Source organism: Streptomyces sp. NPDC037273, from assembly GCF_055603625.1.
The window spans coordinates 155828-210934 of the sequence record NZ_JBVJVO010000014.1 but is presented as its reverse complement, the minus strand read 5'-3'; the positions used below and the strand labels follow the sequence as shown (position 1 = coordinate 210934).

Sequence of the window (55107 nt, the reverse complement as noted above, 5' to 3'; positions counted from 1 at the left end):
AGCCGGTCCCGCCGGGCAGCGCCTGCGGGGCGAGCCCGGCGCACTCCTCCCGTACCGAGGAGAAGAGCCGGGAGAGCCAGCTGTTCCAGTTCTCGTCCAGCTCCTGGCGGGCCGCCGCGAGCCGCTCCCGCTGGAACACCGTCCGCCGGCCCAGCGGGCGGGCCTGCAGGACGTGGCGGCGCAGCGAGTCGGAGCCGTACTCGGTGAGCAGGTCGAGCGCCCAGGCGTTGCCCTCCTGGACGCCCTCCTCGATGACGTACGACTCGTTGACGTTGAAGTCCTGCGGCAGCTTCACGTCCTGCGCGAGCAGCAGCACCGGCAGCAGCACCGCGTGGCAGAAGGAGTGCCCGAAGCCGCAGAAGTGGATCGCCCGCCGGGGCAGCGGGCCCTTCGTGTCGTAGCCGAAGAGGTGCATCGCGGCGGCCTCGAAGCAGCCGTCGATCCGGTGGTCGGGGAACCCCTCGACCGGCACGGGCAGCCCCCACTCCGCCGGGTGTCCGACGGCGATGTCCGGCAGCCCGTCCTCGACCAGCGACTCGCACAGCGCCGCGAGCCGCGGCGGCAGCCCCGCCGTCGCCCAGTAGTCGGCCAGCGTGTCCCGGAACGGCTCCAGGGGCACGTAGAGGCGGCGGCAGCGGCGCGCCACCGCCGGGGTGCCGCAGAGCGCGCAGCGCGCCGAGATCAGGTCGCCGCCGTCGTTCGGCCGCGCGCACTCGTGGCACATCCCGCCGTCGCTGACCGCCCCGCAGTGCGGGCAGCTGCCCGTCGCGTGCGCCCCGTACAGCCAGCGGTCGCAGGGCTCGCAGTACGGGAGCAGCCGGGTGCGCGGGGCGATGACCCCCTGCGCGAACAGTCTGCCGAACAGGTCCTGCACCCAGCGCCCGTACCCCTTGTCGCGCCGGGGGCGGACGATGTGGTCGAACTCCACGCCCGAGCGCAGCCAGTCGGCGGTGATCGCGGCCCGGTAGCCCTCCGCGACCTCCTCGGGCTTGCGGTTGTGCCGCAGCGCCCGGACCTCGACCGAGCTCGCGTGGTCGGCCGTGCCGGTGGTGAACCGGACCGCCTCGCCCTCGGCCCGCAGGAAGCGGGTGAGGACGTCGGCGGCGACGTACGGCCCGGCGAGGTGGCCGATGTGGAGTTCGCCGTGGGTGGCGGGGGGAGTCGCGGTGATCCAGACGGGGGTGCTCATGGGACCTCCTTGACGCTGTCGTGCGGTGGGCTTCAGCGCGGTTCGAAATGGAAGGAGCGGATGAAACAGTCGCGGGGCTGCTCCACGGCGTAGACGATGCATTCGAAAAGGGCCTGGGTGGTGAGCTTCTCGTCCGGCGCTATCCCGTCCGGATTCGAGCCGTCCCATTCCGCGAATCGCGGGTCCGAGGTCGAGAAGTCCGGCGGGAACAGCGAGAACACCCGGACCCCGGAAGGCCGCAGCCGCCGCGACAGGATGTCCGCGAATCCCGCCTGGGCGCTCTTCGCCGCCCAGAACGCCTCGTGGGCCGCGCCCGCCGTCGCCGCCGAGGCGCCCTCGGCGTCCCGCACGGCCACCATGTTCACGATGTCCGGCCGCAGCGAGCCGCGCAGCAGCGGCAGGAAGTGCTTCACCATCAGCACCGTGCCGCCCGCCGTCGACTCGATCGTCTCCACGATCTCCGCGTCGCTGGCGGCCTCCAGGTCCATGCCGTCGAGCCAGCGGGCCCCGTTGTTCACCAACAGGTCGACGCGGTCGGTCCGTTCGCCCACCCGCGCGGCGAACTCCCTGATCTCGGCGGGCCTGCTGAGGTCGCAGCCGAAGGCGTGGATGCGGTCGCGGGCCGAACCCATGACCTCGGTACGGGTGCGCTCGGCCGCTTCGACCGTACGCGCCGACACATAGACCTCGGCGCCGAGATGCGCGAATCCGACGGCGAGCGCGCGACCGAAATAGCGGGACGCTCCGGTCACGACGACACGCAGATTCTCGAATTTCATCTGTGTCTGCTCTCCCCACGGATACCGATTGCCGGTCCATTTCAGCGTGGCAGAGGAACGACCTTCGGAGCCTGGCGAGAGCCCTGCGCGTTCACGCCGTTGCGTGGACACGCCACGGCACGTCCACGCGTTCCAGCACTTCGGCGCGCTTTCCGTGGACGCGCACCCGGTCCGCCGTCGCGGAGACCGTGACGGTGCCGGTGGGGGTGCGGACGGGCCCGGTCACCTCCGGTACGACGGTGCCCCGCAGGGCTCCCGCGGCGGCCAGCGCGGCGGCGCCGGTGACCGCGAGCCGCGGGTGCCAGCCGCCGACGGTCAGCGCCCGCACGGACAGCCCCTCCGGTCCGTCCGTGAACGCGGCGATCTTCGGCAGCGCGGAGCCCGGGGCGTGGCCCAGGATGCCGGCGGCCTCGGCCCGCAGCTCCGTCAGCCGCTCCCCGAGCCCCTCCTCCGGCAGGTGCCGGGTGTCCACGAAGACGTACGGGTTCCCGTACCTCACGAGCGACACGGGCACCCCGAGGAGGACGTCCACCGGCCGGCCCGTGGGCAGCGTCCCCGGTGCCGTCGGCGCCCTCAGGAAGCTCAGGGTGTACGTGTCCCCGCTCGGCTCGCACAGCACCCGGTCCCCCGTCGTGACCGACCGCACGGTCACGGGCCCCGGGCGCCCCTCCGCCACGACGCACGCCAGCATCGAGTGCCCGCACCCCGCCCGGAAGTCGAACCCCCCGCCCGGCAGCCCCTGGACGAACCGGTACGCGATCCCGCCCCCCGCCCACCCGTACACCGCGATCTTCCCCAGCCCCCCGTACGCCCCCCGCACCCCCGCCAGCTCCCGCCCGAGGCCCAGCGCCCCCGCGGGCAGCCGGTCGGCCCGGACCACGAGCGTCGGCCCGGGCGCCCCCTCGGCCATGACGACGGTGCCGCGAACGGTGCCGTGAGCGGTGCCGTCAGCAGTGCCGCGAGCAGTGCCGCGAACCGTGCGCGGCGGGTCAGGCGGCACAGCCGACGGGGATGCGGAGGGACTGGGTGACGTCGCTCCAGAGCTCGTGCAGGGCGATCGCCCACAGGGCCAGGGCGGCGGAGTCCGTGGGGTGGTCGAGGTGGCGGCGGAGGAGGTTCTGGACGCGGTCGGCGCGGAGCTTGCCACCGAGGACGAGACGGGCGGGCGAGAGGAGTTCGCGGACCGTTTCGAGGAGCGGCGTGCCGGGGGCGAGCATGGCCGCCACCGGGAGCGTGAAGGGCTGCTTGGGCCGCTGGAGGACGCCCGGCGGCAGCAGTTCGGCGCCCGCCTCGTACAGCGCCCGCTTGCCCGTGCGCGCCGCCGTGGGGAGTGCGCGGGCGTGGGTGACGACCGAGGGCTGGCAGAAGGGCATGCGGGCCTCGACGGCCCACGCCATGGAGAGGTGGTCGACGCGCCGCAGGTGGTAGGCGGGGAGGCGCCACCGGGTCTCGAAGGCGGTCATGGCGGTGAGCCGGCTCTCGCCGACGGCCTCGGCGGACCTGAGCTCCTGCTCGATGCGGTCGGCGGCGGAGCCCTGATCGGCGATGAACGCCCGGTAGCCGGCGGTGTAGAGGTGCTCGCGGAGCATCCGCGGCGCGGCGGACAGCGCGTCGGCGTACGCCCCGGCCCAGTCGGCGCCGGCGGGGGCCGCGAGCGCGGCGCGCATCCGGTCGTACCCGCCGAAGAGTTCGTCGGCGCCGTCGCCGGTGAGCGCGACGGTGAAGCCGTTCTCGCGGACGGCGCGGAAGAGGGCGTAGGTGGAGAGGGCGATGGGGTCGGCGTTCGGCTGGCCGAGGTGGCGGACGGTCCGGGTGAGCAGCGAGCCGATCTCGTCGGGGTCGACGGCGACCTCGTGGTGGACGGTACGGGCCCGGCGGGCGACGGACCGGGCGTACGCGGCCTCGGACCCGGGCCAGCGGCCCCGGTAGGTGAGGTGGAAGGTGTGCAGCGGCGGCGCGTCGGTCTCCCGCGCGTACTCGGCGGCGAGCGCGGTCACGAGGCCGGAGTCGAGGCCGCCGCTGGTGATGGCGCAGACGGGCACCTCGGCGTGGGCGAGCCGGCGGACCTCGTGCCGCAGGACGTCCTGCGTGTCGCCGGCGGGCTTCGCCCGGTGCGGGCCGCGGCGGCGCACGACGGGCGCGGCGCCGGGCAGGACGACGGCGGTCGCGCCGGGCGGCAGGACGCTGATGCCGTCGAGCGCGGTGTGGGCGGAGAAGGACGTACGGGTGGCGAGGACGGTGTCGAGGGAGTCCTCGCGCGGGGAGAGCCGTACCCCTTCGAAGGCGAGGAGCGCGGGGATCTCGGAGGCGAACCGGGTGGAGCCGTCGTACGGGTCGTGGTGCAGGTGGACCGGCTTCATGCCCATGTCGTCGACGGCGAGGACGAGCCGCGTGCTGCCGGGCCGCAGGTCGAGGACGGCGATCGCGAACATGCCGTCGAGGTGCTCGGCGAACGCCGGCCCGAACTCCGCGTACAGCGCGGGGATCACCGTGCCGTCGCACAGGTCGGGGAACCGGTGCCCGCGGCCGGCGAGCATGCGGCGCAGCTCGGCGTGGTTGTAGATCTCGCCGTTGAGCACGGCGAGGACGCCGGGCAGGTGCGGCAGCCGGTACGGCTGCTGCCCGCCGCAGGGGTCGGTCACGGCGAGCCGGTCGCAGCCGAGCGACCAGCCCGGTCCGCTGCGCACCTGGTGCTCGTCGGGTCCACCGTGCCGCTGGCGGCCCGAGACCGCCGCGAGCTCGGCGGGGTCCGGTCGGTCCGCCCCCGCGGCGAAGGAGCCGAGGATCCTGCACATACGGTCACCCTCCAAGCACGTCACTTCATCCGGATAACCCAATGATTTGAATCTACCAAGTTTTTGAATGGCGCGTAAGTGCCATGTCCAGTTCACGCCACGAGCCGGCCTTGCGACGCCCCCCACCACCCCAACAGGCTGGCCCCATGGAGGACTTCAACCGGACCGCCCCCGAATCCCTGCTGGTCGTCGCCGCGCACCCCGACGACATCGAGTTCTGCGTCAGCGGCACCGTCATGCAGTGGGTCGAACGCGGCACCCGCGTCACGTACTGCATCGTCACGGACGGCGGCGCCGGCGGTTACGACGAACAACTCCCCCGGCAGGCCATGGCGGACCTGCGCCGCGCCGAACAGGTCCACTCCGCCAAACTCAGCGGCGTCGCCGACGTCCGCTTCCTCGGCTACCCCGACAGCTTCGTCGAACCCTCCGTCGAACTGCGCCGCGACCTCTGCCGCGTCATACGCCAAGTACGCCCCCAGCGCGCCGTCATCCCCTCCCCCGAGATCAACTGGGCCCGCGCCGCCGACCTCCACCCCGACCACCGCGCCGTCGGCGACGCCTGCCTCCGCGCCGTCTACCCCGAAGCCCGCAACCCCTTCGCCCACCCCGGACTCCTCAAGGACGAAGGCCTCGAACCCTGGACCGTCCACGAGCTCTGGCTCATGACCGGCCCCACCCCCAACCAGTACGTCGACGTCACCCCCGTCTTCGACCGCAAGGTCGAAGCCCTCCGCATCCACACCTCCCAGACCGCCCACTTCGACGACCTCGCCGGCCTCCTCCGCACCTGGCTCGGCGAACACGCCACCGCCGGCGGCCTCCCCCCTGGCCGCATGGCCGAGGCCTTCCAGATCGTCCACATCGACTGACACCCGGGCCCCGCCGCCCCGCCGGCCCCCTGGCCGCCCCGACCGGCCTTGTCGGCACACCCGCCCCGTGAGACCGTCGACCGACGTCAATCACCGTCAACTCAGGGGGAGTTCACACCATGGCAGTCGAACCGATGGACGGCGACCGGGCGCTGATGACCCAGTACTCCCTGCCCTGGATCGAAGCGGACGAGGACCGCGCCGTCGACGCCGACGAACACCTCCGCGCCTACTCCTCGTCCCTCGACCACGACCGCGCCGACGCCACCAAAGCCGTCGAACGCCTCGTCTCCAGCGGCCGCGGCCAAGCCCTCAAGGCCCTCGGCGAACACTGGAAGCGCGTCAGGACCTGCTTCGACCGGACCAAGGGCGCCGCCGACGACATCACCCGCGAGATCCAGGCCCTCGGCGACACCATCGTCATCGGCAAGGACGCCGCGCAGGACATCCTCAACTACCTGCGGAACATGGCCCCCGAGGTCGGCACCCCCACCCCCGACGCCAAGACCCAGCGCCACATCGACGTCGCCCGCGACGACCTCGAGAACAACCTCAGCACCACCCTCGGCGACATCCGCGAAGGCGCCGGCCGCGCCCGCGCCTCCGAGAACGTCACCGCCGTCAAGACCGTGCCCACCACGCTCACCGGCCTCCTCGGCCGCGGCGTCGGCCGCGACCTCGAAGGTGGCGCGAGCGGCGGCATCGACGCCGGCGCCGGCATCGCCGGAGCCGCCGCCCCCGGCATCCAGGGCGGTGCCGCGATCACCGGCGCCACCGGCTCCTTCTCCGGCACCAACGCCATGAGCAGCTGGAGCGTCTTCGTCGACCACGACGAGCACAAGCGGGCCGCCGACGGCCTCGCCAAGGCCGCCGAGAACATCCGCGAGAAGACCACCACCACCCTCGCCCGCGCCCTCTACGACCTCGACGCCCTCTCCGCCAGCGGCTCCGTCGGCGCCGCCATCGCCACCGAGTACACCCCGCTCCTCCACGACCTCGACCTCGCCACCCGCGCCCTCGCCGACCACCTCGACGGCCCCCTCCGCGACATCGTCCGCGACATCTCCACCGACCAGCAGGACACCGACGACGACAACCGCGACCGCTTCGGCTTCTGGCCCCGCTGACCCCTGTGACCCGGCTCACAGGGAACGTCCCGCCTCCCCGCCCCCTCCCCCATGTGTCGGCCACCGACCGAGGAGACGAGGAGACAGCCATGACGGCCACCGAGGACGTTCGCGCGAGCCGGACGACCAGCCGGACGATCAGGGTGAGTACGGTGCTGCTCGCCGTCCTCGCCCTCGTCCACGTGTACTGGGCCACCGGCGCCACCTGGCCCGCCGCCGACGAGCGGACCCTGTCGCTCGCCGTCCTCGGCAGCGTCGTGCCCTTCGGCCCGCCCGTCGTCCTCCCCCTCGCCGTCCTCGAAGGCATCGCGAGCGCCGGCGTGTACGCGTACGGGCGCGGCGCCCGGAGCCGGCTCCCCCGCCTCGTCACCGGCGCCTTCGCCGCCGGCCTCCTCCTGCGCGGGGCCGCCGGTCTCGCCTGGGCCGCCCTCGGCAAGGACGGATCAGGCCCGGTGTTCCCCTGGCTGAACGCCCTCGTCCACACGCCCCTGTGCCTGGGGCTCGGCTGGGCGGTGGTCCGTGAGCTCCGCCGCTGACCCGGCCCGCGCACGGGGCATCGCGCTCGCACGGGCCGCCCGCCGCGGCGACACCCTCGCCCTGCACGACCTGCTCGACCACCTCACCCCGTACATCGCCCGCATCTGCCGCCCCATCGCCCTCGACGACGGCCCCGACGCCACCCAGGAGGCACTCGTCGCCGTCTTCACCCGCCTCCGCACCCTCCGCGACCCCGAAGCCCTCTACGGCTGGGTCCGCACCATCGCCGTGCGCGAGGCCGTACGCGCCTCCCGGCACCGCCCCGCCGAACTCTCCGACGTACCCGAACGCGGCGACCCCCAGCTCGCCACCGACATCGACGACGTCCTCGCCCGGCTCTCCCCCCACCACCGCGCCGTCCTCGTCCTCCGCGACATCGAAGGCCTCGACGAGGAATCCACCGCCGCCGCCCTCGGCGTCCCCACCGGCACCGCCAAATCCCGGCTCCACCGCGCCCGGCAGAGCTTCCGAAAGGCCTGGTTCGCATGACGGACGACGACACCACGCTCGACCACGTCCGACGCCTCCGCGTCATGGTCGCCGGCGTCCGCGGCGCCCGCCTCGTCGAGCACGTACTCCCCGCCGAACTCCCCGCCGTCTGGGCCGTGATGGGCGACCTGGAGGGCGGCTTCGGCCGCTTCCAGCCCGACATGCGCTCGGTCCGCGTCCTCCGCACCGACGGCGACCGCGTCGAAGCCCTCGCCCGAAGCCGGTACGGCCCCCGGGCCCGCCTCCACGGCGTCCTCCGTCCCGGCTGGTGCTGGCTCCAGAGCCGGTTCCTCCTCATCGGCATGGCCGCCGCGCCCGAAGGCGAAGGCTCCACCCGTGTCGCCCTCACCGGCGGCGTACGCGTCCCCGGCCGCGCCGCCCTCGTCCCCTTCGGCGCCCGCCGCGAACTGGAGGAGGCGATGGAGCGGCTCGGGCACCTGGTCACCCCGCACGAGCGGCGGCCATGACCCGACCTCAGCCCTCCTCCCCCGCCCTCTCCCCCATGCCCATCACCGCCAGAACAGGTGGTGCGTCACCGCCCCACTCGGGCTGGGCACGACCTCATGCCGGAACCGGTCGTCCAGCTCCTCCGGGGACTCCCACAGCCGCGCCCCCGACCCCAGCTCCACCGGCGACACCGCCACATGCAGCGCATCGACCAAGCCGGCGTCGAGGAACTCCCTGATCGTCGTCGCCCCGCCCCCCAGCCGGACGTCCTTGCCCCCCGACGCCTCCCGCGCCCTCGCGAGGACCTCGGCCGGCTCGCCGTCCACGAAGTGGAACGTCGTCTCCCCCAGCGCGAACGACGGCCTCGGATGGTGCGTCATCACGAACACCGGCGTACGGAACGGCGGCTCCTCCCCCCACCACCCCTTCCACTCCTCGTCCACCCACGGCCCCCGCTGCGGCCCGAACTTGTTCCGCCCCATGATCTCCGCGCCGATGTTCCGCGCGAAGTCCCTCGTGAAGTAGTCGTCGAGCCCCCTGCTCCCGCCGGGCTCCGTCCGCATCGGCCAGCTCGCCGTCGCCCCCGCCCACGAGAACATCGCCCCCGGGTCCGCATGCCCGAACGGCCGCTCCAGGCTCTGCCCCACCCCCGCCCCGAACCCGTCGCTCGACACGTTGAAGTTCATGACCCTCAACAACTGCTCCACGCCACTCCTCCTCCTGCCCGGCCCTGACCGTCCGACCACGGTGATACCGCGCCGCCGGCGCCTCCCCAGCCAAGACTCTCCGAGCACCCCGAACTCATCGCTCACCCCGGGCAGCCGGACCCCTGCCTACGATCGCCGCATGACCACTTCGCGCACCTCGCCCCTGTCCCTGTGGTCCCGGGACTCGTTCCTGTCCATCGGCTCCGTCGGCTCGACCCTCTCCATCGGCTCCGTCGGCTCCTTCCTCTCCGTGGGCTCCGTCGGCTCCGCCCTCTCCCTCGGCTCCGTCGGCTCCTGGGCGAGCGCCGGCTCCCTCCTCTCCGCCCGCTCCACCCTCTCCGTCCTCTCCTACCGCTCCCACCGCCGCCTCCTCGCCACCGGCGCCGCCCTCACCCTCGCCGCCGCCGTCACCCTCACCTGCCGCCGCACCCCCTGAAAACACGTCCGGCCTCCCCCGTCCATGACGGGAGAGGCCGGACACGGCTTGGACCGTGGCGGTGGCGGTGGCGCCGGTCGGGGCCGGCGAGCGTCGCGGCGGTGATGCGGCCACGTGATCAGAGGGTTTCGGCTACGCCCGGCGTCAGCAGGCGCAGGCGGCCCGTGAGGTCGGGGGTCGTGAAGGCCTCGGTGATGCGGGCGGGGTCCTCGGAGAGGTGGTCCCAGGAGTCGAAGTGGAGGGGGATGACGGTGCGGGCGCCGAGGGTGCGGGCCAGGGCCGCGCCGTCGGCGGCGCTCATGGAGAAGGCGCGGTCGCCGGTGGTGGGGAAGTGGGCGTCGCCGAGGTGGAGGAAGGCGGTGTCGAGGGCGAACCGGGCGCCGATCTCGGCGAGTGCGTCGTGGCGGACGGTGTCGCCGGAGACGTACAGGGCCCTTCCGTCGTGCTCGATGACGAAGCCGGTCACGGGGCCGGTGACGTGCTCGGTGCCTTCGGGTCCGTGTCGGGCGGGCGTCGCCGTGACGGTGACGGTGGCCGTTCCGGCGGTGACGGTACGGCTCTGCCAGGGCGTGAGGCCCTCGACGAGGCCCTTCACCTGACCGTCGTCGAGGAGGCGTTCGGCCGCTTCGGGTGTGGTGAGCACCGTTCCGGCCCGGGCGAGGACCTCGCGGCCGGCGAGGTCGAGGTTGTCGAAGTGCTGGTCGTGGGAGAGGAGGACGAGGTCGACCGGCGGCAGTCGGTCGGGGGGCAGGGCGGGGCCGGCGGTGCGGTGGAGCGGCCGGGCTCCGGGGTAGTCGGCGGGGGCCTCGTCGAAGGCGGGGTCGGTGAGGACGGTGAGGTCACCGAGGCGGAGCAGCACCGTCGCGGTCCCTATGTAGGTGACGGTGGCGGGCGGGCTGCCGGTCACGCGGCCGCCGCCTTCGCGGCGATCTTGGAGCCGAGGGCGGTGAGGAGGTCCTGGAGGAGCGCGATGGTGGTCTCGTCGGTGAGGTTGCCGGCGGTGTCGAAGCGGTCGTAGGAGTGGAGGACGTGGAGTTCGGGCTTGGTGACGACGTCGTTGTCGGTGCAGATGAGGATCTGGCGGAGGGCGAGCTGGGCGCGGACGGTGCCGAAGTTGCCGGGGCCGGCGCCGAGGATGGCGGTGGGCTTGTGGCGGAGGGGGAGGCCTTCGGTGCGGGTCCAGTCGGTGCTGAGCCAGTCGAGGGCGTTCTTGAGGGCGCCGGGGACGGAGTAGTTGAACTCCGGGGTGGCGATGAGGAGGCCGGCGGAGTCGGCGACGCGGCGGCGGAGGTCGCTGACGGCGGCGGGGCGGAGCTCGGGGGTGTCGAGGTCCTGGTCGTAGGCGGGGAGTTCGCGCAGGCCCTCGTAGATCTCGATCTCGTGCGGGCCGGGGTTGAACTTCTGTGCGGCGCGCAGCAGTTGCGTGTTGTGCGAGTCGGCGCGGAGCGAGCCGGAGATGGCGAGGATCGTGGACGCGGTCATGGGAACCCCCCAGTTCGTCGGGTGAGCCGGCGGGTGCCGGGCTCGACAGCCATGAAGCTAAACCGGTCGGTTCAGTCTGTCAACCAAACAGTTCAGTCTTGACAGTGAACTGAATGGTGTAGTTCATTCGATGCATGGCCTCTCACCCGATCGCGCCCACGACCGTCGCCTCCGGGCGTTCCGTCTCCCGCGTCACCCGCCCCCTCCTCACGCACGAAGGCGCGGGCTTCCCCGTCCGCCGCCCGTTCCCCACCGAGGAACTCCCCTTCGTCGACCCGTTCCTGATGGTCGATCAGGTCGGGCCGCTCGACCTGGGTCCTGGCGAGGCGAAGGGCGCCTTCCCGCACCCGCACCGGGGTTTCGAGACGATCCAGTACGTGATCGAGGGGGCCGTCGCGAACGCCGACTCGCGCGGTCACCGGGCCGTCATCCGCTCCGGCGGCGTCCAGTGGCTGACGGCGGGTTCCGGGATCGTGCACGAGGCCCTGCCCACCGAGGAGTTCCTCGCCTCGGGCGGCCGGCAGCACATGCTGCAGATCTGGCTGAACCTCCCGGCCCGCCTCAAGGGCGTCCCGCCGCACAGCCAGAACGCCGAGGCCGCCGACCTCCCCGTCGCCACCACCCCCGACGGCTCCACCCTCACCGTCCTCGCCGGCACCACCCACGGCGTCACGGGCCCGTTCGCGACCCGCACCCCCGCCCTCGTCGTCCACGGACGCCTCACCCCCGGCGGCGGCGCCGACTTCACCGTCCCCACCGGCCACAACGCGATGGTGTACGTCCTCCAGGGCGCGGCCACCGTCGCCGGAACCGCCCTCCCCGACGGCCACCTCGCGATCCTGGCCCGCGACGGCGAACGGTTCGGGGTGGAGGCGGCCCAGGACACCGGCGCCGCCGAAGTGCTCGTCCTCGCCGGTGAGCCCATCGGCGAACCGGTCGCCCGCAGCGGCCCGTTCGTGATGAACACCTCCGCCGAACTCCGCGAGGCGGAAAGGGACTTCAGGAACGGTCTGATGGGGCGGATGCCGGCATGACCGCCCTTTCGACGCCCGCGCGCGGCGCCGCCGAGCGGCCCGGCCGCGAGCCCGGTGCCGGTACCGGGTTACTGCTCGCCGCGCTCGCCGCACCGGCGGCGATGGGCGTGTCGGGACCGAGCCTCGCGCTGCCGGAGGCCGCGCGGGAGCTGGCCGTGTCGCCGGCGTCGGCGGCCTGGCTGATGACGGCGTTCGGGATCGGCATGGCGGCCGGGACGCCGCTCCTGTCGGCGACGGCGGGCCGGCGGCACGGGCCCGCCGGTGTCATCCGGGCGGCTGCCGTCCTCGTCGTCCTCGGCGCCCTGCTCGTCGTCCTGGCCCCCACCCTTCCCCTCGCGGTCGCCGGCCGGGCCCTGGAGGCGGCGGGCGCCGCCGGCCTCAACGTCGCCGCCTTCCAGCTCGCCGGCCGCGACGCGACCGGCCGCACCCCCGGCATCGTCGCCATCGGCAGCGCGGCCGGCGGCACGATCGGCCTCTTCGCCGGCGCGGCCGTCGCCGGTGCCATCGACTGGCGCGCCGCCCTCGTCCTCCCCCTCCTCAGCCTCCTCGCTCTCCTCCCGGCCCTCCGCCTGGCGCACCAGGGTCACGCCGGCCCGGTGATCCCGAGCCGCCCCCCGCACCACACCCCCCGCGACAAGCCCCACGCCCACCGCGCGGGCCTCCTCCCCCTCGACATCCTCCGCAGCCGCCGCTTCCTCTCCGCCGCCGGCCTCATGCTCGCCGTCTCCACGGTCAACTTCGCCCTGATGTACGCGGCTCCGCGCCGCGTCGCCGCCCTCACCGGCTGGGGTTCCGTGGAGACGGGCGCGGCGGCCTCCCTCGCGGCCCTCGCGGGGGCCCTGATGTCGTGGCTGCTGATCCGCTCGGCGCTGGTCCTGGGTGCGCGGCGGGTCCGCGTACTCCTGGCACTCGGATCGGCCGGCGCCCTCGCGCTCGCGGTGACCGCGCCCTGGGCGGCGGCCGTGCTCATCGGTTCGGGAACGAGCGCGCTCGTCACCGCCGGCGGCCAGGGCCTCCTCACCGGCGCCGCGACCAGCGGCCTCCCGCCCGCGCGCCACGGCCTGGCGATCAGCCTCTTCAACCTGGCGTTCCTGACGGGGGTGGCGGCGGGACCGGCGCTCGCGGCCCTGGCCACCTCCTGAAAGCGGCACCCATGCAGGGCGACCTTTGCAGACCAAACCGTTCAGTTCATATACTGGCGGTTCCCCATCACCCCTCGTAAGGACACCCCATGGGAGCCGGAGCCGACACCCAGGACGCCACCGACGAGTACGGCATCCCGATCATCCCGGACCCCGCCGACGCGGCCTCGCGGAAGCGCCAGGCGATCATCGACGCGGCGCTGGCCGAGTTCCTCGCCGAGGGGTACTCGGCGGCGTCGATGGACTCGATCACCCGGAACTCGGGCGTCTCGAAGGCGACGATCTACAAGCACTTCGGCAGCAAGGAACGCCTGTTCCTCGCGGTCATCGGAGGCGTACTGCCGAAGACCTACGCGGACCTGGAGCCGTCGAACTCCACGATCGCGGACGCGCCCGACCTGCGGGCCGCGCTGATCAGGCTCACGACGGACTGGGCGCGGATCCTGCTGCGGCCGGACATCATGTCGCTGCGGCGGCTCGTGATCGGCGAGATAGACCGTTTCCCGCAGCTGGGACAGCTCTGGTACCGCGTGAGCTACGACATGAACAACGGCCCGCTGGTCGAGGCCTTCACCGAGCTGAACGCGCGGGGGACGCTGGACGCGCCCGACCCCGCGCTCGCGGTGCAGCAGCTCGTGGCGGCGACCCTGGGGGTGCCGCAGCTGGTGCGTACCTTCTCGCCGGACGCCGAGATCGACGACGCCGAGCTGACGCGCGTGATCAGCTCGGGAGTGGATCTGTTCCTGGCCCGGTACGCGCGTTCCTGACGCTCCGCACCCAGGCCCACAGCAGCAGCGCCGACGCCCAGCCCCCGGTCGTCAGGAGCTGGGTGCGGCTGGCGGCGTCGCCCAGCATGAACAGCAGGACGGCGCCGACGCCCCCGAGCGCGAGCACCGACCGTACGGACGGCCCGTGCAGCCGCAGGTGCGACGCGGCGATCAGCGCCCAGACGAGCAGGATCGCCGCGCCGATCGAGTTCAGCAGGAACGGGAAGACCGTCCGCGGCCACAACAGGCTCAGCACCACCGAGACGAAGCCGAACGCGGCGGACGCGAGCACGGCGGCGTACGGGACACCGGCACGCAGCCGACCGAGCGCGCGGGGCGCGTCCCCGCGCCCCACCAGGGCGTACAGCATGCGCGAGGAGCCGTAGATGTTGGCGTTCATCGCCGACAGGAGCGCGACGAGCACCACGGCCTTCATGAGGTCGCCCGCCCCCGGCACGCCGATGCCGTCCATGACGGCGGCGTACGGACCGTCGGCGACGCCCGGCGCGTTCCACGGGACCAGCGTGACGATCACGGCCATCGAGCCCAGGTAGCAGACGGCCACCCGCCACATGACCGTACGGACCCCGGCGCGCACCGCGCGGACCGGATCCTCGGACTCCGCCGCCGCGATCGTCACCGTCTCCAGACCCCCGAACGCGAACACGGCCGCCACCATGCCGACCGCCACGCCGTGCCACCCGTGCGGCAGGAACCCGCCCGCGCCCGTCAGGTGATCCACACCCGGCGACGGCTGTCCGGGGAACAGGCCCGCGACCACCACGACCCCGAGCACCAGGAACCCGCCGATCGCGGCGATCTTCAACCCCGCGAACCAGAACTCCAGCTCACCGAAGTTCCGCACCCCGGCCAGGTTGCTGACGGTGAACACGCTCATGAACAGCGCGACCCACGCCCACCCCGGCACCCCCGGCACCCAGCCGCCCACGATGTGCGCGGCCCCCACCGCCTCCGCCGCCACGCTCACCACGAGCAGCGCCCAGTACATCCACCCCGCCAGCAGCCCCGCCCACGGCCCGAAAGCCCGCCGCGCATGCTCCGCGAACGACCCCGTCACCGGCCGCGCCGCCGACATCTCCCCCAACATCCGCATCACCAGCATCGTCAGCACCCCGGCCGCCGCATACGCGACCAGAATCCCCGGCCCCGCCGCCGCGATCCCGAACCCCGACCCCACGAACAGCCCCGCCCCGATCGCCCCGCCCATCGCGATCATCGCCAGATGCCGCTGCCGCAGCCCCGCCCCCAACACGCTCCCCGCCACCGCTTCCCCCGAACATCCCACTCCGCCCAGACCATTTCCGGACGACCAGCGCAGGAGCCTGACGCCTCCCCCCTGCCGTGAGCAAGCCGCTTCCGGACCTTGAGACATCCCGAGAAGGGCGGAACCCCCCGGCCGTCCGGCGGCATTGAGCGTCTGTTGGTGCGCCGTTGGTGGCTGGCGGAAAACTGACGTCGGTTGCCCCGGTACGGGGGTCCCGGGCAGCCACCACGCCGACGCCCCTCAGAAAACGAGGAACCACCCGTGAAGTCCAAGACGCTCAAGAAGCCGCTGGCCCGACTCGGATTCATCGCCGCGAGCACCGCACTCGCCGTGGGCGCGTGGGCCGCTCCCGCCCAGGCCCACCCCTGGGCCCAGTGGATCGGCTACGGCCAGCCGAACGACCGGATCGGCGTGAAGTGCTTCCAGGACCTCTTCAACGACGTCTGGTGGTCGACCGGTTACCACCCCATCGCCGAGGACGGCGTCTTCGGCCCGGACACCAACGGCGCCATCAAGGCCTTCCAGCACTGGGTGCGCCTTCCCGAGGACGGAATCGTCGGGCCGAACACGGGCTCCGCCCTCCTCGCCGTGACCGACTGGAGCGACGGCAGCAGCGCCAAGGGCTGCGACTACTACATCCCCAGCAACTAGCGCTCCACCGAGGTCCCCGGCTGCCCCGGTACGGGGGTCCAGGGCAGCCACCACGCCGACGCCCTTCAGGAAACGAGGAATCACCAGTGAAGTCCAAGACACTCAAGAAGCCGCTGGCCCGGCTCGGGTTCGTCGCCGCGAGTGCCGCGCTCGCCGTGGGCGCGATGGTCGCCCCGGCCCAGGCCAACCCGTCCGCGCCGTGGATCGGTTCCGGCCAGGCGAACACGTACAACGGCGTGCGCTGCTTCCAGCACCTCTTCAACGAGCTGCAGGGCTCGATCGGTTACCACCGGATCGCCGAGGACGGCGCCTACGGCCCGGACACCGCCGGCGCCATCAGGGCCTTCCAGAACTGGGACCGCATTCCCGTCGACGGCATCGTCGGCCCGCAGACCGGCAGCGACCTGCTCATCGCCACCTACGGCGGCGGCGACTGCGCGCCCTACATCCCCAGCCGCTACTGAGCCCTCCGCTCCACACGACAGATCCACACGAAAGAGAGTCAACCGTGCGTTCGACGACGCGGAAGTTCGCCACGCTCGGCGGGGCCGTCGCCCTCGCCGCCTCCGGCCTCGTGGGAGTCGCCTCCCCCGCCTCGGCGGCCACCAGCTGCTACGCCAGCAGCTGCAACGGCCTCGACCCCAGCACCACCACCTGCCAGAACGACGCCCGCACCGTCTCCACCGGCTTCACCGGCATCGAGCTGCGCTACAGCCCCAGCTGCCGCTCCGCCTGGGCCCGGAAGCAGAACAACGGGTCCGTCACCTCGTGGATCACGGTCGTCAACACCAACTACGACCAGTACCAGGCGACGATCGACCCCTGGGGCGGCGGCTGGACCCGCATGGTGAACGACGCCGGCATCACCGCCCGTGCGGCCGAGACCCTCAACGGCGGCGGCTCCTCCATGACCGGCTGGTACTGACAGCCGGATCCGACGGCGGTCGCCCAGCCACGGGGATCCGGGGCAGGCGACCGCCACCCACACGAAAGGAGACGACCGTGCGCTCGACGACACGGAAGCTCGCCACGCTCGGCGGAGCCGTCGCCCTCGCCGCCTCCGGCCTCGTGGGAGTCGCCTCCCCCGCCTCGGCGGCCACCAGCTGCTACGCGAGCAGCTGCAACGGCCTCGACCCCAGCACCACCACCTGCCAGAACGACGCCCGCACCGTCTCCACCGGCTGGACGGGCGTGGAACTGCGCTACAGCCCCAGCTGCCGTGCCGCCTGGGCCCGGAAGCAGAACAACGGGTCCGTCACGTCGTACATCGGTGTCATCAACACCAACTTCGACTTCTACCAGACGACGGTCAGACCCTGGGGCAACGGCTGGACCCGCATGGTGAACGACGCGGGCATCACCTCCCAGGCCACCGAGGCCCTGGACGGCGGCGACTCTTCCAACACCGCCTGGTACTGACAGCCAGACCGTGACGTCGGAGTCCAGGGCGTCGGCGCACGGGAACCACGGCACGGGACGGCGTCCGGGAGCCACAGCTCCCGGGCGCCGTCGGCGTCACACCACACCAGGCTCCGTCACACCACCAGACCCACCGCGAGCACCGCGATCAGCCCGCTCGACGCCACCGCCGTCGCGAGCCGCCCCCGCGGGCCCGTCAGGACCCGGCCGAGGAGGGTGCCGCCCGTGGAGAGCAGCAGCTGCCAGCTGACCGAGGCCGCGAGCGCGGCGAGGACGAAGACGGCGCCTTCGGCGAAGGTGGAGGAGGCCGCCGGGCCCCGGGCGAGGATCAGGGCGGCGAAGTAGATCACCGTCATCGGGTTGAGCACCGTGATGCCCAGGAAGGCCAGAAAGGCCCGCACCGGCGTCAGCGGGCCGTCCGCCCCCTCCCGCGTCGGGACCGAGCGCGCCCGGTAGGCCCGTACCGCCGTCCACACGGCCCGCACCGCGAGCCCCACGAGCACCACCGCCGAGACCCACCGCAGCGGGGTCGTCACCGGGGCGATGACCGGCACCAGGGCCGCACCGCCGAGCACCGCGACCAGCGCGTACAGCCCGTCCGCCGTGGCGATGCCCAGCGCCGCGCCCACACCCGTACGCCACGGGGAGCGCGCCGCGACCGCCACCAGATGGGCGCCGACGGCCCCGACCGGTACGGCGATCCCGTACCCGGCCAACAGCCCGGCCACCACCGTGCCGCCCATCACGCGACGGCGGGAATCGCGCCTCCGGGAGAGCCGGCCTGCTGCTGTCGGCGGTAGTCCGCCCCGTCCTTCGTACGGGCCAGGAACCCGCCCACCACCAGATACCGCCGCAACGCCGAGAAGTCCTCGTGCACCGCGCTCAGCGCCTCGTTGACCTCGGGCTCCCGGTACGTCCGGTCCACCTCGAACAACGTCTCCGCCAGATGCGCGAGCAGCGCCTCCCTGCGCGCGGGCTTACGCGGGATCGCCTTCAGTCGCCCGTCTGCGGCGAACAGATCCGCGACGGGCCGGGGGAAAAGATGACTGGTCATGCCGAGAGCGTGGCGCCCCGCCACCCCACCCCGCAAAGCATTTTCAGCCGCCGCTCGCCACCGCCTCCGTGACCACATTCACGGCCTCCATCACCTTCGGGATCACCGGCGGCATCCCCGTCCGCTCGAAGAACGGCCTCGCCAGATCCACGAACGCCCTGAAGTCCTGCTCCGTCTCGAAGAAGTCCACGATCCGCCACCCCCCTGTCCCGTCCGGACCCGCCGCATGCGCGATGAACCCCTTCGGCGGAAACCACGACGCCCCCTGGATCAGCTCCGTCGTCCTCTCGTACAGCTCCTGATCCACCCCAGGAACCTCCAACGTGACGACGACACCCTTCCGCATCTCCATCCACCCTCACCTGCTCCTGTACTCGAAACGGGACACCCCGGTCCCCCTCAGCACAGCAGCCACCCCCCACCCCCGCACAACGACCGCCCCCGAACGAGCGACCACCCCGGAGAGGGGCCCTACCTCAGGACTGCCCGACGCTCATCGCCCACGTCACCGAAGACGGCCCCTCCACCTGCACATACGCATCCGCCTTGTCCTCCGTCACATCGATCCGGTTGTAAACGGAGCTCACCCCGGCCCCTCCGCACTTCACCGGGAACTCGAACCCCCGCACATCCAGCGAGACCTTCACGCTCCCCTCCCCCTCACAAGCCACCACGATCCCCACGCCCCCCTTACGCACGCCCCCCTTGAGCGGCACCGCCCGACTCCCCTTCACCCCCGCCACCTCAGCGATCACCACCCCCTCCCCCAACTTCGGCGCCACCTCAACCGACCCCTCGGCCGGGGCACTCGCCCTCACAGCCTTCGCCGACGCCGACGCCGACGCCGTCCCGGACGGCTTTTCGGCCTTCCCGGAGCCACTCCCCTCCCCGGCCGAACACCCCCCAGCCACCAACACCACGGCCGCCGCGCACCCAGCCGCCACCAACACCCGTCCCCTGAAACCCCTACGCATCACAATTCCCCCTACCAACAAACGCCTGGTCAGCGCGAGTGAGGGGAATCTATCCCGCCACCCCCACAGCACAAGAGGAAGCCCAATTCCCTGAGCATCATCTGAGCTTGACCAGAAGGCGAGCCTGACGCCAAGCGGGCCGTACGCATCATCAGCACGTCCTCGCCGCGCAGGCGGCGATCTTCCTGAGGCCCTGGCCGGCGGCTTCAGGCGCCGGGGGTGCGATCGGCCCGGTCTCCCCGGACACACCTCACCAACAGCGTCCCCGTACGCCGACCCCCGGGGGGCGCGGCCACCACGGACACGGTCACGTCCGTGAAGCCCTGCTCCGTGAGCATGCGCGTCCACGTGTCGGAGGCGTAGTCCCAGCGCTTGACGATGGCCGGGTCTTCGTCCGGCCCGCGCGGGATGTACGAGGCCTGGCAGCCGTAACAGCCTTCGACTGGGGGCCGTTGGGAGAAGGCGAACACTCCGCCTGGCTTAAGCGCCGCTTGGACGGCAGGTAGGAGCAGGTCCGGGTCGGTGAACCAGGCCGCGCCGAAGACGCTGTAGATCGCGTCGAAGGGTGGGGGCGAGTCGGTGAGGTAGGTGAGGGCGTCGGCTTGGTGGAGGGTGAGTCCATCCGCGTCCGGCCAGTAGTCGTGGGCCTTGGCGAGCTGCTTCGCGGAGAGGTCGATGCCGACCGACTGCACGCCGAGCGTCGCGAGGTGGGCGGCGTTGCCGCCGGAGCCGCAGCCGAGGTCGAGGGTGCGGCTGCCCGGGGTGAGGGCGAGGAGGTCGGCGCCTGGGCCGTGGTCGGGGTATTGGGTCCAGTTGAACCAGGTCGTTTCGCCCTTGGCGTTGGTGGTTCGGCGACGCTGGGGCTGGCGGTGCGCGTATGCGTCCCAGGCGGTGCTGCGGGGGTCGGTCACGGCCTGTCCGTTCTTCCGTTCGGCGAACTTCCGGTTCATCCACAGAAGTTGTCGCACCGACGGGGGCTGTGCGCACAGCCCGTCACTCGTACGGGGGGACTTGGGGTGGTGTGTCCGTGTGGGTGGGGTTCGGGCGGTACGTTCGCGCAAAACGGCCCTCGTCGGTGGTTCGCACCCACCGGCGAGGGCCTGAACCACTAGTGGAACAAGGACTCCACCGTGATCTACCGGCACTTTAGCTCGCCTACTCGTGGCTTCAGCCAGTTCTCGCACGACATCATTCGGCATCCTCGGTTGAGTTCCGACGCGATGCGGCTGCTGACCTGGCAGCTTTCGCTGCCGCAGGGGGCGAAGGAGTCGTTGTCGCGTACCGCGGAACGTGCCCGGATCGGGGCATGTGCGTTTCAGCGGGCGAAGCGGCAGTTGAAGGATGAGGGGTACGTGCATGAGAGGCGTGTGCAGGGCGGTGGGGGGCTGTGGGTCACCGAACAGCTGGTGTCGAGTGTGCCGTTGACTGGCGAGCAGGCCGCGAAGATCTTTGCGCGTACGCCCGCGTCCGCCACCTGCGGGGAAGTCGTGTCGCCGCAGGTCGGACCGAGTGGTGGGAATCCGGCGGTCGGTGAGCCGACGGGTCGGTCGACCGGCGGTCATCCAAAGAAAGACACCGGGGGAAACAACTCCAACCTTCCGGGCGGTGAGCCCGTTCCCGCTCCCGCACCCGACAGTCCGCATCTCGAGACCGCGCGCGCGGCCGTCGGCGTGCTGCATCTGCTGTCCGATGCGCTGCGGAACATCCCGCCCGGGATGCGGGAGGAGCTGGCCCGGCTCGCGGCGCGGTGGTTGGACGCCGGGTATACGGCGGCTGAGGTGCATGAGTACGTCCTGCGGGGGCTGCCGGGGGCGGGGACGCCGGTGCAGCGGCCGGGTGGGTTGGTGAGGTTCCTGTTGCGGGAGGTGCCGCCGCGGAGTCTGGAGGTTGGGCGCGGGGGCGTACCGGAGAAGGCGGCGGGGCTTTCGGTGCGGTTGAGGGGGGCGAGGGAGTGTGCGGGGGTGGGGCATACGCAGCCGATGTTGTTCAGGGGGGAGGAGGGGGAGACGTTGTGTGGTGAGTGCAGGCGGGAGGGGGTGGGTGCCGGGGGGTAACGGCTGCGGTGGGGTGAGGGGTTGGGTCACACTTGGACCATGGACAACGGGATATCGCTCGCGGAGGCCCTTCGAGAGCTGCGGCAGGAGTTGTACGCGGCGCAGGCCGAGGGGGCTCGGGAGCAGTTCCGGTTCGAGGTGGAGCAGGCGGAGCTGACGGTTGAGGTGGAGTTCCGGCGGGACGGCGACGGCAAGGTGAAGGTCGATGTCGGGGCGTTCGGGGCCAAGGTGGGGGGCGAGGGCGGGGGTTCGCGGGGCAGTACGCAGCGGCAGACGCTGACGTTGACGCTTCAGGTGCGGGACGAGGCTTTGGGTGGGGAGAGGGCGCGGATTCGGCGTGGTGCGGGAGGGCTGGGGTCCTCCGGTGACGTCGACGCGCGGGGCGCCGGCGAGGCCGGGGCCGAGGGCTCGGGTGAGGGCGCGCGGCTGCGGCCGTGGGAAGAGGCCTGAGGTGGACCCTCGGCGGTTGGTGTGGGTCAGGACCGGGGGGCCTGAGGGGTCGGGGTCCGGGTATCTCGTGGGGCCTCGGCTGGTGCTGACCGCGCTGCATGTGGTGCTGGACCGGGCGCGGGGGCGGTGGGCCGGGCGGGTCGGCGTACGGGTGGGGCATCCGCGTTTCGGGGAGTTGGCGGAGCGCGGGGCGCGGGTGTGCTGGCCGGACCCGTTGGACGGGGTGCCGGCCGAGGACGCCCTCGACATCGCGCTGGTGTGGCTCGACGCGCCCGTGGAGGCGGGTGACGGGCCGGTGCGGTGGGGGCGGCCGGGTGGGACGGCGCGGATTCCGTTCACGGGGGCGGGGTTTCCGGCGTTCGCGGCGGACGCGGGGAGTGAGGCGCAGTTCGAGGACCTGCACGGCGAGCTGTCGGTGGTGTCGACGTCGTCGAGTGGGTGGGTGCTCGATTGTCCGGTGTGGCCCGCGCCGCGTCGTGACCGTGAGCGGCCGTGGTCCGGCGCCTCCGGTTCGGCGATCTTCTGTCACGGGCGGCTCGTCGGGGTCGCGGTCGAGGACGACCGCGCCATGGACTGGCGGCGCCTGCATGCCGCGCCCCTGCATGAGGCTCTGGCGCATCCGGGTTTCGCCGCGCTGGTCGCCCGGCACGGGCATCCGGGGACGACGGCTGATCTGGAGGACGTGAGCGGCGCGCGTGGGGCGGGCATGCCGAGCGCGGCGGACGCCGCGAGGGTGCCGGAGGCCGGGGCGGTGTCGTGGCCCGTGGAGGTGGGGCCCGTACCCGCGCTGGCGTCGGCGTTCCAGGCGCGGGGGGCGTTGCGGGAGCGCATCGAGGCCGCGCGGCGGGGCGGGGATGGGGTGGTGCTCACGCAGGTGTTGTCGGGTGGGGGTGGGTTCGGGAAGACACAGTTGGCGGCGGCGTGCGCGACGGACGCGCTGGCGCAGGGGGTCGACCTGGTGGTGTGGGCGTCGGCGACCGAGGCGCAGCAGGTGATCACCCAGTACGCGCAGGCCGCCGCCGACCTGCGGCTTCCGGGCGTGACGGGGCAGGACCCGGAGGCCGACGCGCGGGCGTTGCTGCGGTGGCTGGCCACGACGTCACGGCGTTGGCTGGTCGTGCTCGACGACATCACCCATCCGACGGAGCTGGGCGCCTGGTGGCCGGCGAGCCGTACGGGTACGGGGTGGGTCCTGGCCACGACCCGGCTGAACGACGCGCGGCTCACCGGCGGGCGCCGGACCCGTATCGACATCGACGTGTACTCGCCGGCCGAAGCCGAGGCGTACCTGCGGGAGCGGCTCGGCGGTGACGGCATGGGCCACCTCCTGGACGTGCGCGCCCCCCGCCTGGCCGAGGCGCTCGGGCACCTTCCGCTGGCGCTGGGTCTCGCGGCCGCGCACATGATCAACGAGGAGCTGACCTGCGCGGCGTACCTGGGGCGGTTCGCCGACCGGCGGACGCGGCTGGCGGAGGCGCTGCCGGAGACGGCGGACACGGAGGGGTACGGGCGGCAGATCACGGTCGCGCTGCTGCTGTCGCTGGAGGCTGCGCGGGCGGCGGACACGACGGGGCTGGCGGTGGCGGCCCTGCGGTTGGTGGCGTTGCTGGATCCGGCGGGGCATCCCCACAGCCTGTGGACGACCGATCCGCTGCTGGACTTCCTCGCCATGCACCGGCCGGAACCGTGGGTCACCGAGGACGAGGCGCACACGGTGCTGCGGCTGCTGCACCGGTACGCCCTGATCACGTGCGACACCCGCAGCGAGCCGCGCGCGATCCGCATCCACGCGCTCACCGCGCGCGCGGTGCGCGAGAACACGCCGGAGGCGGAGGTGGGGCTGCTCGCGCTCACCGCGGCTGAGGCCCTGCTCCGCATATGGCCCGAGGCCGACGAACCCCATCGGGAGCTCGCCGCGGCCTTGCGTGCCAGCGCCGACACGCTGGCCGAGCATGCTCAGGACCGGCTCTGGGAACTCAAGGGGCACTCGGTGCTGTACCGAGCCGTCCGAAGCCTGCAGGCGGCGGGGCTGGTGACCGCCGCCATCGCTCAGGCTCAGCGCCTGATCACCACGTCCGAGAGGCTGCTGGACGACGGCCACGCGGACGCCTTCACCGCCCGGTCCCAACTCACCGCCTGCTATTGGCAGGCGGGCCGCTTCATCGAAGCAATCGAGGGCGAGGAGAGGGTGCTGGCCGATGCCGAGCGGCTCTTGGGCGACGACCATCCCAACACGCTTCTCGCCCGCAGCAACCTCGCCACCTTCTATCAGCAGGCCGGCCGCACCGACGAGGCCATCGCGCTCAGGGAGCGGGCAAGGGACGACGCCGAACGGCTCCTGGGCGAGGACCACCAGGCCACCCTCACCGCCCACGGAAACCTCGCCACCTCCTACATGCACGCGGGCCTCATCGACGAGGCCATCCGGATCGAGGAGTGGGTGCTCGTCGAAACCGAGCGGCAGCTGGGCGACGACCATCCCCAGACGCTCGCCGCCCGCGCCAACCTCGCCAGCTCCTACTGGCTGGCGGACCGCACGGATGAGGCCATCGCGCTGCGAGAACGGGTGAGGGCCGATTCCGAGCGGCTCCTCGGCGACGATCACCCCAACACGCTCCTCGCCCGCAGCAACCTCGCCAGCTCCTACCAGCAGGCGGGACGCGTCGACGAGGCCATCGCGCTCCGAGAGGAGGTACTGGGCGACTTCAACCGGGTACTGGGCGACGACCACCCCGAAACCCTCACCGCCCGAGTCAACCTCTCCACCTCCTACTGGAAGGCCGGGCGCGTCGGTGAGGCGATCCGCATGCTGCGGGCGGCGCTGCCCGACTGCGAGCGGGTCCTGGGCGCCGAGCACCCCAACACCGTCCACGTCCGCGAGGGCCTCGACTTCATACTGAGCCACCTGGCCCGCACTACACCCCCAGCCGATACCGGATCTTCTTGACCAGCTCCCTCAGATCCGGCTGGCGCAGCAGGCTGTAGTGGTCGGCGTCGAGGTCGACGACGGTCGGGGGGCGGGTCGACCAGGCCGCCGTGTCGGTGGTGTTCTCCAGGAAGGAGTAGTCGTCGCCCTGGGCCTTGAAGATCGTCACGGGGCAGGAGACCTGGCGTTCGGTCAGTTCGCGGAAGGTGTAGGTGAACTCGAAGGTCTCTTCGACGATGGCGACGATGCGGGAGATGAGGTCGGGGTCGAGGGCGGGGAAGTGCTCGGCGACGACGGAGACGAAGGTGGCGCGGTCGGGGGCCTTGACCGAGTCGTCGATGAGGCCGGCGAAGACGGAGTAGAGGATCGTCACGAAGGCGGGGTTGTCGTAGGAGGCCCCGCCCGTCTCGGAGGAGCGGACTTTCGGGGAGCCGGGGGCGATGAGGAAGAGGTGGTCGACCTGTTCGCCGGCGGCTTCGAGGAGGTGGGCGGATTCGAAGGCGACGCGGGCGCCGAAGGAGTAGCCCCAGAGGGTGTAGGGGCCGGTGGGCTGGCGGCGGCGGATGGCGGCGACGTCGGCGGCGGCCATGTCGCGGATGGTGGAGTAGGGGGCTTCGCCGCGGTTGATGCCGTGGGCCTGGACGCCGTAGAAGGGGCGGTCGATGCCGATCTCCTCGGCGAGGTGGCGCAGGTTCATCGTGTAGCCGCCGAGGCCGGGCCAGCAGTAGACGGGTGACTGCGCGCCGGCGGCGTGGAGGCGGACCAGGCGGGAGGCGGGGGTCGCGGCGGCGCCGTCGAGCTGGTGGGCGAGCTTCTCGATCGTCGGGCGTTCGAAGAGGATCTGAAGGGGCAGCGAGGCCGCGAACTCCCGGTTGATACGGGTGACGAGGGCGACGGCGATCAGGGAGTTGCCGCCGGACTCGAAGAAGTCGTCGAGGACGGAGACCGCGTCGACCTGCTCGTACTTGAGGGCCGCCGCCCAGATCTCCGCGAGCCTGCCCTCCGTACGGGTGCGGGGCAGGACGTGGGGGCGGCCGTGCAGGCCGGCGTTGACGACGGCCAGGTCGGCGAGGGCCTTCGTGTCCACCTTGCCGTTCGCGGACAGAGGCAGCCGGTCGAGGACCACGACCCGGTTGGGGATCATGTAGTCCGGCAGGTGGTGGACGAGGTCGTCGCGGATCATCTCCGCCGGGCCCTTCATGTGGACCGTGTCCTCGTACATCCCCTCGCTCAGCCGCTGCTCCTCGCTGACCCGGCCGCCGACGAAGAAGTACGAGGGACCGGTCGGCCGCCCCGCCGCCGCCAGGATCTCGTCCACGCGCCGCGCGGCGGGGAGGGGACTGCCGGACTTCGAGCTGTAGCCGGAGGACATGAATCCGAGTCCGTGGCCGCCAAGTTGGAGGCGCTGGAGGGCGCGGCCGAGGTCGACGTACGCGCGGCCGGCGTCCGCCGTGCGGCTCACGACGGTGATGCCGAGCGAGGCCCGCTCGTACACCGCCTGGTTGATCGCGATGACGTGCTTCTTCTCGACGAGGGAGGGGGAGAAGGCGGCCAGGGTGCCGTCCGCGTAGGCGTACTGGGCTTCCGGGAGTCCGGGGACGCGGTCGCCGTGGGTCTGGACGTAGACGTCGACCTCGGGGTCGGTCCGCGCCCTCGTCTCCTCGTCGTACGGGACCACTTCCCAGCGCGCTTCCGCACACGGCCTGATGTCGAGGCCGTAACCGGGCAGGATCTCCTCGAAGAGGCCGACCATGTGGCCGGTCTCGATCTCCAGGACCTCCTGGATGTTGTTCTTGTAGACCGGTTCGATGGCGGACCGCTTGCCGCGGAAGCGGAACCGGAGGGACGGTTCGCCGGCGTCCGGCAGCGGATCGGTCAGGTACAGGCGGTGGCGGACCGGGTGGTAGTAGTACGTGCCCGGGTCGAGGCCCGCGATCCCGCGCGCCTCGACGTACAGCTGTGTCGCGTACAGCGCGCCCGGGGAGGCGTAGCCGTACTTCGGGAGGAGCCGTTCCTCGCTGGTGAACTGGCCGAACCAGCGGAGGAGTTCACCGAGGTCACCGGAGGTGAGGCTCGCGACCGTGCGCGATCCGATGCCCTCGGGGCGGCGGGCGAGCGCCGCGAGGACGTCGGCGCGGGTGACCTCGCCGCCCTCGTAGAAGCGGTAGGTCTTGCGGGCGAAGACCGTACGGCGCATGCGGGCGGTGGGGGTCGCGCCGGGGAGCTGGACCACCGGGCAGCCCGCGAGCTCGGCGTCCTCGCGGGTGCCGGCGTTGGAGAGCTGGGCCTTGACCTGGAGTTTCGACTCCTTGGACTGGTGATGGGCGCCGTGGTTGCCCTGGTCCATCAGGGCGGCTTCCTTCGGTGACAGCTCCACGCAGGCGACGAGGTTCTGGAAACCGGTGCGGGGTTCGTTCTTGACGATCACCGCGGCGTTCTTCACCCAGTCGTGGTTCTCGATGGCCAGCGCGATCTCGTCGAGCTCGACGCGGAAGCCGCGCAGTTTGATCTGGTTGTCCGCCCGGCCGGCGAACTGGACGGTTCCGTCGTCGTTCCGGTGCGCCAAGTCGCCGGTGCGGTAGAGGCGTTCGCCGGACTCGGTGGTGATGAAACGGTCCGCCGTGAGGTCGGGGCGGCCGAGGTAACCGCGGGCGACCTGGATGCCGCCGACGCAGAGTTCGCCGTCGCGGATGTGGAAGGTGGTGCCGTGGGCGGGGCGGCCTATGGGGACGGCCGTCGAGGTGGCCGGATCGGTGGCCAGGGTGGCGCGTTCGACCGTGTGGGAGGAGGCGTTGATCGTGCACTCGGTCGGGCCGTAGAGGTTGACCAGATCCGCGGCGGGGAGCTCGGCGAGGAGCTGCGCGGCGAGGTTCCGGGAGAGGATCTCGCCGCCGGAGTAGACCCGCCGGAGGGTGGTGCAGCTGTTCAGGCGCTCCGTGTCCACGAGGGCCTGAAGGAGGGTGGGGACGCCCTGGAGCATCGTCGCGCCGTGCGCGCGGACCGTGTCTATGAGGCGCTCGGGGTCCCGGTAGACCCCCGGCGGCCCCACCGCCACATGCGCCCCGACGGCCGGCGCGAGGATCTCCCACTGCGCGGCGTCGAAGCTCATGGGCGTCTTCTGCAGGACGGTCGCGCCCGGCCCGAGCCGGTGCTCCTCCGCCATCCAGCGCATCTGGGAGGCGATGGAGCGGTGCTCGACCATGACGCCCTTGGGCTTGCCGGTGGAGCCGGAGGTGTAGATGACGTAGGCGAGGTGGTGGGGGGCGGGGTGGTCTGCCGGAGGGTCTGCCGGGGGGTCCGTGTCGTCGCCGTCGAGGGTGATGACGGTGGTGCCCGGTGGTGCCAGGGCCGTTGTGCGGTCGCGGAGGTCTTCCTGGGTGAGGACGATGCGGGTGCCGCTGTCCTCGATCATGTAGCGGACCCGTTCCTCCGGGTACTCGGGCGAGAGGGGTACGTAGGCCGCGCCGGCCGTGAGGACGCCCCAGGTCGCGACCACCAGTTCCAGGGACGGGTCCGTGTGGATGCCGATGCGGGTGTCGGCGGTGGCGCCCAGGGCGCGGAGGCGGGCGGCGAGGGTCGCGGCCCGTCTCTCCAGCTGCTCGAAGGTGAGGGTGCGGTCCTCGTAGGTGACGGCGGGGGCGGTGGGGCGGCGCCGGGCCTCGGTGTGGAGGAGCCGGGTGAGGGTGGTGGGCATGGGCGTTCCCTTCTTCGCGGCCCGGACGCGGCTCAGCGGCAGCGGCTCAGCGGTAGATGAGGAGTTCGGATTCGGTGGCGCCCGTCAGGTGGTAGAGGGTGCGGACGAGGGGGCGGCCGGAGTAGAGGCGGATGAGGGTGGGGGCGTCGCCGTGGAAGTGGGCGGGGGGACGGCCGGGGAGGGGGTTGCCGAGGGAGAGGGGGGTGGGGCGGCCGGGGAGGGTGCCGAGGAGGTGGGGGGTGTCGCGGCGGCGGCTGGTGGTGGTGAGGAGGGGGAGGGCGAGGTCGAGGGCGGGGCCGCAGTAGGCGCCGGGTTCGCCGAGGGCTTCGCGGACGTCGCCGGCGTGGACCCATTCGCCGAGGGCGACGGCGTCGAGGCGGCCGTCGTCGTGGGAGGCGATGACGGGGCCGGCTTCGGTGAGGCCGCGTTCGAGTTCGTCGAGGACGCGGTGGAGGGGCCAGTCCTCGCGTTCGGCGACGTCGGAGGCGTTGGCCTCGGGGAGGAAGACGCCTTCTTCGAGGCGGTTCTCGACGATGCGGACGAGGGCGGCGGCGCAGTGGGCGAGGACCTGGCGGGTGGTCCAGCCGGGGCAGGCGGTGCGGAGCGCGTACGCCTCTTCGGGGGTGCGGCGCAGGAGCGGCATGAGGAGGTCCCGTTCCGTGGTGAGGAGACGGTCGGGGAGCCAGGGGTCACGCGCGTCCTCCTGCGGGCACGGGCAGTCGGTACACATGCGGGCTTCAGGTCCTCAGTAGCGGTAGTGGTCCGGCTTGTACGGGCCTTCGACGGGGACGCCGATGTAGGCGGCCTGTTCGGGGCGGAGGGTGGTGAGGCGGACGCCGAGGGCGTCGAGGTGGAGGCGGGCGACCTTCTCGTCGAGGTGCTTGGGGAGGGTGTACACGTCGACGGGGTACTCCTCCGGCTTGGTGAAGAGCTCGATCTGGGCGAGGGTCTGGTCGGCGAAGGAGTTCGACATGACGAAGGAGGGGTGGCCGGTCGCGTTGCCGAGGTTGAGGAGGCGGCCTTCGGAGAGGACGATGACGACCTTGCCGTCCTCGAAGGTCCAGGTGTGGACCTGCGGCTTGACCTCGTCCTTGACGATGCCGGGGGTCTTGGCGAGGCCGGCCATGTCGATCTCGTTGTCGAAGTGGCCGATGTTGCCGACGATCGCCTGGTGCTTCATGCGGGCGATGTCGGACGCCAGGATGATGTCCTTGTTGCCGGTGGTGGTGATGAAGATGTCGGCGGTCTCGACGACGTCTTCCAGGGTGGTGACCTGGTAGCCGTCCATCGCGGCCTGGAGGGCGCAGATGGGGTCGATCTCGGTGACGATGACGCGGGCGCCCTGGCCGCGGAGGGACTCGGCCGAGCCCTTGCCGACGTCGCCGTAGCCGCAGACGACGGCGGTCTTGCCGCCGATGAGGACGTCGGTGGCGCGGTTGATGCCGTCGATGAGGGAGTGGCGGCAGCCGTACTTGTTGTCGAACTTCGACTTCGTGACGGCGTCGTTCACGTTGATGGCGGGGAAGAGGAGGGCGCCTTCGCGGTGCATCTCGTACAGGCGGTGGACGCCGGTGGTGGTCTCCTCGGTGACGCCGCGGATGCCGGCGGCGAGGGTGGACCAGTCGAGGGTGCTGTTCTCCAGGAGGGCGCGCATGACGGCGAGTTCCTCGTTGGAGGGCTCGGGCAGCTTGCCGGTCTTCTGGTGTTCGACGCCGAGGTGGACGAGGACGGTGGCGTCGCCGCCGTCGTCGAGGATCATGTTGGGGCCGTCGGCGCCGGGCCAGGTGAGGGCCTGCTCGGTGCACCACCAGTACTCCTCCAGGGTCTCGCCCTTCCAGGCGAAGACGGGGATGCCGGCGGCGGCGATGGCGGCGGCGGCGTGGTCCTGGGTGGAGTAGATGTTGCAGGAGACCCAGCGGACCTGGGCGCCGAGTGCGACGAGGGTCTCGATGAGGACGGCGGTCTGCACGGTCATGTGGAGCGAGCCGGTGATGCGGGCGCCGGCGAGGGGCTGGGCGGCGGCGTACTCGCGGCGGATCGACATCAGGCCGGGCATCTCGTACTCGGCCAGGGTGATCTCCTTGCGGCCGAAGGCGGCCAGCGAGAGGTCGGCGACCTTGAAGTCGGTGAAGTCAGACATGTGCTGCAACTCTCCTTGCGCTGAGGATGGTTCGGTGGATTTCCAGGGCCGCCGTCGACTTGTTGAGCGTGATGTAGTGCAGACCCGGCGCGCCTTCGTCGAGCAGTCGCAGGCTCATCCGCGTCGCGTACTCGACGCCGATGCGGTACGAGGCCGCCGGGTCGTCCTTGGCCGCTTCGAGGCGGTGGGCCAGGTCTTCGGGGAAGGCGGCGTCGCTGAGTTCGGCGAAGCGGCGGATCTGGCGGACGTCGGTGGCGGGCATGATCTCGGGGATGATCGGGGTGTCGCAGCCGGCGGCGGCGACGCGGTCCCGGAGCCGTAGGTAGTCCTCGGGGTCGAAGAACATCTGGGTGATGGCGTAGTCGGCGCCCGCGCGGCATTTGGCGACGAAGTGCGCGAGGTCGGCGGCCGGGTCCGCCGAGCGGGGGTGGCCTTCGGGGAAGGCGGCGACGCCGATGCGGAACTCGCCGAGGGAGCGGACGAGTTCGACGAGTTCGTGGGCGTGGGTGAAGCCGTCGGGGTGCGGTGTCCAGGGGCCGCGGGGGTCGCCGGGCGGGTCGCCGCGCAGGACGAGGACGTCACGGACGCCGGCGTCGGCGTAGGCGCCGATGATGGCGCGGAGTTCGGCGACGGAGTGGCCCACGGCCGTCAGGTGGGCGACGGGGCGGAGGGTGGTCTCCGTGACGATCCGCTTCGTGACATCGATGGTGCGGTCGCGGGAGGAGCCGCCGGCGCCGTACGTGACCGACACGAAGTCCGGTTTGAGGGCTTCGACGCGGCGGATGGCGTCCCACAGGGTCTGTTCGCCCTTGTCGGTCTTCGGCGGGAAGAACTCGAAGGAGAAGGTGGGGGTCACAGGCGTCGGCCTCCCGCGTTGAAGTAGCTCGCCTCCGGGTGGTGGACGATGATCGCGTCGGTCGACTGTTCGGGGTGGAGCTGGTACTCCTCCGAGAGCTCGACGCCGATCCGCTCGGGGCGGAGGAGGGCGGCGATCTTCGCCCGGTCCTCCAGGTCGGGGCAGGCGGGGTAGCCGAGGGAGTAGCGGCAGCCCTGGTACTCGGTGCGGAGCATGCCGTCGAGTGCGGCCGGGTCGGCGCCGGCGATGCCCCAGTCGGCGCGCACCCTGGCGTGCCAGTACTCGGCGAGCGCTTCGGCCAACTGGACGGAGAGGCCGTGGAGTTCGAGGTAGTCGCGGTAGGAGTCGGCGGCGAAGAGGCGGGCGGTCTCCTCGCCGATGCGGGAGCCGACGGTGACGACCTGGAGGGCGACGGCGTCGACCTCGCCGGAGTCCTCGGCGCGGTGGAAGTCGGCGAGGCAGAGGCGGCGGCCCCGCTGCTGGCGGGGGAAGGAGAAGCGGGTCCGCTCGCCTCCGTCCTCGTCCAGGACGATCAGGTCGTCGCCCTTGGACACACAGGGGAACCAGCCGTGGACGACGGCCGCCTCGACGAGGCCTTCGCGTTCGATGCGGTCGAGGAGCGCGCGGAGGCGCGGCCGGCCCTCGGTCTCGATCGTGGCGGCGCCCTTGAGGCCCCACTGGCCCTTGAAGAGGGCGGTCTCGTCGAGCCAGGGGGCGTACTCGGCGAGCGGGATGCCCTGGACGACCCGGGTCCCGAGGAAGGGGGGTTCGGGTACGGGGTTGTCGGCGGCGACGTCGGAGCGGCCGGCCGGTTCCGGCTCCCGTGTCTCCGCCCGCGGCGTCTCGCGCTTGGGCACGCGGCGCTGCTTGAGCGGCGGGAGTACGGCTCCGGGGACGCCTCGTTTGATGCCCATGAGGGCGTCCATGAGGCGGAGGCCTTCGAAGGCGTCGCGGGCGTAGCGGACCTCGCCCTGGTAGAGCTCGTGGAGGTCCTGTTCGACGTAGGCCCTGGTGAGGGCGGCGCCGCCGAGGATCACGGGGAAGCGTGCGGCGAGGCCGCGGCCGTTGAGCTCTTCCAGGTTCTCCTTCATGATCACGGTGGATTTCACGAGGAGGCCGGACATGCCGATGACGTCGGCGGAGTGCTGTTCGGCGGCTTCCAGGATGGCGGAGACCGGCTGCTTGATGCCGATGTTGACGACGTTGTAGCCGTTGTTGGAGAGGATGATGTCGACGAGGTTCTTGCCGATGTCGTGGACGTCGCCGCGGACGGTGGCGAGGACGATCGTGCCCTTTCCGTCGGCGTCCGACTTCTCCATGTGCGGCTCCAGGTGGGCCACCGCGGTCTTCATGACCTCGGCGGACTGGAGCACGAACGGCAGCTGCATCTGGCCGGAGCCGAAGAGCTCGCCGACGGTCTTCATGCCGTCGAGGAGGATCTCGTTGACGATCTCCAGGGCGGGCCTGGAGGTCAGGGCCTCGTCGAGGTCGGCTTCGAGACCGTTCTTCTCCCCGTCGATGATCCGGCGCTTGAGGCGCTCGCCGAGGGGCAGGGCGAGGAGTTCCTCGGCCTTGCCGGCCTTGAGGGACTTCGCCGTGGCGCCCTCGAACATCTCCAGGAAGCGCTGGAGCGGGTCGTAGCCCTCGGCGCGGCGGTCGTGGATCAGGTCGAGGGCGACCGCGACCTGCTCGGGTTCCAGGCGGGCGATCGGCAGGATCTTCGACGCGTGGACGATCGCCGAGTCGAGGCCGGCCTTGACGCACTCGTCGAGGAAGACGGAGTTGAGGACGATGCGGGCGGCCGGGTTGAGGCCGAAGGAGATGTTGGAGAGGCCCAGGGTCGTCTGGACGTCCGGGTGGCGGCGCTTGAGTTCGCGGATGGCCTCGATGGTGGCGATGCCGTCCTTGCGGGACTCCTCCTGACCGGTGCAGATGGTGAAGGTCAGGGTGTCGATGAGGATGTCCGACTCCCTGATCCCCCAGTTGCCGGTGAGGTCGGCGATGAGCCGCTCGGCGATGGCGACCTTGTGCTCGACGGTGCGGGCCTGGCCCTGCTCGTCGATCGTGAGGGCCATGAGGGCGGCGCCGTGCTCCCTGGCGAGGGTCGTGACCTGCGCGAACCTCGAATCCGGGCCGTCGCCGTCCTCGTAGTTGACCGAGTTGATGACGGCCCGGCCGCCGAGCTTCTCCAGACCGGCGCGCAGCACGTCGACCTCGGTGGAGTCGAGCACGATCGGCAGGGTGGAGGCGGTGGCGAAGCGGCCGGCCAGCTCCTTCATGTCGGCGGTGCCGTCCCGGCCGACGTAGTCGACGCACAGGTCGAGCATGTGCGCGCCTTCGCGGATCTGGTCGCGGGCCATCTCGACGCAGTCGTCCCAGCGGGCTTCGAGCATCGCCTCGCGGAACTTCTTCGAGCCGTTCGCGTTCGTCCGCTCGCCGATCGCCAGGTACGCGGTGTCCTGGCGGAACGGCACGTGGCTGTAGAGGGAGGAGGCGCCGGGCTCGGGCGCCGGGTGCCGGTCGAGGACGGCCGCGCCCCGCACCCGCTCGACGATCTCGCGCAGGTGCTCCGGGGTCGTACCGCAGCAGCCGCCGACCAGGGCGGGGCCGTACTCCCGGACGAACGCCTCCTGAGCGTCGGCGAGTTCGGCCGGCGACAGGGGGTAGTGGGCGCCGTCCGAGGTGAGGACGGGCAGGCCCGCGTTGGGCATGACGGAGATCGGGACGCGGGCGTGCCGGGACAGGTGGCGCAGGTGCTCGGCCATCTCGGCGGGGCCGGTGGCGCAGTTGAGGCCGATCATGTCGATGCCCAGCGGTTCGAGGGCGGTGAGGGCCGCGCCGATCTCGGAGCCGAGCAGCATGGTGCCGGTGGTCTCCACCGTGACCTGCACGATGACCGGGAGGTCGAGGCCGGTCCAGTCCAGGGCGCGGCGGGCGCCGATGACGGCCGCCTTCGTCTGGAGCAGGTCCTGCGAGGTCTCGATGAGGAGGGCGTCGGCACCGCCCCGGATGAGGCCCTCGGCGTTCTGCTGGAAGGCGTCGCGGAGGGGCTCGTACCTGACGTGGCCGAGGGTCGGGAGCTTGGTGCCGGGGCCCATGGAGCCGAGGACCCAGCGGGGGCGGCCGTCGGCGGCCGTGTGGGCGTCCGCCGTGGTGCGGGCGATCCGGGCGCCGGCCTCGGACAGCTCGTACACCTGGTTCTCGATGCCGTACTCGGCGAGCGCGGCGAGGTTGGCGCCGAAGGTGTTGGTCTCCACGCAGTCGACGCCGACGGAGAAGTAGGCGTCGTGGACGGAGGCGACGATGTCGGGGCGCGTGAGGTTGAGGATCTCGTTGCAGCCCTCCAGGTTCCTGAAGTCGTCCATCGTCGGGTCGGCGGCCTGGAGCATGGTGCCCATCGCCCCGTCGGCCACCACGACCCGCGTGGCGAACTCCTCCCGCAGGGAACGCCTCATGTCAGCCCCCTCAGATGGGTGACCAGGGTGGCCGTGCAGCCCACCCCGTACGTCGTCCTGATCCGGTCCAGGAGGGAGTCCCGGTGCAGCCGGTACTCCTGCGTCCCGACGTAGTCGAGGACGGTCGCCGCGACCGCGCAGCCCAGCTGTGCCGCGCACCGCTCGGGCACGCCCCACAGGGTCGCGGCGAGGAACCCGGACCGGAAGGCGTCGCCGACGCCGGTCGGGTCGACGACGGCGGGGACCTCCACCGCCGGTACGGCCAGCGGGTCGCGGCCCTCGCCCCGGACGCGTACGCCCGCCTCGCCGTGGGTGGTGACCCAGGTGGCGACCCGGCGCAGCACGTCGGCCTCCGTCCAGCCGGTCTTCTCCAGGAGGAGCGCCGTCTCGTACTCGTTGGTGAACAGGAACCTGGCCCCGTCCACCAGCTCCCGCACCTCTCCCCCGTCGAGCCGCGCCAGCTGCTGCGACGGATCGGCGGCGAAGGGGATGCCCAGGTCACGGCAGGTGCGGGTGTGCCGGAGCATGGCCTGGGGGTCGTCCGGGGAGACCAGGACCAGTTCCAGCCGGCCGGTGCGCGCGACGACCTCGCGGAGGTCGATCTCGCGCGCCTCGGCCATCGCCCCCGCGTAGAAGGTGGCGATCTGGTTCTGGGCCCGGTCGGTGGTACAGACGAAGCGGGCGGTGTGGAGCGACTCGCTGACGCGCACCGAGTCGGTGTCCACCCCGTGGTCCTTCAGCCACACCCGGTACGGCTCGAAGTCGGCGCCGACCGCGCCCACCAGTACGGGCCGCAGGCCGAGGACCCCGAGTCCGAAGGCGATGTTCGCTGCCACTCCGCCGCGCCTGACCTCCAGGTTGTCGGCGAGGAACGACAGGGAGACCCGGTCGAGCCGGTCGGCGAGCAGCTGCTCGCTGAACCAGCCGGGGAAGGTCATCAGATGGTCGGTCGCGATGGAACCCGTGACAGCGATGCGCATGGTCTACGCCCCCGCCGCCTTCTTGAGGGCCTCGACGCGGTCCGTGCGCTCCCAGGTGAACTCGGGGAGTTCGCGGCCGAAGTGGCCGTAGGCCGAGGTCGCCGCGTAGATGGGCCGCTTGAGGTCCAGGTCGCGGATGATCGCGGCCGGGCGGAGGTCGAAGACCGCGCCGACGGCTTCCTGGATCTTCTCGTCCGGGAGGGTGCCGGTGCCGAAGGTCTCGACGAAGAGGCCGACGGGCTCGGCCTTGCCGATGGCGTACGCGACCTGCACCTCGCAGCGCTTCGCGAGGCCGGCGGCGACGACGTTCTTGGCGACCCAGCGCATGGCGTACGCGGCGGAGCGGTCGACCTTCGACGGGTCCTTGCCGGAGAAGGCGCCGCCGCCGTGGCGGGCCATGCCGCCGTACGTGTCGATGATGATCTTGCGGCCGGTGAGTCCGGCGTCGCCCATCGGACCGCCGACCTCGAAGCGCCCGGTCGGGTTGACCAGGAGCCGGTAGCCGTCGGACTCCAGGCTGACGCCCTCCTCGACGAGCTGCTTGAGGACGTGCTCGACGACGTACTCGCGGATGTCCGGGGTGAGCAGGCCCTCCACGGAGATGTCGGCGGCGTGCTGCGAGGACACGACGACCGTGTCGAGGCGGACGGCGCGGTCCCCGTCGTACTCGATGGTGACCTGCGTCTTGCCGTCGGGCCGCAGGTACGGCACGGTGCCGTCCTTGCGGACCTCGGTGAGCCGCCGGGAGAGGCGGTGGGCGAGCGCGATCGGCAGCGGCATCAGCTCGGCCGTGTCGTCGCAGGCGTAGCCGAACATGAGGCCCTGGTCGCCGGCGCCCTGCGCGTCGAGCTCGTCGCCCGCGCCCTCGACCCGGGACTCGTACGCCGTGTCGACGCCCTGCGCGATGTCCGGCGACTGGGCGCCGATGGACACCGACACACCGCAGGAGGAGCCGTCGAAGCCCTTCGCGGAGGAGTCGTAGCCGATGTCGAGGATCGCCTCGCGCACCAGCTTCGCTATCGGCGCGTACGCCGTGGTGGTGACCTCGCCCGCGATGTGCACGAGACCCGTGGTGATCAGGGTCTCGACCGCGACGCGCGAGGAGGGATCCTCGGCGAGCAGCGCGTCGAGGATGGTGTCGCTGATCCGGTCGGCGATCTTGTCGGGGTGGCCCTCGGTCACCGACTCCGAGGTGAAGAGGCGGCGGCTCATGCCTGGACCTCCGCCGGGGTCTTGAAGAAGTGCTGCTCGATGGCGCCGAGGGTCCGGATGGAGTCGACCTCCAGGGTCTCCATCTGGATGGCGGTGCCGCTCTCCTGCTCCAGGAGGAAGACGAACTCGACGAAGGACAGCGAGTCGATGAGCCGGTTCTCGATCAGGTCGAGGTCGGCCGCGATGTCGTCGCGCTCGGGGTGACGCTCGAGGATCCAGTTCTTCACCGTCTGCAGGCCGTCGGCCATGGTTGCTCTCCTTTTAGCTGCTGCTGGATACGGAAGGGGTGAGGGGCGCGGGCACGGGGGTCGCGATGATCGGGGCGGCCACCGCGACCGCGTAGTCCACGTCGTGGCTGATGGACACGGTGATCTCGGTGATGCCGGACTCGGCCGCCATCTCGGCGGCGGCCCGGTGCAGCTCCACGAGCGGCCAGCCGCCCTCGGAGCGCCGTACGACGATGTCCGGCCACGGCAGGAACCTGCCCCGGACCCGTAAGGTCTTGAAGGCCGCTTCCTTGGCCGCGATCCGACCGCACAGGCTCAGCACGTCGAGCCCGGAGGACGTACGGCAGTCGGCGAGCTCGCCGGGGGTGAGCATCCGCTCGAAGAACCGCTCCCCGTACTGGGCGAGGAGCCTGCGGACACGGTTGACGGACACGATGTCCATGCCGAGGTTCGCCCACCCCAGGCCGCCCGCCGGCGGGGCGGCGGGACGGGCCGGCACGTCAGATCACCGGCCCGGCCGTGCCACTCGCATCGGCCCGCAGGCGGGCGTTCGCGTCGAGCACCGCCCGGGTGGCGGACTCCCAGCTGCCGTGGCGCCGGGTCAGTGCGGACAGCCACCGTTCCAGGCCGAAGGCGACGCAGCTGGTGAAGGCCGGTCCGCCGGTGGACTCCAGGGTGATGTCGCAGCGGTCGCCGAAGAAGTTCCGGTGCGTGTTGACCGAGGCGATCGCCAGGTCCTCGTACAGGAACTCGTACTTCACCGGTGTCAGGCGCTGGAGGACCGCCTTGGAGCCGCCCTTGTCGAAGAACGGGTCGCAGGCGGCCTCCCTGCGCAGCGGGAGGTCGAGTGCCGTCGCGAAGGCCTGGATGCGGGCGGTGAAGTCGGCGAGGTGCACCTCGGCGTGCTCGCGCGCGCCGATGGCGACGATCTCCCGCATGCGGAAGCCGAGCTGGCGCCGCATGCCCTCGTAGTGGGTCTCCTTGCGGAAGCACCAGGAGCAGATCGTGACGAGGGTGTCGTCGGCGACCCGGCGGCCCCGGTGGTCGAGGTAGACGGCGTAGCAGGACGCCGAGGGCAGGCCGAGCGCGGCGGGTTCGAGTGCCTCGCCGGGGAAGCTGCCGGTGGCGGCGGAGAAGGGGGCGGTCGTGCGGCGCTCCAGGTCGAGCGGGGCGGCGACGACGGCCTGGTGCGGGAAGTTGTCGTAGTAGTCGAGATGGGCCAGGTCGGCGGCGGGGAGCAGCGGGGGCATGGTCATCGGGCGGGCGCCCGCGGTCACTCCCCAGCCCTCGAAGGTGTCGTCGAGGAGCCGCAGCAGGCGGGTCCCCTCCGGGCCGAGCGAGGGCAGGCCCCTGGTCTCCCCGACGCTCTCGGGGCTCGTCAAGGTCATGGTCGGTGCACCTCTCAGGTGAGGGCTCCCGGTAGGGAGGCTCGGGGCTCAGACGACGGGCAGGGTGTCGTCGGAGAAGATCCCGGTCTTCAGGAAGAAGGCGAGCGGCTTGCGGATGGCCTTGCGCTCGTGCGGGCGGCGGGCCGGGTCGGCGACCAGCGCGTTGCGCAGGGCGAGCGGGTCGGGGATGCCGGCGTCGCGGTAGACGTGCGGGTTGTAGAGGGAGTTGACGCTGTAGACGACGTACCGCTTGAGGTACGCCTCCACCTCGCGGACCCGCTCGGCGCTGACGGCCTGGCACATCCGGGTGTAGAGGAGGGAGACCAGCTCACGGCCGAAGGCGATGTGGCGGGACTCGTCCTGGTGGTGGATGCGGTTGACCTCGCGGATGGTGTGGCAGAGGGAGTCGTCCTTCGCCATCCGGGAGTTGTAGTGGTCGACGAGCTCCTCGAAGAAGAGGATGCGGGTGAAGACGAGGAAGTTCTCGACCTCGGGCTCCCAGGCGGCGTCGGCGCGCATCGCGGTGGAGCCGTAGATCTTGTGGCCGTAGCGGCGGCAGAACTCCGAGAAGAACCACATGTGTTCGTTCTCCTCGCCGATGAAGTGGTGGAAGAAGTCGGAGGGGACCTCGAAGCCGGGCATGTGGATGCGGCCGACGACCTCGATGAGGAGTTCGCGGATGCCGTGCACGTTGAGGCTGTAGAAGTTGATGGACTCCCACTTCGAAAGCCGCTGAAGCGTTTCCTCACCGAGGGCGTCGTAGTGCTCGGTGCCGTACACCGTGAGCAGCTCCGGCGTCATCCAGAAACGGTTCTCCTCCAGCGTCTCGGGCCACTGGAAGGTCTGGTACGGGTTGTAGTAGTCCTCGACCGAGCGCTCGCTGAGGCGGCTCAGAACCTCCATGAAGCGGTCGGTGACGGGCAGCGGAGCGCTGGTGGGCATGCGGATGCTCCTTCTGGGAAACGGGGTTACGGCCGGACTTCGTAGACCGCGTTCACCGGGGTCTCGGTCGCGCGCCGCCAGCGGGTGAAGCCGGCCTCCTCGGCGATGGCGCGGAAGGCCTTCTCGCCGGAGTGGTTGCCGAGCGCGTGCGGGCCGCGCTGGGCGACCGCGACGGGCAGGCACATGACGGCGGAGAGCGCCATGAACATCCGGGCGGCGGGGGTCTGCGTGTCGATGTCCTGCGGGGACACGTTCGACTCGACGAGCATCCACGTGCCGTCCGCGTCCAGGGACTTGTGGACGTGCTGCGCGGCGGCGACCGGGTCGCCCATGTCGTGCAGGGCGTTGAAGAAGCACACCAGGTCGTAGCCGGAGCCCGGGTAGTCGTCGGCCGAGGCGACCTCGAAGACGACCCGGTCGGAGAGGCCGGCCTCCTCGGCGAGCTCCCGCGCGATGGCGATGGCCTCCTCCGAGTAGTCGAAGCCGTGGACGGTGGCCCGCGGGAACGCCTTCGCGATCAGCAGCGTGGTGTGGCCGACACCGCAGCCGACGTCGGCGACCGTGCCGCCGGCGGCGAGCTTGTCGGTGACCTGGTGCAGGGCGGGCAGCCAGTCGGGGACGAGCTTGTGCTCGTACGTCGGCTGGAAGAAGGAGCCCATGCCGGTGTCGAGGGCCGCGTCGTGCTCGGCCCAGCCGACGCCCTCGCCGGTGCGGTACGCGTCGACGAGCAGGTCCTCGGTGGCGTACAGCGCCTTCAGCGCGGTGAAGAACCCGGCCGCGTAGGTGACGGCCTTCGGATCGGCGAGCACCTCGACGTGGTCGGCGGGGAGCGTGTACGTGAGGGAGCTCGGGTGCCGTTCGACGTACCCGGCGGAGAGCTGCGCGTGCAGCCACTCCTCGATGTACCGCGGGTCGGTCGACGTCTTCACCGCGAGCTGCTCGGCGGTCAGCGGGCCCTCCGCGGCCAGCGCCTTGTACAGGCCGAGGCGCTCGCCGAGGGCGACGGTCAGACCGCGGACGGCCGCGCCCGCGTCGGTGATGACCCGCTGGTGGAAGTCGTGGGCGCTCATGCCGCCTCCTCCTGGCCGTGGCTCGGGGTGTCGCAGGTGAAGAGGAAGGAGCGGGGGACGCGGGGCAGGGCGCGCGGGGCGACCTGGTAGGGCCACCGGTCGAAGTCGGCGCCCTCCTCACCGGGCTGCCTGACCTCCCGTACGGACCAGCCGCAGTCGGCGAGCAGCGCCTCGGGCTCCTCGGTGCCGAACAGCCACGGGTTGCCGTCCTCCTCCAGCGCCTTCATGAAGCCGCGGGCCAGCGGGTTGTCCAGGGCCGCCTTGGAGATGACGTCGCCGAGCAGCACGGAGCCGGGCGCGGAGTGCGCCGCGAGCGTCGAGATCAGGGTCCGTACCGCCTGCTCGGGCAGGAAGAACAGCAGGCCTTCGACCACCCACAGGACGGGCTCCTCGCTCTTCCAGCCCGCCTCCTTCAGGGGGCCGGTCCAGTCCTCGGTCAGGTCGACCGGGATCGGTATCCGGGTACGGCCGGCGGGCCGCGGCTCGTCCCTGAGCATCTCCGCCTTCGCTTCGAGCAGCGCGGGGCGGTCGAGCTCGTAGACAGTGACGCCCTCGGGCCAGGGCAGCCGGTAGAACCGGGTGTCCATGCCGGCGGCGAGGAAGACGACCTGCCGGATGCCGCGCTCCTCCACCGCCTTCACGATGGCCCGGTCGAGGTAGGTGGTGCGGATCGCGAGGAACGGCACGATGCCGCCGCCGTCATAGCGCGCGAGCAGCTCGAAGCCGATCTCGTCGGCGACGGTGCGCGCGTAGGGATCGGCGAACAGCCGGTCCTCGCGCTCGGTCTCCAGGGCGCGCGCTGCGGCGGTCCACTGGGCGGTGCGGGATACGGCCTCCACAGGAGGTCCCCCTTCACTGGATTGATGAACGATGTACGGACGGCCGTGTTCAGGGGCCCGACGAAGGACGGTTCGTCAGGCGCTCATGGCCGGGACACAGGTCTTGGCCGGCCCCGCGCAGGCGACGGGGTCCTCGGCCGCGGGCATCGACGACAGATGGTCGGCCTCGGTGTCGGCGGGGCGCCGGCGGAAGATGCTGTGCAGGATCATGCTGAACACGGCCGTCCCGTCGGGGGCCACGAGCGTGCACCGCGGCTTGACGGTGCCGGTGGCGCGGTTGAACGGCGACGGGGTGGAGCCGAGGATCTCGACGCGGGCGGTGAGGACGTCGCCCGGACGGACGGGCCGCAGGTAGCGGACCTCGTCGATGCCGGGCGAGCCCATACAGGCGCTGTAGGCGAGCAGTCCGTCGACGTACCGCCGCATGAACATCGCCTGGGTGTGGAAGCCGCTCGCGATCAGACCGCCGAACTGCGAGTCCTTCGCACGCTCGGCGTCCGTGTGGAAGGGCTGCGGGTCGAAGCGCCTGCCGAACTCCAGCACCTCCTCCGCCGTGACGGTGACGGTGCCCAGCTCGTGGACGTCGCCGGGCCGGAAGTCCTCGAAGTAGCGCATCGCGCTTCCCCCTTGACCTAGGAGTGGTCTTTCCCTGGCGACTCCAAATCTACGAATCACCCCTTTATTTTGTCAAGCCAAAAGAAGGGCTATGCGAGGGCCTGTTCGACGTCCGCCCACAGGTCCTCGACGTCCTCGATCCCCACCGACATCCGCACCAGCCCGGGAGCGATGCCCGCCGCCGCCAACTCCCCTTCGTCCAGCTCGCGATGGGAGGTGGAAGCCGGGTGCGCGACGAGCGTCTCCACCCCTCCGAGCGACAGCGCGAGCTTCGCCAGCCGGACCCGCTCGATGAACGCCCGGCCCGCCTCCCGGCCCCCCGCCAGCTCGAACGACAGCATCCCGCCGCCGCCCGCGAGGACCTTCCGCGCGATGCCGTACGAGGGATGGCCGGGGCGCCACGGGTAGTGGACGGCCGTCACCGAGCCGTGCGCGGCGAGGAGTTCGCCGAGGGCCGCCGCGTTGCCGCAGTGCTCGCGCATCCGCAGCGGGAGCGTCGGTATCCCGCGCAGGGTCAGCCAGGCGGCGAACGGGTCGGCGCAGGCGCCGAGTTCGACCGTGCGCGGCCAGATCCGGCGCCTCAGGCCGTCGTCGGCGAACACGGCCGCCCCGCCCAGGACGTCCGAATGCCCCGAGAGGTACTTGGTCGTGGAGTGCACGACGATGTCGGCGCCGAGCTCAAGGGGCCGGCACAGCACCGGCGAGGCCAGCGAGTTGTCCACGACGCTCGTCACCCCGGCGGCCCGCGCCGCCGCGAGCAGTCCCGGCAGGTCGGGGACCTGCCCGGTGGGGTTCGCGATCGTCTCCAGGACAAGCAGCCGGGTCGCCGGGTGCACCGCCGCCGCCTCGAACTCCGCCGGATCGTCCCCTGATATCCGTACGACCTCGATCCCGTACCGCTCGGCCAGGTCCGACAGGACGGCGTGCGTCCCGCCGTACAGGCAGCGCTGGGCGACCACCCGGTCGCCGGGCCGCAGCAGGGCGAGGAGCACGCCGCTGATCGCCCCCATGCCGGAGGCGAAGGCGAGGGCCCCCTCGCCTCCCTCCAGGCCCGCGAGGGTCTGCTCCAGGGCGCGCACGGTCGGGTTGCCGCGCCGGCTGTAGACGTACCGGCCGTCGGGCCCCGCCATCGCGTCGGCGAGCTCGGCGGCGGAGTCGAAGGCGAAGGCGGAGGACTGCACGAGCGGCACGGAGAGCGGCCAACTGCCCTCATGGAAGGGCTGGTTGGAGACGTGCACGGCACGGGTGTTCAGTTCCACGGCGGTCTTTCCTTTCCGGGTACGGAAAAGGGGCCGCCCGACGTCCGGGGAAGGACATCGGGCGGCCCCTTCGGGGCGGGTCAGGCGGAGACCTTCTCGCCTTCGGGAGCGGGGGCGGCGGCAGCGGCCTCGGCCGCGACCGTCTTGTCGCTCTTCATCACGAGGAGGGTGATCACACCGCCGAGCGCGGCGACGACCGCGGCCCCGATGAACGCGGCCGAGAACCCGTCGGTCAGCTTCGGCAGGTTGCCCAGCTGGTCGGCGCCCTGGGACATCGCCACGGCGGTCAGGGCGGCGAGGCCGAGCGCGGAGCCCACGTTGTAGGTGGTGTTCACGATGCCGGAGGCCAGGCCCGCCTGCTCCTGCGGAGCGCCGGACATCGCCGCGATCATCGCCGGGATGTACGCGAGGGACATGCCGAGCGCGGCCACCAGCGAGGCCGGCAGGACGTCGACCAGGAAGGAGCCGGTGGGCGGCACGGCCGCGAGCCAGAGCAGACCGGCCGCGAGGACGAGCAGACCGCCCGCGATGAGCGGCTTCGCGCCGACCTTCATCATCAGCCGCGCGGTGATCGCCGTCATGAAGATCATGAGGAGCACCGTCATCGGCAGCAGCGCCGCGCCCGACTCGAAGGCGCCGAAGCCGAGGACCTGCTGGAGGTACAGGTTCAGGAAGTACCACATGGGGATCCAGGCCGCGCCGAGCAGCGTCATCGCCAGGTTGGCCGAACCGAGGCGCGGGACCCGCCACACGCTGAGCGGCATCAGGGGCTCGCGGACGCTCTTCTGGATCACGAAGAACAGGACCAGGAGGGCGGCGGCGCCGACCAGCTCCAGGATCGTGGCGGTGGCTCCCCAGCCGACCTCGGGAGCGCGGACCACGGCGAACACGGCGAGCGCGAGACCCGCGGTGACGGCGACGGCGCCGAGGACGTCGACGGAACCGCGGCGCGACTCGACGTTCGGCAGCAGCTTCGTGGCGGCCAGGGTCGCGAGGCCGATCGGGATGTAGATGATGAACACCCACTGCCAGCTCATCCACTCGGTGAACACGCCGCCGAGGAACACGCCCGCGGTGCCGCCGGCCGGCGCCGCGGCGCCGTACAGCGCCATCGCCTTGCCGAGCTCCTTCGGGTCGTGCATGAAGAGCATCATCAGGAGCGTCATCGCGGACGGCGCGATCAGCGCGCCGCCGACGCCCTGCACGGCGCGGCCGACGATCTCCACCCAGGCCGTCTGCGCGGCCGCCGCCACGACGGAACCGGCGATCATCACCGCCCAGCCGCTGACGAAGATCTTCCGGGCCCCGACCAGGTCGGAGAGGCGTCCGCCGAGGAGCAGCAGTCCACCGAAGACGATCACGTAGGCGTTGAAGATCCACTGGAGCTCGCTCTGCGAGAAGCCCAGGTCCTTCTGCATTTCGGGGAGCGCGACCCCGATGATCGAGGTGTCCATGATGACCATGAACTGAGCGGCCGCGAGCACGACAAGTGCCCACCAGCGCCGGGGATTGACGGTTGACATTGCCCTGACCCTTCACTCGCTGCTGCATACCCCTAGGGGGTACCTGTGCGGAGCACCGTAGCATACCCATGGGGGGTATGTAAGAGTGAGATGAGGTCGCGTGGGAAGCGGCCCTTCCGCGCCCCGCGCCGGGCACAATGCCCCCATGACCGCAGACCAGGACCCCGCGCTCCTCCAGCGCTGGACCGCCACGCTGCTCGCCGCCCGCGCCGGCCGCGAAGGCCCCGACCCCGCCCCGTACGGCCGCAACCTCCTGGCCCGCTGGGCCGAGCCGCAGCGCCGCTACCACACGGTCGACCACCTCCGCGCGGTCCTCGACCGGATCGACGAACTGGCCGACCAAGGCGGCGAGGGCGGGGAGTTGGAGCTCGTACGGCTCGCCGCCTGGTTCCACGACGCCGTCTACCGCCCCGACCGCTCGGAGAACGAGGAACGCTCCGCCACCCTCGCCGAGAAGGCCCTCACCGAAGCCGGCCTCACCCCCCACGAGGTCGCCGAGGTCGCCCGCCTCGTCCGCCTGACCACCACCCACGACCCCGACGCCGGCGACCTCAACGGCGAGACCCTCTGCGACGCCGACCTCGCCATCCTCGCCACCGACCCCGATACCTACCAGGGGTATACCGCCGCCGTCCGCGAGGAGTACTCCTTCGTCCCCGCCGACGCCTTCCGCGAAGGCCGCTCCACCGTCCTCCGCCACCTCCTCTCCCTCCCCCGCCTCTTCCGCACCCCCTACGGCGCCGCGGCCTGGGAGGAAAAGGCCCGGGAAAACATGGAACGCGAACTCACGGAACTGACGGACCCGCCAGGAATCACGGCCTGAACGGCCGGAACCACGGCCTGAGCGGCCGGCACCAGAGACCGAGCAGCCGGAGCACCGACTCCCCGTCTCGCATCCCAAGACATTCCCGTCACCCCGGAATGACAGGAACAAATCGAGGGTTGACCCATGTCATGCCCTCTCCCTCCGCCGCCGAGCCCACCCCACCGGCCCCGACCCCCACCGACACCCCGCCCACCGGCCGCATGCCCCTGGCCGTCTACATCCTCGGGCTCTCCGTCTTCGCGCTCGGCACGAGCGAGTTCATGCTCTCGGGGCTCCTCCCGCCCATCGCAGAGGACATGGGCGTTTCCATCCCCAGCGCCGGGCTCCTCATATCGGCCTTCGCGATCGGCATGGTCGTCGGCGCGCCCCTGCTCGCCATCGCGACCCTCCGGCTCCCCCGCAAGACCACCCTGATCGCCCTGATCACCGTCTTCGGCCTCGGTCAGGTCGCCGGCGCCCTCGCTCCCACCTATGGCGTGCTCTTCGCCTCACGTGTCGTGAGCGCGCTGGCCTGCGCCGGCTTCTGGGCGGTCGGCGCGGCCGTCGCCATCGCGATGGTCCCCGTCGGCGCACGGGCCCGGGCCATGGCCGTCATGATCGGCGGCCTCTCCATCGCCAACGTCCTCGGCGTCCCCGCCGGCGCCTTCCTCGGCGAGCACCTCGGCTGGCGTTCCGCCTTCTGGGCGGTCGGCGCGGCCTCCGCCATCGCCCTCGTCGGCGTCGTGACCCGCATCCCGCGCATCCCGCTGCCCGAGACCAAGCCCCGCGTCCGGCGCGAACTGGCCATCTACCGCGACCGCCAGGTGCTCCTCTCGGTCGCCGTCATCGCCCTCGCCGCCGGCGGCGTCTTCTGCGCCTTCTCCTACCTCGCGCCGCTGCTCACCGACGTCGCCGGGCTCGACGAGAGCTGGGTCTCCGGCGTCCTCGGGCTCTTCGGCATCGGCGCCGTCGTCGGCACCACCATCGGCGGCCGCGTCGCCGACGCCCACCTCTTCGGCGTGATGCTCACCGGCATCGCCGCCTCCACCGTCTTCCTCGTCGCCCTGGCCCTCCTCGCCTCGAACCCGGCCGCCGCGATGACGCTGACCTTCCTCCTCGGCGTCTCCGCCTTCTACACGGCCCCGGCCCTCAACGCCCGCATGTTCAACGTCGCGGGCGCCGCCCCCACCCTCGCCGGCGCCACCACCACCGCCGCCTTCAACCTCGGCAACACCGGCGGCCCCTGGCTCGGCGGCGCCGTCATCGACGCCGGCCTCGGCTTCGCCTCCCCCGCCTGGGCCGGCGCCTCCATGACCGCCCTCGGCCTCGCCACCGCCGCCCTCGCCCTCAGACTCCACCGCTCCCCGTCCCGCCTGGTCACCTCCGGCACCCCGGCAGAACGCAAGACCCCCACACCGACCGCCAAGCCCTAGGCGGCCGAAATCCCGCTGCGCCCCCACCCCGGACGGCCCTACGGTGCCCCCGTGACGACCACCCGAATGATCATCCTCAACGGCGCCTCCAGCTCAGGGAAGTCCGGCATCGTACGGTGCCTCCAGTCCGTCCTGCCGGACCCCTGGCTCACCTTCGGCTGCGACTCCTTCGTCGACGCCCTGCCCAAGAAGCTGTGGTCCTCCCCCGGCGGCATCGTCTTCGACGACGACGGCGGCGTCACCATCGGCGACGACTTCCGCACCCTCGAAGCCGCCTGGACCCAAGGCGTCGCCACCATGGCCCGCGCCGGCGCCCGCGTCATCATCGACGACGTCTTCCTCGGCGCCGCCACCTCCCAGCAACGCTGGCGCGACGCCCTCGGCGACCTCCCCACCCTCTGGGTCGCCGTCCACTGCTCCCCCGAAGCCGCCGCCGCCCGCGAACTAGCCCGCGGCGACCGCACCCCCGGCATGGCCGCCCAACAAGCCCCCGTCGTCCACCAAGGCGTCCACTACGACCTCGAAGTCGACACCACCCACACCGAATCCCTCACCTGCGCCCACACCATCGCGGCCCACCTGAGCTGACGGGCCGCGGAGAGGCTCAGGCTGCGCGGACGTCCGGGTCGCCGGCGCTCTCCGGGAGGCCGGCCGGCACGAAGTCCGCGCCGAAGGACGGGGCCGGGTACATCAGGTGCGCGAGGCGCGACTGCTCCTGGCGCATGTGCATGAACGATTCGAGGATGTACCCGACCAGGAGCACGAGCACCGCGATGATCATGATGGAGGCCGCCAGGATGGCGGTGGGGAAGCGCGGCACGGTGCCGCTCTCCACGAACTCGGCGATCACCGGGGCGCCCAGGCCGAGCGAGACCAGGGCCAGCAGGCCGGCGATGACGGAGTGGAACAGGGACGGGCGCTGGCGGCGGGCCAGGCCCATGATCAGCTTGAGGATGCGCCAGCCGTCGCGGTAGGTGCGGAGCTTGCTGACACTGCCGGCCGGACGGTCCTTGAAGTCGACCTCGATCTCCGCGGTGGGCAGCCGCAGGCTGAGGGCGTGCACCGTCATCTCGGTCTCGGTCTCGAATTCCCGCGAGAGGGCGGGGAAGGACTTGATGTAGCGGCGGGAGAACACCCGGTAGCCGCTCAGCATGTCGCTGACGTCGTTGCCGAACAGCGACCGCACGGCGCCGGTGAGCATCTTGTTGCCGACCGCGTGACCGGCCCGGTAGGCCGTGTCGGTTATCTCGCGGCGGGCGCCGACGACCTGGTCGTAGGGGCCCTCGAAAAGCAGGTCGACCATCTCGCGGGCCCGCGAGGCGTCGTAGGTGTCGTCACCGTCGATGATCAGCAGCGCGTCGGCCTCGACGTCGGCGAAGGCCCGGCGGATCACGTTGCCCTTGCCCTTGCGCGGCTCGTGCCGCACGATCGCGCCCGCCTTGAGGGCCTCGGCGAGGGTGTTGTCCGTGGAGGCGTTGTCGTACACGTAGATGACGGCCTCGGGAAGGGCTGCGCGCAGGTCACGGACGACCTTGCCGATCGCGGCCTCCTCGTTGTAACAGGGGACGACGCAGGCGATCACGGGACTCATGTGAAGGGATCCTCTTGGTTACAACGCGAGTGTGGTGTGTTCGAGAAATTCGTGGGGATGCTATCTCGCGTTTGTAAATTGAGGTCGCACAAGTTTACGTTTCCGCCATGATGCGGTTCACGGCCTGGAGCCGACGCGTGCCCGCGTGGGCTCGGAAGATCGGGCGTGAGGTCGCCGCCTTCGGCGTCGTCGGAGCGCTCGCCTTCGTCGTGGAGACCGCGAGCTTCAATCTCCTGATCTTCGGTCCCCCCTCCTCAGGCGGCGGGGTCCTCGGCAGCGCGCCGGTCCTCGCCTCGGTCGTCGCCACGCTGCTCGCCATGGCCGTGAGCTGGGTCGGCAACCGCTATTGGACCTACCGCGACCGGCGCGGCGCCGTCGACCGGCGCGAGCTGACGCTGTTCGTGGGCGTCAACCTGGTGGGCATGGCGGTCACCGCCCTCCCCGTGTACGTCTCCCACGAACTGCTGGGTCTCGGATCGCCCGTCAGCGACAACGCGGCCCGGCTCGTCGGCTGGGCCGCGGCGACGCTGCTGCGCTTCGTCGCCTACCGCAGCCTCGTGTTCACCCGCTCAGGAGAGGACCCGTCCCACGTGCCCGGCACCATCGACCGGTGGACCACGACGCTGCGCGACGCCCGGCGGCGCGGCGCGCTCTGGCCGTGGGCCCTGGCCTCCATCGCCGCGGTCTGCGCCTACGCCGTGTCCGTCGTCTTCCACCCCGGCTACTTCAGCGCGGACAGTCTCGTCCAGCTGCGGGAGGCACTGGGCGAGACGCCGATGCACGACTGGCATCCGCCGGTGATGGCCCTGCTGTGGAAGCTCCTCATCGATTCCACGGGCGCCGTCTCGGCCATGGCCGCCCTGCAGGCCCTCGTGCTGTGGGCGTCGCTGTGGCTGCTCGCCGTCCTGGTGTGGCGGCGGACCCGCAGCCGCGGGCTCTCCCTCGCGATGCTCGCCGTCGGCCTCGCCCCGCACGTCGTGACCTTCACCGGCGTGGTGTGGAAGGACGTGCACATGGCGTACGTCCTGCTCGCGGCCGTGGCCGTCGCGCTCCTCGCCCGTGAGCTGCCGGCCGGCCGGAGCAGGACCCGCTGGGCGCTCCTCGTCGTCGGCGTGCTGTTCCTCGCGTACGCCATCCTGGTCCGCAAGAACGCCTTCCCGGCCGTCATCCCGGTCTTCGTCCTGCTGGTCCTCGCGCTCTGGCCCGCCCCGGGCCGCCGCCGCTGGCTCGTCGCCACCGGGGTGCTCCTCGCGGTGACCGCCGGCGCCAACACCGTCGTGAACGCCGTCGCCGATCCGGTGGCCTCCCGCCAGTACGCGCAGATCCCGCTGGACGACCTCGTCCACGTCCTCACCCCGGCCCAGGTGCGCGCCGCCGCCGACCGGGCGGGCGCCGATCCGGCCCTGCGGGACGGCCTCGCGGACGCCGCGGCCACCTGCCAGAGCAAGAAGATCCCCTCGGACGCGTACTTCCACTGCTACCGGCGCGACATCGCACCGGACCCGATGGCCCCGCGGAACGTCGACGCCATGCTGGACATGTGGACCGCGCAGATGCCCGAGCACTGGAAGGGCTATGCCGAGTACCGCCTTCAGCTCTTCGGCAAGCTGCTCTTCCAGAGCAACTACCCCTTCCAGGACGGCACCCGCGCCAAGCCCTCCGAGCAGCCCGACGCCATCGTGGGCACCCCCTCGGACGAGACGCTGCGGTCCACGCTGAAGTACTACGTGCTCGGCTTCGTCCGTGACGTGCCGTTCCTCTTCCAGGGCTGGTTCTGGCTGGCGATCTCCCTGGTCCTCGCGCTGCGCCGCCGCTGGATCGGCCCGTACAGCCGGGAGCTCAGGCTGCTCGGCGCCAGCTCGATCCTGTACATCGCGGCCTATCTGCCGACCTCGCCCGAGTCCAACTACCGCTATGTGTACTGGCCCGCGATCGCCGGGACCGTCGCCGTCCTGCTGATCGTCTCCGCGCATGTCGTACGGCGCCGGGCGAAGGCCGAGGAGAGCGCGGCGGAGAGCACCGCGGAGGGCACCGCCGCCGCCGACGGGACGCGGACGCCGGACGCCCTCTCCGCCGCCCAGGTCAGCGCCCCTTAGGGCGGCGGAGGCCGGCTTCGGTGAGGCGGCGGAGGAGTTCTTTGGAGCCGACTTCGACGGCGCCGGCGGAGACGGCGTCGGGGTAGCGGTCGGAGGGGATGTCGTAGTGGTCGCGTTCGAAGGCGCGGGGTGGGGCGCCGATGGAGGCGGCGAAGGCGTGGAGCTCGTCGAAGGAGACGTCGCTGACGAGGTGGGACCACATGCGGCCGTGGCCCGGCCAGGTGGGCGGGTCGATGTAGAGGGTCACGCGCCCGCCTCCGTACGGCCGGGGCCCGCGCCGGTCGCGCGGCCGGTCATGTGAGGGCTCCGACGCGGGCGACGACGACGCCCTGCTTGGCGCAGACCCAGTGGGGGTCGGGGCCGAGCTCGGGTTCGACGTCGAGGGCGTGCGGGTCGCCGGAGGAGCAGACGGGGCAGAGCGGCCAGCGGCCGTAGCGTTCGAGGAGGGCGTCCTGGACGTCCTGGGCGACGAGGCCGGCGACGTACGAGACGCCCTCGGGCCACTGCTCGACCCACCAGCGGCGGTGGGTCACGGCGTCCTCCACCATCGACACGACCTCGGCCGCGGCCACTTCCCGGGCCGCGAGGTCGGCCAGTACCAGCGAGCGAGCGGCGTGCAGCGCCTGCTCCACGGGGTCGATGTCGTCCATTTACTCATTGTCACCCCGAGCGCGGCCCAGACAAGAAAAGGGGCCGAAGGTCCCGGCCGTTTCCGGGACGGATCCGGGACCGATGGGGTCTTGTCGGCCCAAGGGGCCGAAAGTATCTTTCAGGTGTGACCAATGATGTGAAGGAAATTTTCACGAGCGACGCGCCGCCGCCCGCGGCCCTCGCGGCCAAGGTGCGGACCCTCGCGCCGTCCATGACCCGGTCCATGCAGCGGGTCGCCGAAGCCGTCGCCGGAGACCCGGCCGGCTGCGCCGCCCTCACGGTCACCGGCCTCGCCGAGCTCACCGGCACCAGTGAGGCGACCGTCGTCCGTACCGCCCGCCTCCTCGGCTACCCCGGCTACCGCGACCTGCGCCTCGCCCTGGCCGGCCTCGCCGCCCAGCAGCAGTCGGGGCGCGCGCCCGCCGTCACCGCCGACATCGCCGTCGACGACCCGATCGCCGACGTCGTCGCCAAGCTCGCCCACGACGAACAGCAGACCCTCGCCGACACGGCCGCGGGACTCGACACGGTCCAGCTCGGCGCCGCCGTAGCCGCCCTCGCCACCGCCCGCCGCGTCGACATCTACGGCGTCGGCGCCTCCGGCCTGGTCGCCCAGGACCTCGCGCAGAAGCTCCTCCGCATCGGCCTGATCGCGCACGCGCACAGCGACCCGCACCTCGCCGTCACCAACGCCGTACAGCTCCGCTCCGGCGACGTCGCCGTCGCCATCACCCACTCCGGCTCCACCGGCGACGTCATAGAACCCCTCCGGGTGGCCTTCGACCACGGCGCGACCACCGTCGCGATCACCGGCCGTCCGGACGGGCCCGTCACCCAGTACGCCGACCACGTCCTCACCACCTCCACCGCCCGCGAGAGCGAACTGCGCCCCGCGGCCATGTCGTCCCGCACCAGCCAGCTCCTGGTCGTGGACTGTCTGTTCACCTGTGTCACCCAGCGCACGTACGAGACGGCGGCCCCTGCTCTCGCCGCCTCGTACGAAGCACTCGCCCACCGTCACTCGCCCAGGACCCGCTGAACCCCGTCAGCCGAGCGTCATACGTCGATGCCGAAGCCGCCGACGACGTCCACGCACCGAAAGAGCCGCACATGTCCGCTTCCACGTACTCCGAACTCCGAGCCCAGCTGGCGACCCTCACCACCGAGGCGTTCCGGCCCGAACTCGCCGAGATCGACCAGCTCCCGACCCTGGACATCGCCCGGACGATGAACGGCGAGGACCAGACCGTTCCCGCCGCCGTCGCCCGGCAGCTCCCCGCCATCGCCGCCGCGATCGACGCGACCGCCGAGCGCATGGCCCGCGGGGGACGGCTCCTCTACCTGGGCGCGGGCACCGCCGGCCGGCTCGGCGTCCTCGACGCCAGCGAGTGCCCGCCCACCTTCAACACCGACCCGTCCCAGGTCGTCGGCCTCATCGCGGGCGGCCCGTCCGCCATGGTCAAGGCCGTCGAAGGCGCCGAGGACTCCAAGGAACTCGCCGTACAGGACCTCACGGACCTCGGTCTCACCGCCGACGACACCGTGGTCGGCATCTCCGCCTCCGGCCGCACCCCGTACGCGATCGGCGCCGTCGAGCACGCCCGCCGCCTCGGCGCGCTCACCATCGGCCTCTCCTGCAACGCGGACAGCGCGCTCGCCGCCGCCGCCGAGCACGGCATCGAGGTCGTCCCCGGCCCCGAGCTCCTCACCGGCTCCACCCGCCTCAAGGCCGGTACGGCCCAGAAGCTCGTCCTCAACATGATCTCGACGATCACCATGATCCGGCTCGGCAAGACCTACGGAAACCTCATGGTCGACGTCCGCGCCTCCAACGAGAAGCTCCAGGCCCGCTCCCGGCGGATCGTCGCCCTCGCCACCGGAGCCCCGGACGAGCAGATCGAGACCGCCCTCGCCGCCGCCGACGGGGAGGTGAAGAACGCCATCCTCATGATCCTCGCCGACATCGACGCCCCCACCGCCGCCCGCCGGCTGACGGACTCCCGCGGTCACCTGCGTGCGGCGCTGCACGCGACGACCTGACCCCGCCCCTCTCCCCCCACAGCAAGGCCACCGCACCATGAGCACAGACGACAAGAACCGCGCCATCGCCGCCGCGATCCTCCCCCTCGTCGGCGGCGCCGAGAACGTCAGCACCGTTGCCCACTGCATGACCCGCCTCCGGTTGGGCCTGCGGGACCGCTCGCTCGTCCGGGACGAGGCGCTCAAGGCGCTGCCCGACGTGATGGGTGTGGTGGAGGACGACACGTACCAGATCGTTCTCGGCCCGGGAAAGGTCGCCCGCGTGACCCCCGAGTTCGAGGCCCTGGTCGCCGAGGCCCCGAAGCCCGCGCACTCCGCGGAGGACCTGGCGGCGCAGGGCGCGGCCCTCAAGGCGGCCCAGAAGGCGAAGAACTCCACCCCGTTCAAGCTCTTCCTGCGCAAGATCGCGAACATCTTCGTCCCGCTGATCCCCGCGCTCATCGGCTGCGGCATCATCGCCGGCCTCAACGGCCTTCTGATCAACCTCGGCTGGCTGCCGGGCGTCACCCCCGCCCTCGCCGCCATCGCGAGCGGGTTCATGGCGCTCATCGCGGTCTTCGTCGGCTACAACACGGCCAAGGAGTTCGGCGGTACGGCGATCCTCGGCGGCGCGGTCGCCTCGATCATCGTCTTCGCCGGCGTCGCCAAGATCGACGTCTTCGGCCAGACCCTCTCCCCCGGCCAGGGCGGTGTGCTCGGCGCCCTCGGCGCGGCCGTCCTCGCGGTGTACGTGGAGAAGTGGTGCCGCCGCTGGGTCCCCGAGTCCCTCGACGTCCTGGTCACCCCGACGCTCACGGTCCTCGTCTCCGGCCTCGTCACCATCTTCGGCCTCATGTTCGTCGCCGGTGAGATCTCCACCGCCATCGGCACCGCCGCCGACTGGCTCCTCGCCCACGCGGGCGCCGGCGCCGGCTTCCTCCTCGGCGGCCTCTTCCTGCCGCTCGTGATGCTCGGCCTCCACCAGGCCCTCATCCCCATCCACACCACCCTCATCGAGCAGCAGGGCTACACCGTCCTCCTCCCCATCCTCGCGATGGCGGGCGCCGGCCAGGTCGGCGCGGCCATGGCCGTCTACCTCAAGCTCCCCCGCAACGGCTCCATCCGCCGCACCATCAAGTCCGCCCTCCCCGCCGGCTTCCTCGGCGTCGGCGAACCCCTCATCTACGGCGTGTCCCTCCCCCTCGGCCGCCCCTTCATCACCGCCTGCGTCGGCGGCGCGGCCGGCGGCGCCTTCATCGGCCTGTTCTCCATGCTCGGCACCTCCGTCGGCTCCACCGCCATCGGCCCGTCGGGCTGGGCCCTGTTCCCCCTCCTCAACGGCAACCACAGCCTCGGCACCACCATCGCCATCTACGCCGGCGGCCTCCTCGTCGGCTACCTCGTGGGCTTCACCGCCACCTACTTCTGGGGCTTCAGCCAGGAACTCCTCGACGAGTTCAACGTCGACACCGAAGCCGCCCTGGAAGCGCCCGTGGCGGCGGGAGGCGCCACCCCCGCACCGGAGACCGCGCCCGAGCCCGCACCGGAACCGGAACCGGCGAAGGTCTGAGACACGCGCACAGCGGATACGGGGAAGGGGGGGGGGGGGGGAGGGGGGGGGGGGGGGGGACACGAGTGGGGGGGGGGGGGGGGGAGGGGGTGTGGGGAGGGGGGAGGGGGCTGGTGGGGAGGGAGG

At 71.9% G+C, this 55107-nt stretch carries 55 protein-coding genes (1 of these 55 running past the window's edge); 23 read left to right on the top strand and 32 right to left on the bottom strand.

Annotation, left to right across the window (positions count from 1 at the left end; all coding sequences use genetic code 11):
• The 4 genes from ACZ7G1_RS30740 to asnB all read right to left on the bottom strand — a co-directional run.
• Nucleotides 1-1189, bottom strand: partial view of a class I tRNA ligase family protein gene (locus ACZ7G1_RS30740; protein ID WP_470878943.1) — the 5' portion only. 377 nt of this gene lie to the left of the window's left edge; the window shows 1189 of its 1566 coding nt (coding positions 1-1189); its start codon is at nt 1187-1189; its stop codon lies beyond the left edge, outside the window.
• Between the two features lie 32 nt (nt 1190-1221).
• The gene (locus ACZ7G1_RS30735) at nt 1222-1968 is read right to left on the bottom strand and encodes an SDR family oxidoreductase (RefSeq protein ID WP_086832434.1); all 747 of its coding nucleotides are present in this window, start codon (nt 1966-1968) and stop codon (nt 1222-1224) included.
• 91 nt (nt 1969-2059) lie between these two features.
• Nucleotides 2060-2878 carry a hypothetical protein gene (locus ACZ7G1_RS30730; RefSeq protein WP_470878941.1) on the bottom strand — a complete coding sequence of 273 codons (819 nt, stop codon included), beginning with the start codon at nt 2876-2878 and terminating at the stop codon, nt 2060-2062.
• A gap of 79 nt (nt 2879-2957) precedes the next feature.
• The gene (gene asnB / locus ACZ7G1_RS30725) at nt 2958-4763 is read right to left on the bottom strand and encodes an asparagine synthase (glutamine-hydrolyzing) (protein ID WP_470878939.1); all 1806 of its coding nucleotides are present in this window, start codon (nt 4761-4763) and stop codon (nt 2958-2960) included.
• Nucleotides 4764-4909: 146 nt separating this feature from the next.
• Between asnB and ACZ7G1_RS30720 the strand changes: the two genes are divergently transcribed.
• From ACZ7G1_RS30720 to ACZ7G1_RS30700, 5 genes are all read left to right on the top strand, one after another.
• Nucleotides 4910-5635: a PIG-L deacetylase family protein gene (locus ACZ7G1_RS30720; RefSeq protein ID WP_470878937.1), complete on the top strand. Its 726-nt coding sequence runs from the start codon at nt 4910-4912 to the stop codon at nt 5633-5635.
• Nucleotides 5636-5754: 119 nt separating this feature from the next.
• Nucleotides 5755-6762 carry a hypothetical protein gene (locus ACZ7G1_RS30715; RefSeq protein ID WP_470878936.1) on the top strand — a complete coding sequence of 336 codons (1008 nt, stop codon included), beginning with the start codon at nt 5755-5757 and terminating at the stop codon, nt 6760-6762.
• Between the two features lie 89 nt (nt 6763-6851).
• Complete coding sequence (locus ACZ7G1_RS30710; protein WP_470878934.1) at nt 6852-7298, top strand: DUF3995 domain-containing protein; 447 nt, start codon at nt 6852-6854, stop codon at nt 7296-7298.
• A complete protein-coding gene (locus ACZ7G1_RS30705) occupies nt 7282-7788 on the top strand; it encodes an RNA polymerase sigma factor (RefSeq protein ID WP_470878932.1) in 507 nt (168 codons plus the stop codon). The genes ACZ7G1_RS30710 and ACZ7G1_RS30705 overlap by 17 nt, the downstream gene beginning before the upstream one ends.
• Nucleotides 7785-8255 carry a hypothetical protein gene (locus tag ACZ7G1_RS30700; protein WP_470878930.1) on the top strand — a complete coding sequence of 157 codons (471 nt, stop codon included), beginning with the start codon at nt 7785-7787 and terminating at the stop codon, nt 8253-8255. Before ACZ7G1_RS30705 ends, ACZ7G1_RS30700 begins: the two co-directional genes overlap by 4 nt.
• A gap of 42 nt (nt 8256-8297) precedes the next feature.
• Here ACZ7G1_RS30700 and ACZ7G1_RS30695 read toward each other — a convergent pair whose 3' ends face one another.
• The gene (locus tag ACZ7G1_RS30695; protein WP_470878952.1) at nt 8298-8942 is read right to left on the bottom strand and encodes a dihydrofolate reductase family protein; all 645 of its coding nucleotides are present in this window, start codon (nt 8940-8942) and stop codon (nt 8298-8300) included.
• Nucleotides 8943-9081: 139 nt separating this feature from the next.
• Between ACZ7G1_RS30695 and ACZ7G1_RS30690 the strand changes: the two genes are divergently transcribed.
• Nucleotides 9082-9378 (top strand): hypothetical protein, encoded by a 297-nt coding sequence (locus tag ACZ7G1_RS30690; protein WP_470878928.1) that lies wholly within the window; start codon nt 9082-9084, stop codon nt 9376-9378.
• Nucleotides 9379-9496: 118 nt separating this feature from the next.
• Here the strand turns inward: ACZ7G1_RS30690 and ACZ7G1_RS30685 are convergent, their stop codons facing one another.
• Nucleotides 9497-10285 (bottom strand): MBL fold metallo-hydrolase, encoded by a 789-nt coding sequence (locus tag ACZ7G1_RS30685; RefSeq protein ID WP_470878927.1) that lies wholly within the window; start codon nt 10283-10285, stop codon nt 9497-9499.
• Nucleotides 10282-10860 carry an NADPH-dependent FMN reductase gene (locus ACZ7G1_RS30680; RefSeq protein WP_470878925.1) on the bottom strand — a complete coding sequence of 193 codons (579 nt, stop codon included), beginning with the start codon at nt 10858-10860 and terminating at the stop codon, nt 10282-10284. The genes ACZ7G1_RS30685 and ACZ7G1_RS30680 overlap by 4 nt, the downstream gene beginning before the upstream one ends.
• A 134-nt stretch (nt 10861-10994) precedes the next feature.
• On the opposite strand from ACZ7G1_RS30680, the gene ACZ7G1_RS30675 reads away from it, so the two are divergent.
• The 3 genes from ACZ7G1_RS30675 to ACZ7G1_RS30665 all read left to right on the top strand — a co-directional run bounded on the left by ACZ7G1_RS30675 (nt 10995) and on the right by ACZ7G1_RS30665 (nt 13803).
• On the top strand, nt 10995-11894 hold the full coding sequence (locus ACZ7G1_RS30675; protein ID WP_470878923.1) for a pirin family protein: 900 nt from the start codon (nt 10995-10997) through the stop codon (nt 11892-11894).
• A complete protein-coding gene (locus ACZ7G1_RS30670; protein ID WP_470878921.1) occupies nt 11891-13036 on the top strand; it encodes an MFS transporter in 1146 nt (381 codons plus the stop codon). The genes ACZ7G1_RS30675 and ACZ7G1_RS30670 overlap by 4 nt, the downstream gene beginning before the upstream one ends.
• Nucleotides 13037-13125: 89 nt before the next feature.
• Nucleotides 13126-13803, top strand: coding sequence for a TetR/AcrR family transcriptional regulator (locus tag ACZ7G1_RS30665; protein WP_470878919.1), 678 nt, complete (start codon nt 13126-13128; stop codon nt 13801-13803).
• On the opposite strand, the gene ACZ7G1_RS30660 is transcribed toward ACZ7G1_RS30665, so the two are convergent.
• Nucleotides 13757-15040 (bottom strand): amino acid permease, encoded by a 1284-nt coding sequence (locus ACZ7G1_RS30660; protein ID WP_470878951.1) that lies wholly within the window; start codon nt 15038-15040, stop codon nt 13757-13759. The genes ACZ7G1_RS30665 and ACZ7G1_RS30660 overlap by 47 nt on opposite strands.
• 309 nt (nt 15041-15349) lie before the next feature.
• Here ACZ7G1_RS30660 and ACZ7G1_RS30655 point away from each other — a divergent pair, with 309 nt between their 5' ends.
• The 4 genes from ACZ7G1_RS30655 (at nt 15350) to ACZ7G1_RS30640 (ending at nt 17158) form a co-directional block, all read left to right on the top strand.
• On the top strand, nt 15350-15739 hold the full coding sequence (locus tag ACZ7G1_RS30655; RefSeq protein ID WP_470878917.1) for a peptidoglycan-binding domain-containing protein: 390 nt from the start codon (nt 15350-15352) through the stop codon (nt 15737-15739).
• A gap of 86 nt (nt 15740-15825) precedes the next feature.
• Nucleotides 15826-16203 carry a peptidoglycan-binding domain-containing protein gene (locus ACZ7G1_RS30650; protein ID WP_470878915.1) on the top strand — a complete coding sequence of 126 codons (378 nt, stop codon included), beginning with the start codon at nt 15826-15828 and terminating at the stop codon, nt 16201-16203.
• Nucleotides 16204-16247: 44 nt separating this feature from the next.
• The gene (locus ACZ7G1_RS30645; protein WP_470878914.1) at nt 16248-16664 is read left to right on the top strand and encodes a DUF2690 domain-containing protein; all 417 of its coding nucleotides are present in this window, start codon (nt 16248-16250) and stop codon (nt 16662-16664) included.
• A 77-nt stretch (nt 16665-16741) separates the two neighbouring features.
• Entirely contained in the window at nt 16742-17158 is a 417-nt protein-coding gene (locus ACZ7G1_RS30640) for a DUF2690 domain-containing protein (RefSeq protein ID WP_470878912.1), read from the top strand.
• Nucleotides 17159-17274: 116 nt separating this feature from the next.
• Here the strand turns inward: ACZ7G1_RS30640 and ACZ7G1_RS30635 are convergent, their stop codons facing one another.
• From ACZ7G1_RS30635 to ACZ7G1_RS30615, 5 genes are all read right to left on the bottom strand, one after another.
• Entirely contained in the window at nt 17275-17901 is a 627-nt protein-coding gene (locus ACZ7G1_RS30635) for a LysE family transporter (protein ID WP_470878910.1), read from the bottom strand.
• Complete coding sequence (locus ACZ7G1_RS30630; RefSeq protein ID WP_470878908.1) at nt 17901-18212, bottom strand: DUF2087 domain-containing protein; 312 nt, start codon at nt 18210-18212, stop codon at nt 17901-17903. Before ACZ7G1_RS30630 ends, ACZ7G1_RS30635 begins: the two co-directional genes overlap by 1 nt.
• A 43-nt stretch (nt 18213-18255) precedes the next feature.
• A complete protein-coding gene (locus tag ACZ7G1_RS30625; RefSeq protein WP_470878906.1) occupies nt 18256-18564 on the bottom strand; it encodes a hypothetical protein in 309 nt (102 codons plus the stop codon).
• Between the two features lie 124 nt (nt 18565-18688).
• Nucleotides 18689-19186 carry a hypothetical protein gene (locus ACZ7G1_RS30620; RefSeq protein WP_470878904.1) on the bottom strand — a complete coding sequence of 166 codons (498 nt, stop codon included), beginning with the start codon at nt 19184-19186 and terminating at the stop codon, nt 18689-18691.
• Nucleotides 19187-19392: 206 nt separating this feature from the next.
• On the bottom strand, nt 19393-20136 hold the full coding sequence (locus ACZ7G1_RS30615) for a class I SAM-dependent methyltransferase (RefSeq protein ID WP_470878902.1): 744 nt from the start codon (nt 20134-20136) through the stop codon (nt 19393-19395).
• 180 nt (nt 20137-20316) lie between these two features.
• Here ACZ7G1_RS30615 and ACZ7G1_RS30610 point away from each other — a divergent pair, with 180 nt between their 5' ends.
• From ACZ7G1_RS30610 to fxsT, 3 genes are read left to right on the top strand one after another with little or no spacing between them, the layout of a single operon-like run.
• Nucleotides 20317-21240 (top strand): hypothetical protein, encoded by a 924-nt coding sequence (locus ACZ7G1_RS30610; protein WP_470878901.1) that lies wholly within the window; start codon nt 20317-20319, stop codon nt 21238-21240.
• 39 nt (nt 21241-21279) lie between these two features.
• Complete coding sequence (locus tag ACZ7G1_RS30605) at nt 21280-21690, top strand: trypco2 family protein (RefSeq protein ID WP_470878899.1); 411 nt, start codon at nt 21280-21282, stop codon at nt 21688-21690.
• Between the two features lies 1 nt (nt 21691).
• The gene (gene fxsT / locus ACZ7G1_RS30600) at nt 21692-24637 is read left to right on the top strand and encodes an FxSxx-COOH system tetratricopeptide repeat protein (protein ID WP_470878897.1); all 2946 of its coding nucleotides are present in this window, start codon (nt 21692-21694) and stop codon (nt 24635-24637) included.
• On the opposite strand, the gene ACZ7G1_RS30595 is transcribed toward fxsT, so the two are convergent.
• The 16 genes from ACZ7G1_RS30595 to ACZ7G1_RS30520 form a co-directional block, all read right to left on the bottom strand.
• On the bottom strand, nt 24606-28310 hold the full coding sequence (locus tag ACZ7G1_RS30595) for an amino acid adenylation domain-containing protein (RefSeq protein ID WP_470878896.1): 3705 nt from the start codon (nt 28308-28310) through the stop codon (nt 24606-24608). The genes fxsT and ACZ7G1_RS30595 overlap by 32 nt on opposite strands.
• A 46-nt stretch (nt 28311-28356) precedes the next feature.
• On the bottom strand, nt 28357-29040 hold the full coding sequence (locus ACZ7G1_RS30590) for a maleylpyruvate isomerase family mycothiol-dependent enzyme (protein WP_470878894.1): 684 nt from the start codon (nt 29038-29040) through the stop codon (nt 28357-28359).
• A 15-nt stretch (nt 29041-29055) separates the two neighbouring features.
• A complete protein-coding gene (ahcY, locus tag ACZ7G1_RS30585; RefSeq protein ID WP_470878893.1) occupies nt 29056-30450 on the bottom strand; it encodes an adenosylhomocysteinase in 1395 nt (464 codons plus the stop codon).
• Nucleotides 30443-31306 carry a methylenetetrahydrofolate reductase [NAD(P)H] gene (gene metF, locus ACZ7G1_RS30580; RefSeq protein WP_470878891.1) on the bottom strand — a complete coding sequence of 288 codons (864 nt, stop codon included), beginning with the start codon at nt 31304-31306 and terminating at the stop codon, nt 30443-30445. Before metF ends, ahcY begins: the two co-directional genes overlap by 8 nt.
• On the bottom strand, nt 31303-34761 hold the full coding sequence (gene metH, locus ACZ7G1_RS30575; RefSeq protein ID WP_470878889.1) for a methionine synthase: 3459 nt from the start codon (nt 34759-34761) through the stop codon (nt 31303-31305). The genes metF and metH overlap by 4 nt, the downstream gene beginning before the upstream one ends.
• Nucleotides 34758-35741, bottom strand: coding sequence for a carbohydrate kinase family protein (locus tag ACZ7G1_RS30570; protein ID WP_470878887.1), 984 nt, complete (start codon nt 35739-35741; stop codon nt 34758-34760). The genes metH and ACZ7G1_RS30570 overlap by 4 nt, the downstream gene beginning before the upstream one ends.
• A 3-nt stretch (nt 35742-35744) precedes the next feature.
• The gene (metK, locus tag ACZ7G1_RS30565) at nt 35745-36953 is read right to left on the bottom strand and encodes a methionine adenosyltransferase (protein WP_470878885.1); all 1209 of its coding nucleotides are present in this window, start codon (nt 36951-36953) and stop codon (nt 35745-35747) included.
• On the bottom strand, nt 36950-37201 hold the full coding sequence (locus ACZ7G1_RS30560) for a phosphopantetheine-binding protein (RefSeq protein WP_392159283.1): 252 nt from the start codon (nt 37199-37201) through the stop codon (nt 36950-36952). The genes metK and ACZ7G1_RS30560 overlap by 4 nt, the downstream gene beginning before the upstream one ends.
• Before the next feature lie 13 nt (nt 37202-37214).
• Entirely contained in the window at nt 37215-37679 is a 465-nt protein-coding gene (acpS, locus tag ACZ7G1_RS30555; protein ID WP_470878883.1) for a holo-ACP synthase, read from the bottom strand.
• A gap of 1 nt (nt 37680) precedes the next feature.
• Nucleotides 37681-38568, bottom strand: a complete 888-nt coding sequence (locus ACZ7G1_RS30550; protein WP_470878882.1) for a class-II aminoacyl-tRNA synthetase family protein — start codon at nt 38566-38568, stop codon at nt 37681-37683.
• A gap of 48 nt (nt 38569-38616) precedes the next feature.
• Nucleotides 38617-39510: a diiron oxygenase gene (locus ACZ7G1_RS30545; protein WP_470878880.1), complete on the bottom strand. Its 894-nt coding sequence runs from the start codon at nt 39508-39510 to the stop codon at nt 38617-38619.
• A gap of 26 nt (nt 39511-39536) precedes the next feature.
• Nucleotides 39537-40580 carry a class I SAM-dependent methyltransferase gene (locus ACZ7G1_RS30540; RefSeq protein WP_470878879.1) on the bottom strand — a complete coding sequence of 348 codons (1044 nt, stop codon included), beginning with the start codon at nt 40578-40580 and terminating at the stop codon, nt 39537-39539.
• Nucleotides 40577-41419, bottom strand: coding sequence for a class I SAM-dependent methyltransferase (locus ACZ7G1_RS30535; protein WP_470878877.1), 843 nt, complete (start codon nt 41417-41419; stop codon nt 40577-40579). The genes ACZ7G1_RS30540 and ACZ7G1_RS30535 overlap by 4 nt, the downstream gene beginning before the upstream one ends.
• A gap of 75 nt (nt 41420-41494) precedes the next feature.
• On the bottom strand, nt 41495-42034 hold the full coding sequence (locus tag ACZ7G1_RS30530; protein WP_470878875.1) for a MaoC family dehydratase: 540 nt from the start codon (nt 42032-42034) through the stop codon (nt 41495-41497).
• A gap of 89 nt (nt 42035-42123) precedes the next feature.
• Complete coding sequence (locus tag ACZ7G1_RS30525) at nt 42124-43293, bottom strand: trans-sulfuration enzyme family protein (RefSeq protein ID WP_470878873.1); 1170 nt, start codon at nt 43291-43293, stop codon at nt 42124-42126.
• An 80-nt stretch (nt 43294-43373) separates the two neighbouring features.
• Nucleotides 43374-44816 carry an MFS transporter gene (locus ACZ7G1_RS30520; protein WP_470878871.1) on the bottom strand — a complete coding sequence of 481 codons (1443 nt, stop codon included), beginning with the start codon at nt 44814-44816 and terminating at the stop codon, nt 43374-43376.
• Between the two features lie 145 nt (nt 44817-44961).
• On the opposite strand from ACZ7G1_RS30520, the gene ACZ7G1_RS30515 reads away from it, so the two are divergent.
• The 3 genes from ACZ7G1_RS30515 to cpt all read left to right on the top strand — a co-directional run bounded on the left by ACZ7G1_RS30515 (nt 44962) and on the right by cpt (nt 47642).
• A complete protein-coding gene (locus ACZ7G1_RS30515; RefSeq protein WP_470878870.1) occupies nt 44962-45639 on the top strand; it encodes an HD domain-containing protein in 678 nt (225 codons plus the stop codon).
• Nucleotides 45640-45842: 203 nt separating this feature from the next.
• Nucleotides 45843-47054 carry a Cmx/CmrA family chloramphenicol efflux MFS transporter gene (locus ACZ7G1_RS30510; RefSeq protein WP_470878950.1) on the top strand — a complete coding sequence of 404 codons (1212 nt, stop codon included), beginning with the start codon at nt 45843-45845 and terminating at the stop codon, nt 47052-47054.
• Between the two features lie 66 nt (nt 47055-47120).
• The gene (gene cpt / locus ACZ7G1_RS30505; RefSeq protein ID WP_470878949.1) at nt 47121-47642 is read left to right on the top strand and encodes a chloramphenicol phosphotransferase CPT; all 522 of its coding nucleotides are present in this window, start codon (nt 47121-47123) and stop codon (nt 47640-47642) included.
• A 16-nt stretch (nt 47643-47658) separates the two neighbouring features.
• Here the strand turns inward: cpt and ACZ7G1_RS30500 are convergent, their stop codons facing one another.
• On the bottom strand, nt 47659-48645 hold the full coding sequence (locus ACZ7G1_RS30500; protein ID WP_470878868.1) for a glycosyltransferase family 2 protein: 987 nt from the start codon (nt 48643-48645) through the stop codon (nt 47659-47661).
• A gap of 107 nt (nt 48646-48752) precedes the next feature.
• Between ACZ7G1_RS30500 and ACZ7G1_RS30495 the strand changes: the two genes are divergently transcribed.
• Entirely contained in the window at nt 48753-50741 is a 1989-nt protein-coding gene (locus ACZ7G1_RS30495) for a GtrA family protein (RefSeq protein ID WP_470878866.1), read from the top strand.
• On the opposite strand, the gene ACZ7G1_RS30490 is transcribed toward ACZ7G1_RS30495, so the two are convergent.
• Nucleotides 50728-50988: a DUF4031 domain-containing protein gene (locus ACZ7G1_RS30490; protein WP_470878864.1), complete on the bottom strand. Its 261-nt coding sequence runs from the start codon at nt 50986-50988 to the stop codon at nt 50728-50730. The two genes, ACZ7G1_RS30495 and ACZ7G1_RS30490, sit on opposite strands and share 14 nt — an antisense overlap.
• 46 nt (nt 50989-51034) lie before the next feature.
• On the bottom strand, nt 51035-51391 hold the full coding sequence (locus ACZ7G1_RS30485) for a hypothetical protein (RefSeq protein ID WP_470878863.1): 357 nt from the start codon (nt 51389-51391) through the stop codon (nt 51035-51037).
• Between the two features lie 125 nt (nt 51392-51516).
• Between ACZ7G1_RS30485 and ACZ7G1_RS30480 the strand changes: the two genes are divergently transcribed.
• The 3 genes from ACZ7G1_RS30480 (at nt 51517) to ACZ7G1_RS30470 (ending at nt 54981) form a co-directional block, all read left to right on the top strand.
• Nucleotides 51517-52431, top strand: coding sequence for a MurR/RpiR family transcriptional regulator (locus ACZ7G1_RS30480; protein ID WP_470878861.1), 915 nt, complete (start codon nt 51517-51519; stop codon nt 52429-52431).
• Between the two features lie 71 nt (nt 52432-52502).
• Nucleotides 52503-53432 carry an N-acetylmuramic acid 6-phosphate etherase gene (gene murQ / locus ACZ7G1_RS30475; RefSeq protein ID WP_470878859.1) on the top strand — a complete coding sequence of 310 codons (930 nt, stop codon included), beginning with the start codon at nt 52503-52505 and terminating at the stop codon, nt 53430-53432.
• A gap of 37 nt (nt 53433-53469) precedes the next feature.
• Nucleotides 53470-54981, top strand: coding sequence for a PTS transporter subunit EIIC (locus ACZ7G1_RS30470; RefSeq protein ID WP_470878857.1), 1512 nt, complete (start codon nt 53470-53472; stop codon nt 54979-54981).
• Nucleotides 54982-55107 lie beyond the last annotated feature (126 nt).

What these genes read in the sequence shown, in the direction of transcription:
- ACZ7G1_RS30735 (WP_086832434.1), bottom strand. Translation starts at nt 1,968, where the DNA reads ATGAAATTCGAGAATCTGCGTGTCGTCGTGACCGGAGCGTCCCGCTAT.
- ACZ7G1_RS30730 (WP_470878941.1), bottom strand. Translation starts at nt 2,878, where the DNA reads ATGGCCGAGGGGGCGCCCGGGCCGACGCTCGTGGTCCGGGCCGACCGG.
- asnB (WP_470878939.1), bottom strand. Translation starts at nt 4,763, where the DNA reads ATGTGCAGGATCCTCGGCTCCTTCGCCGCGGGGGCGGACCGACCGGAC.
- ACZ7G1_RS30720 (WP_470878937.1), top strand. Translation starts at nt 4,910, where the DNA reads ATGGAGGACTTCAACCGGACCGCCCCCGAATCCCTGCTGGTCGTCGCC.
- ACZ7G1_RS30715 (WP_470878936.1), top strand. Translation starts at nt 5,755, where the DNA reads ATGGCAGTCGAACCGATGGACGGCGACCGGGCGCTGATGACCCAGTAC.
- ACZ7G1_RS30710 (WP_470878934.1), top strand. Translation starts at nt 6,852, where the DNA reads ATGACGGCCACCGAGGACGTTCGCGCGAGCCGGACGACCAGCCGGACG.
- ACZ7G1_RS30700 (WP_470878930.1), top strand. Translation starts at nt 7,785, where the DNA reads ATGACGGACGACGACACCACGCTCGACCACGTCCGACGCCTCCGCGTC.
- ACZ7G1_RS30690 (WP_470878928.1), top strand. Translation starts at nt 9,082, where the DNA reads ATGACCACTTCGCGCACCTCGCCCCTGTCCCTGTGGTCCCGGGACTCG.
- ACZ7G1_RS30680 (WP_470878925.1), bottom strand. Translation starts at nt 10,860, where the DNA reads ATGACCGCGTCCACGATCCTCGCCATCTCCGGCTCGCTCCGCGCCGAC.
- ACZ7G1_RS30675 (WP_470878923.1), top strand. Translation starts at nt 10,995, where the DNA reads ATGGCCTCTCACCCGATCGCGCCCACGACCGTCGCCTCCGGGCGTTCC.
- ACZ7G1_RS30670 (WP_470878921.1), top strand. Translation starts at nt 11,891, where the DNA reads ATGACCGCCCTTTCGACGCCCGCGCGCGGCGCCGCCGAGCGGCCCGGC.
- ACZ7G1_RS30665 (WP_470878919.1), top strand. Translation starts at nt 13,126, where the DNA reads ATGGGAGCCGGAGCCGACACCCAGGACGCCACCGACGAGTACGGCATC.
- ACZ7G1_RS30660 (WP_470878951.1), bottom strand. Translation starts at nt 15,040, where the DNA reads ATGATCGCGATGGGCGGGGCGATCGGGGCGGGGCTGTTCGTGGGGTCG.
- ACZ7G1_RS30635 (WP_470878910.1), bottom strand. Translation starts at nt 17,901, where the DNA reads ATGGGCGGCACGGTGGTGGCCGGGCTGTTGGCCGGGTACGGGATCGCC.
- ACZ7G1_RS30630 (WP_470878908.1), bottom strand. Translation starts at nt 18,212, where the DNA reads ATGACCAGTCATCTTTTCCCCCGGCCCGTCGCGGATCTGTTCGCCGCA.
- ACZ7G1_RS30625 (WP_470878906.1), bottom strand. Translation starts at nt 18,564, where the DNA reads ATGGAGATGCGGAAGGGTGTCGTCGTCACGTTGGAGGTTCCTGGGGTG.
- ACZ7G1_RS30620 (WP_470878904.1), bottom strand. Translation starts at nt 19,186, where the DNA reads ATGCGTAGGGGTTTCAGGGGACGGGTGTTGGTGGCGGCTGGGTGCGCG.
- ACZ7G1_RS30615 (WP_470878902.1), bottom strand. Translation starts at nt 20,136, where the DNA reads ATGAACCGGAAGTTCGCCGAACGGAAGAACGGACAGGCCGTGACCGAC.
- ACZ7G1_RS30605 (WP_470878899.1), top strand. Translation starts at nt 21,280, where the DNA reads ATGGACAACGGGATATCGCTCGCGGAGGCCCTTCGAGAGCTGCGGCAG.
- ACZ7G1_RS30595 (WP_470878896.1), bottom strand. Translation starts at nt 28,310, where the DNA reads ATGCCCACCACCCTCACCCGGCTCCTCCACACCGAGGCCCGGCGCCGC.
- ACZ7G1_RS30590 (WP_470878894.1), bottom strand. Translation starts at nt 29,040, where the DNA reads ATGTGTACCGACTGCCCGTGCCCGCAGGAGGACGCGCGTGACCCCTGG.
- ahcY (WP_470878893.1), bottom strand. Translation starts at nt 30,450, where the DNA reads ATGTCTGACTTCACCGACTTCAAGGTCGCCGACCTCTCGCTGGCCGCC.
- metH (WP_470878889.1), bottom strand. Translation starts at nt 34,761, where the DNA reads ATGAGGCGTTCCCTGCGGGAGGAGTTCGCCACGCGGGTCGTGGTGGCC.
- ACZ7G1_RS30570 (WP_470878887.1), bottom strand. Translation starts at nt 35,741, where the DNA reads ATGCGCATCGCTGTCACGGGTTCCATCGCGACCGACCATCTGATGACC.
- metK (WP_470878885.1), bottom strand. Translation starts at nt 36,953, where the DNA reads ATGAGCCGCCGCCTCTTCACCTCGGAGTCGGTGACCGAGGGCCACCCC.
- ACZ7G1_RS30560 (WP_392159283.1), bottom strand. Translation starts at nt 37,201, where the DNA reads ATGGCCGACGGCCTGCAGACGGTGAAGAACTGGATCCTCGAGCGTCAC.
- ACZ7G1_RS30550 (WP_470878882.1), bottom strand. Translation starts at nt 38,568, where the DNA reads ATGACCTTGACGAGCCCCGAGAGCGTCGGGGAGACCAGGGGCCTGCCC.
- ACZ7G1_RS30545 (WP_470878880.1), bottom strand. Translation starts at nt 39,510, where the DNA reads ATGCCCACCAGCGCTCCGCTGCCCGTCACCGACCGCTTCATGGAGGTT.
- ACZ7G1_RS30540 (WP_470878879.1), bottom strand. Translation starts at nt 40,580, where the DNA reads ATGAGCGCCCACGACTTCCACCAGCGGGTCATCACCGACGCGGGCGCG.
- ACZ7G1_RS30530 (WP_470878875.1), bottom strand. Translation starts at nt 42,034, where the DNA reads ATGCGCTACTTCGAGGACTTCCGGCCCGGCGACGTCCACGAGCTGGGC.
- ACZ7G1_RS30520 (WP_470878871.1), bottom strand. Translation starts at nt 44,816, where the DNA reads ATGTCAACCGTCAATCCCCGGCGCTGGTGGGCACTTGTCGTGCTCGCG.
- ACZ7G1_RS30515 (WP_470878870.1), top strand. Translation starts at nt 44,962, where the DNA reads ATGACCGCAGACCAGGACCCCGCGCTCCTCCAGCGCTGGACCGCCACG.
- ACZ7G1_RS30510 (WP_470878950.1), top strand. Translation starts at nt 45,843, where the DNA reads ATGCCCCTGGCCGTCTACATCCTCGGGCTCTCCGTCTTCGCGCTCGGC.
- cpt (WP_470878949.1), top strand. Translation starts at nt 47,121, where the DNA reads ATGATCATCCTCAACGGCGCCTCCAGCTCAGGGAAGTCCGGCATCGTA.
- ACZ7G1_RS30500 (WP_470878868.1), bottom strand. Translation starts at nt 48,645, where the DNA reads ATGAGTCCCGTGATCGCCTGCGTCGTCCCCTGTTACAACGAGGAGGCC.
- ACZ7G1_RS30495 (WP_470878866.1), top strand. Translation starts at nt 48,753, where the DNA reads ATGATGCGGTTCACGGCCTGGAGCCGACGCGTGCCCGCGTGGGCTCGG.
- ACZ7G1_RS30485 (WP_470878863.1), bottom strand. Translation starts at nt 51,391, where the DNA reads ATGGACGACATCGACCCCGTGGAGCAGGCGCTGCACGCCGCTCGCTCG.
- murQ (WP_470878859.1), top strand. Translation starts at nt 52,503, where the DNA reads ATGTCCGCTTCCACGTACTCCGAACTCCGAGCCCAGCTGGCGACCCTC.
- ACZ7G1_RS30470 (WP_470878857.1), top strand. Translation starts at nt 53,470, where the DNA reads ATGAGCACAGACGACAAGAACCGCGCCATCGCCGCCGCGATCCTCCCC.